This window comes from Hyphomonas sp., assembly GCF_040882205.1.
Classification (GTDB): Bacteria; Pseudomonadota; Alphaproteobacteria; order Caulobacterales; family Hyphomonadaceae; genus Hyphomonas.
The window spans coordinates 1-47,578 of record NZ_JBBEBT010000012.1; the positions used below are offsets into that span (position 1 = coordinate 1).

Sequence of the window (47,578 nt, forward strand, 5' to 3'; positions counted from 1 at the left end):
TTCGCAATGAAGCGATCACGGGGCCGCTCGGCAGCGAGAACCTGCTCAGCGTGCTCCGCTGGCCGGGATCGGATGAGGTTGTCCTCTCCGGCAGCCTTCCGGCGGACACGGCCGCGCGCAACTATTTCCTCAGCGTGCCGAGCCCCGCCCGGACGGCTGCGGAACGCCTCATGCGCCTGCTTGCTGCGCGCGGCATTGTGGTTGAAGGCACGGCCAAAGTCCGTTCACGGAGCGATGAGCTTGCCGGCGAGGAGATCGCGCGCCTCGCTGCACCGCCGCTGCTGCAAAGTGTGATCTATATCTCCGAAGACAGCGACAATCTCGCGGCTGAGCTGTTGCTACGCCATATTGCCCGCGCCACAGGCGGAGAGGGGGCGGAAGACGGTCTGGAGGCGCTCCACACCATGCTGGACCAGGCCGGTATCGGCCGGGCCGAAATCGAACTCTTCGATGGGTCAGGCCTGTCGCCCTATAACCGTGTCACCCCGCAATCGACCGTGCGGTTCCTGACCTGGACCACTCAGCAGTCCTGGGGCGAGGCATTTCGTGCCACACTGCCGGTCGGCGGACAGACTGGCTCACTTGCCCTGCGCTTTCGCGGCACCCCTCTCGAGGGCCGCATCTTCGCGAAGACCGGCACCGTGCAGGGCGTCAACGCGCTGTCGGGATTCCTGATCGCGGCAAGCGGTGAAACGCTGGTCTTCTCGGTAATCGCCAACGACCGTCCGGTCGACGGCGATCCGGTTCTGCCGGTGATCGACAAGTTGCTTGTCGAGATTGCTGCTGCGAACTGAAGCGCCGCTCAGTTCGGACGGCGCGTGTGGTCGGCGCCCCAGTCCATGCCGATCGATTTTTTCATCCAGTCCGCGAAGGTTGCCGGCTTCTCCAGCGCTTTGGCGTCGAGTGATCCGTAGGACACGAGTGGCCCGTCGACGCCTTCCACCCGCACGCCTTTCAGACGTTGGCCATTGTTCGAATAGTCGTAGGAGCCGTAACCCGGGTCGAGAATCAGCATGACCTGATGGCCGCCGCGCCCTTCCTCGTCACGTCCGAATACGAGGCCGTAGACTTTCTCCCGGCTGAACAGGCCGTGGCTGGAGGCCTGGCGCATGCCGTCCAGCAGCACCTCGTCCCAGAGCAGGTTGCGCCGCCATTGCAGCACATGCATCCGGTCTTCCGCCACGATCTTGATATCCACTTCATGCAAGGCGACACGAACCAGTTCTGCGTGCATTTGAGGCTCCTGTACCTGTTCTGAATTTATTGTTTTTCAATATACTACGCTAGAGCGCCGCGTCAACCCTGATCAGAACGGGCAGGGCGAAACGAGCTCGATTTGCGCGCCGGTGCCAGGATGAATGAAGCAGAGCATCTCGGCATGCAGCGCCAGGCGCGCGCGTGCCGCCAGTGCTTCAGCATGGGCATAGAATTCGTCGCCAAGGATCGGATGGTCGATCTGGGACAGGTGGACCCGCAGCTGGTGCGAGCGCCCGGTCAGCGGGGTCAGGGCAAGGCGCGAAGATGTATTGTCGCCAGACAGTGTCTGGTAGCGTGTGACGCTTGGCTTGCCGATTTCCCAGTCGACCTTTTGCAGGGGCCGACGCGGCCAGTCGTTGATCAGCGGCAGGTTTACCTCGCCCGATGCGGGCTGCGGCGTGCCCCATACATCCGCGATGTAACGCTTCTGAATCTCACTGCGCTCGAACAGCCCAGAGAGGGCGCGCTGCATGTCCTTGCCGCGCGCGAACAGCAGGAGGCCGCTGGTCGCCATGTCTAGCCGGTGCGCCGTCAGCGCATCCGGAAACACTTTCTGCACGCGCGATAGGGCGCAGTCCGCTTTGTCCCCGCCTCGTCCGGGCACGGACAGGAGTCCGGATGACTTGTTGATCGCGACCAGGAAATCATCGGCATGGACAACCTCCAGCCGTGATTGCGACGGGGCATAGATCGTCATGCCGATAGACCCGGAAGGGCAAGCCGGAAAGCGGTGCCGGACCCGCCGGTTTCCTGAAGTGACAACTCCCCGCCCAGCGCCAGCGCCAGTTCATGCGCGATCACAAGGCCGAGCCCTGTGCCGTTCGTGCGGGTGGAGCCGGCAAAGGGCCGGAACAGGTTCTCGCGCGCTTTGTCCGGCAGGCCCGGCCCATTGTCGCGGAAGATCAGGCCCTCATCTTCCAGCGTAATGTGGATGCGCGCCTCCGGCGTCACCGCCTGCGCCATGGCCTCATCGGCATTGCGCAAGAGGTTGGAGGCGATGCGGTGGAGATAGTCGGGATCACTCTCGAGGACGAGGTCAGTCGGAACATCGACGTCCAGCATAGCGCCGCCGCCATTCAACGCTTCGTCAGCCGCCTCCAGCAATACCGTCCGTAGGCTAACGGATTGCAGGCGTGGCGGGCGCGGTGCAGCTTTGCCGTAGTCGAGGGTAGCTGTTGCAAGGTCGATCGCGCGCTCAAGTGCCCGCTCGAGGCGCGGCGCGGCGCGCTTCACCCGTGGGTCGTCGGACTTCGCCAGAACGTCGGAAACAAGCTGGGCGGATGCGAGTGAGTTGCGCAGGTCATGGTTGATCTTCGCCACCGCGCTGCCAAGCTCGGCGAGGTGGGAGCGCTGGCGGAAAGCGTCCGCCACCGCTTCCTCCATGCCGGAGAGCGCATTCTGCGCGCGGCCGATCTCGTCGCGGCGCGCCGTGGGCGACAGGCGCCGGGTCCAGCTGCCGGGATCGCGGCTGAACTGTTCAACACTGACGGTCACCCGCTTCATCGGCCGAACGACCAGGAGGTCCAGGACGGCATAGATCAGCACGGCCGCGACCAGCGCAATGATCAGCGACAAGGCCGCTACCCGCCAGGCAAAAGCGGTGAGCGCCGACTTCAACGGCGCCTGCGGCACGACGATCTCGATGACGCGGCCTTCGCCGGACCCTTCCGCCATGACGATCAGGATTTCGCCGCCCGGAGCGAAGTACTCTGCCATGGCGGCGAGGGAGCGACCCATCATGGTGGAGCCGCGCAGGTCGATGGTCCGCGTCGGCCCGTCAATTTCGGCGGACGGCGCCAGCAGCTGGAAGCGCATTTCGTCCTCCAGTTCTGCGACGGCCAGCACCTCGGCTTTCATCAACAGGCTTTCCGACAGTTCATCGGAAACCTCGCGCATCGGCGCAGCTTCCAGGGCGAGCGCGGCGATGCGCGCGGCCGAGACGCGTTCTTCCAGCCACTGTGTGCGCAGGCCGCTGACGGAGGGAATGAAGATCAGGAATTCTGTAAACAGGATGGCGCCCAGTGTCAGCGCGAAGAGGCGCGCCGACAGGCCATCGGCAAACCGCCTGAAGCCCGGCGGCGGCGTCGGTTCTGGGGCAGTCGGGGGCGCGGTCACCCGCCGAGGCTTAGGCGAATTCAGGCCGAAGGGGAACGGGGGACAGGCCCGGTTTCAGGGAATCCGCTGCAGCAGGCCAACCAGCGTCCGCGCCGGTTTGCCGAATACGCTTGGTGTGAAATAGGCCGAGGCTGCCCGCTTCACGGCTTCGGCGCGGGTCGGGTAGGGCGAGATGAAGTTGGTCAGGGCGGTCAGCTTCAAGCCGTTCGACATGGCGACCGAGACCAGCTGCAGGATGTCACCCGCGCCGTCCCCGGCAATAGAGGCGCCGACCAGCGTGCCCTTGTGCAGCACGAGTTTCGCTTCGCCGAGCGTTCTGCCTTCGGCAATGGCCCGGTCATTGTCATGGAACGGAAAGGCGGACGTCTTCACGCTGCCCCCGAACTTTGCCCGCGCTTCCGCTTCGGTGAGGCCGATCTGCGCGATCTCCGGTGAAGTGTAAGTCACCGAGGGTACCGGCAGGCTCGCGGCCGTGCTGCCCTGCTTGAAGAAGGCGCGGCGGATGAAAACGGAGGCATGCCAGCCCGCGACATGCGTGAACTGTTCGCGCCCGGCCGCATCGCCCAGCGCCCAGACGCGCGGATTGCTCCTTGATCGGAGCGTATCACCGACGGTGATGCCGGCTGGCGTATGTTTTACGCCGCCCTTGTCAAGGCCGAGTCCCTCCAGCACCGCGCGTCGGCCGAGCGCGACAAGAAGGTGTGATCCCTCGATAGCGATTTCGCCATCCGGGCCGTCCGCATGCACACTGACACGCCCGGCGCCGCCTGAAACGCGCACCGCCTTGTGGCCCTCGAGGATCGAGACGCCTTCGCGGCGGAGGGCCTCGACTGCCAGCTGCGCGTGCGCTGCGTCGGCGCGGGCCAGCGCGCGGCCCATCTCGAGTACGGTGACCTTCGCGCCAAGGCGGACAAATGCCTGCGCCAGTTCAAGGCCGATGGGCCCGCCACCAAGCACGATGAGGTGCTCTGGAAATGCAGGCAGTGAGAAGATGGTCTCGTTCGTCAGATAGGGATGTTCTGCAAGTCCCGGGATCGGCGGAATGAAAGCCCGGCTGCCGGTTGCAACTATGATGCGCCGTGCCTTCACGCGCACGCTGCCTGAGACGACCGTATGCGGGTCTTCGAACCGGGCTTCCTCGCGGATCACTGTGCAACCGAGGCCTTCGAAACGCTCCTGGCTGTCTACCGGGGCAATCGTCTCGATGGACTTGCGGATGTGTGCTTTCACGCCTTCCCAGTCGACCTTTGCCTCCCCCAGCGTGACGCCGTACTTCGCTGCCTCGGCCGGAGCGTGCGCCGACTTCGCGCAGGACAGTAGCGCCTTGGACGGCACGCAGCCGTAGTTGAGGCAATCGCCGCCCATCTCGTGCTTCTCGAACAGCACGACCTTCAGCCCGAGCATTGCCGCACCTGCCGCAGCTGAGAGGCCGCCGGATCCGGCGCCAATCACGCAGAGGTCAGCCTTCAGGGTACGTACATCAGCCATCAGGCGGGCACCTTCTTGGGAAAGAATTTCTTGTAGGCAACCGGAAGCAACGAGACGGTGGCCAGCGCGATCACCGCCGGAACGAGGTTGCGGGCCACGCTGGCGAAGTCCGGCTCGCCGCCCGCCGCAAACGTTGCGCCGAGGCCTGCGCCGATCCATGTATAAGCGATAACTCCGGGAACGATGCCCAGCGCCGTGGTAATCACATAGTCGCGAAACCTGGCACCAAAAATAGCGGGCGCAATATTGGCGACCGGGAAGGGCACGATCGGCAGAAAGCGTAACGCAAACATGTAGGACACAGCGTCTTCCTGAAAGCCCTTTTCAAGCTTTTGCACAAACGGCCCGGCGCGTTCCCGCAATGCGCTGCCTACGGAGGTTTTTGCGCCGAGGAAAAGAATGCTCGCCCCGAGCGTGGCGCCGACAATGGTGGCCGGTGTGCCGCCCCAGAGGCCGAACAGGAATCCGCCGGCGACCGTGATCCACAGCGCGCCCGGCAGCATCAGGATCGTCGCGGTTGCATAGACTGCAATATAGATGGCGAACGCCAGCACGGTGTTCTCCGCCACGAAGGCGCGCAGGGCGTCCTGCTGCTCGCGCAGCGTATCCAGCGAGAGATAACGGTGCACGCCGCTCGCCCAGGCGGCGGCCAGCGCAAGGACGATCAAGGCAACCGGCCAGAGGCGGCGCCAGAGCGGGACGGGACGATCTGTCATTGGGTCACAGGTTTCCTGATCTTCGCTGCATCATTGAGCGACCAGTCATACTGGTAGCGCACGATTTTCGGCTTGGCGCGGATTTTCGCGGCAAGTTCCGGGTCGGCATACTTCACCAGGTGCTCGATCACGGCCTCCTTCGACCCACCAAAGTCGATCTCGAACCAGTTGTAAATTTCAGAGATCCTGAGCCCCTTGGCGGTTACCGTCACGCCGCGCTGATGGTTGACGTAGGCGCGGGCGGCGTCGTCGAGGTCTTTCCTGAGGCTGGCGGCTTCCCAGGCCTTCGCCGGCAGGTTCGGGCAGCTGTAGGAGGCGCAGTTGATCGCATAATGCACTTCCGGAGTGCCCCAGGTCTTGCGCAGGATCTTGTGCTCGATGGCGTCCAGCGACACTTCGCGCCCGCCCGCCTGAACCTTCACATCCTTCCACGGACCCGTGAGATAGCCGTCCCTGATAGATTTTACCGGATAGCGCGCCACGATATGGCGCACGGTCACGGCATTGTAGAGGTTGGCCCAGGCTGCGAAGTTCGCGTCCGTCCTCGCTAAGAGGTCCGCCTCGGCAAACCCGTCAATATAAGTGTCCAGCGCCTCGCGGTCGCCGTCCGAGGCGGCCCATCCTGCATAATCGACCCGGGTGATGCCGTCGGTGCCGGCCTTGACGTATGTCTTCAAAAGGCGCGTCCATGCGGCATGTTCGGCAGGCACGGGCGTCTCCGTCTGGGGGCTAGGGTATGTATCGGCCAGTCCGGGGGCCGGGAAAAGGGCGGCCGCAAGGGCAACGAGGCAAAAGGCAGCGCGGCGCATGAACAGGTTCCAGTTTATGAGAGTGTTCCGGACACATAGACCCGGCGCGGCTGCCCGCCATCTCACGTCATGGTGATTGCCGCGCCCGTGATCGGCATATTTTGCACCTGTTGCGGCTTGACCCGGCCCCCGCCCGCCTGTATTCGCCCCGTTTTCCAAGATCCAAGTTCAGAGCAGTCCCATGAAACGCACTTTTCAGCCGAGCAACCTGCGCCGCAAGCGCACTCATGGCTTCCGTGAGCGCATGGCCACGAAAAGCGGCCGCAAGGTGCTGGCACGCCGCCGTGCCAAGGGCCGCAAGACCCTCACCGCCTGATCCATCTCCCTGCGCGGCCGTTCAGGCCCGCTTACCGGGAGACCGATGATGTCCGGCCCCGAAATCCAGAAATCACCTGAAACGCGCCGCCTCAAGAAGCGGCGCGAATTCACGTTTGCGCGTGATGGTATCACCGAACGGCGCAAATCCGTCGTGATCCAGGCCCGCGCCCGGGCCGGCGAGGCCCCAGGCGACCATATCGGCGAAGGCTTTACCGCGACAAAAAAGATCGGCGGCTCGGTCGAGCGCAACCGCGCCAAACGCCGCCTCAGGGAGGCCTCCCGCCGCCTGCTGGCCCTTCATGGGCGTCCCGGCCGGGATTATGTCTTCATCGCCCGAGAGGCGACGCTCGAAGCAGGCTGGTCCCGATTGCTTGACGATATGGAAAGCGCGCTGATAAGCCTCGCGCGCATTTGATGCCCCCAGCGCCTAGCTCCGGCGCGCCGCCCACAGACACCCGGAACGTTCCCCATGGAAAAAGAAGACCAGCGCAATTTCCTGCTCGCCCTCGTGGCGATGATTGCGTTCGTTTTTCTCTATCAGTTCTTCGTCATGGAGCCGGCACAGAAGCGCTACGAAGCCCAGCAGGCGATCATCGCCGCCCAGCAGCAAGTTGCCTCCGTTGATACTGCCGCCGCTGAGGCGGCTGGCCCGAAGCCGCTTCCCGAGGCCCTCGCCGCCGCCACGCGCATCAAGTTTGACGCGCCCTCCATCGATGGCTCCATCCGCCTCGCTGGCGCCCGCCTTGATGACCTGCAGCTGAAGAAGCACTTCCTGACGGTTGAACGCACCGAAGAAGTCCGCCTGCTGCGCCCGGAAGAATCCGAGTTCGGGTACTTCACCACTTACTATTGGGCCTCCGGCAACACGCTCGTTGCGGGGCGCAATTCCAGCTGGGTTCAGGTTGGCGAAGGCATGCTCACGTCCGCGACGCCGGTCACGCTGCGTCTTGAGTCTGACGGTGTCCGCATCGACCGCGAGATTTCGGTCGACGAGAATTACCTGTTTACCTTCCGTGACACGGTGACCAATATTTCTGATGCGCTCCAGGCGCTGCGCCCGATCGGCTCGGTCGAGCGTCATGGCGACTACAAACTGTTCCTCAATGCCACGGAGCCGGGCGTCGCCGCGGAGGCAGACAACGGCCTCGCCCATATGGGCCTCATGGGCGTCACCAATGGGACGCTCCGCTTGCAGAAGTACAAACCGCTGATGCAGTCCAAGCCGGTCAAGGACGAGTCCCAGGACGGCAATTTCAGCACGGCGACTGGCGGATGGTGGGGCCTCAGCGACAAATACTGGATGAGCGCGCTGATTCCCGGTCAGGCCGCACCGTTTACCGCATCGGTCAACCGCGCCAGCCTGGCGCGCGGCGGCCCTCTCGAAGTGCGCACTGAAGGCGCCGAGGTGAGCATCGCGCCGGGTGCAAGCGTCACCGTCGAAAACCGCATTTTTGCCGGCGCGAAGAAGTTCGAGATCCTTCGCGCCTACGAAGAAGCTCAGGGCATTCCGCAGTTCGTCGACGCCATCGACTGGGGCTGGGCCTTCTTCCTGACCAAGCCGTTCTTCTATGTGCTGCACTGGCTGCACGGCCTTGTCGGCTCGTTCGGCTGGGCGATTCTGGCCTTCACAGTCCTTGTTAAGCTGCCGCTGGTGCCGCTCTACAATGCCAGCTTCAAGTCGATGGCCAAGCTCAAGAAGCTCCAGGAACCGATGAAGGAAATCACCGAGCGCTTCGCGGCCGATCCGCAGCGGCGCCAACAGGAGATGATGAAGCTCTACAAGGAAACCGGCGCCAACCCCATCGGCGGCTGTCTGCCCATCCTCGTGACCATCCCCATCTTCTACGCGCTCTACAAGACGCTCTATGTGACGCTCGACATGCGCCACGAGCCCTTCTGGTACATGAAGGATCTCTCGGCGCCGGACCCGACCGCCATCGGCAACCTGTTCGGTCTGATCCCGTTCTGGTCGGGCGCTGACATCAAGGCCATTCCGGTCATCGGCATCATCATCGGCATCGGCATCCTGCCGCTGCTCTACGGCGCCACCATGGCGGTCCTGCAATCGCTGTCGCCGCCGCCGCCGGACAAGATGCAGGCGCGCATCATCATGGCGTTGCCGATTGTCTTCATGTTCGTGTTCGGAGGATTTGCGGCCGGTCTGGTGCTCTACTGGGTCTGGTCCAACGTGCTGACTTTCATCCAGCAGTACACGATCATGCGGATGAACGGCGCGGAGACCGAAGTCGGCAAGTTTGTTGCCGGCCTGCTCGGACGCCGTAAGGCGCCGGCGGAGTAATCTTGGACGCCGCCTCCTACCCCGATGACCAGATCGAAGCCGGCCGTGTCCTTTTCTCGGGAAACGCCACCTTCGTCATGGGCGTCGTGGACCTGCAGGGTCTTCCGGCAGCGGATCGTCTCGAAGTCTGCTTTGCCGGACGCTCCAATGTCGGCAAGTCAAGCCTGATCAACGCGCTCACCGGCCGCGCCAAGCTCGCCCGCGCTTCCACCGAGCCGGGCCGCACGCGCGAGCTGAACTATTTCGATATCGGCGAAGGCCGCCTCTATCTCGTCGACCTGCCGGGCTTCGGCTATGCGCAGGTTTCGAAGACGCAGGTCGCCGCCTGGCAGAAACTTATCAAGTCCTACCTGCGCGGACGGCCCAGCCTTCGCCGCGTCTTCCTGCTGGTCGATTCGCGCCGCGGTTTCATGGACACTGACCACGAAATCATGGACCTGCTCGATGGTTCGGCCGTGAACTACCAGATCATCCTGACCAAGGTCGACAAGGTGCCAAAGCCCGAAGTCGAGAAGGTTGCGGCCGATGTCGCCGTAAAGCTCAAGAAGCGCGGCGCCGCGCACCCGGTGGTGCTGCAAACTTCATCAGAGAAGGGCTGGGGCATCGCGGAGCTCCGGGCCGAGATTGCCGGCTTCCTGCCGCCCGCCTAGAACCGGCGCGGGAGGACCTGCGCCATGATCGACATTCGCCCCGATGATCTCACCAGCTCCGAGATGGCGGACCTGATCTCAGTCCATGCCGCCACCATGCTGGCGGCCTCCCCGCCCGAAAGTTGCCACTTCCTGCCGATCGACGGCCTGCGCCAGCCCGCCGTCTCGGTGTGGAGCATGTGGGAGGACGGCGCCCTGATCGGCTGCGGCGCCCTGAAGGACCTCGGCGACAGCGCGGGCGAGATCAAATCCATGCACACCCGCCAGGTCCAGCGGGGCAGGGGGCTCGGGCGCCAGATGCTCGAACACCTACTCGCCGAGGCCCGGCGCCGGGGCTACACCGCGCTCTGGCTGGAGACCGGCGCGATGGACGCCTTCATCCCCGCCCGCGGCCTCTACGAGGCCTATGGCTTCACCTATTGCGGCCCGTTCGGCGATTATTCCGAGGATCCGCACAGTGTCTTCATGACCTTCGCCCTCTGAACCCTCCGCCGCCTCGGGCATTGCATGGGGTCATCGAAACGCTCTAGACACCGGTCCCATGACCGACGCACAGACGCTCGCCCAGACGCAGGCCCAGACGCAGGCCCAGACGCAGGCCCTGCTGACCGCCCGGACATTGTCCGAAGCGCTGCCTTACCTGCAGCGCTATGACAACCAGACCATCGTGATCAAGTATGGCGGCCACGCGATGGTCGATCCCGAACTCGCCAAGGCTTTTGCCCGCGATGTCGTGCTGTTGAAGCTGCTCGGCATCCACCCGGTCGTCGTCCATGGCGGCGGCCCGCAGATCGGCGCGATGCTCGACAAGCTGGCGATCAAATCCGAGTTCAAGGACGGCCTGCGCGTCACCGATGACGCGACCATGGAAGTCGTCGAAATGGTCCTTTCCGGCCCCATCAACAAATCCATCGTCCGCGCCATCAACGCCGCGGGCGGAAAGGCGGTCGGCCTCTCCGGCGCCGATGGCAATCTGATCCGCGCCCGCAAGGCCACCAAGACCACCAAGGACCCGGACAGCAATATCGAGCGCATCGTCGACCTCGGATATGTCGGCGAACCCGAGCATGTCGACATCGCGGTCCTGAAAGCCCTTCGCGATGCCGATGATGACCTTATCCCGGTCGTCGCCCCGGTTGGAATCGGCGAGGACGGCGCCCGCTACAATATCAACGCCGATACTGCGGCGGGCGCGGTGGCCGCTGCCCTCGGCGCCAGCCGCCTGCTGCTGCTGACGGATGTGGCCGGCGTGTTCGACAAGCAGAAAAATCTTCTCCGTGAAATCAAGGTCAAGGACATCCCAGGCCTGATTGCGGACGGTACAGCTGCCGGCGGTATGATTCCCAAACTTGAAACGGCAGCGCATTCCGTGATTCATGGCGTCGGGGCGGCAGTAATCCTCGATGGGCGTGCGCCGCACGCCTTGCTCATGGAGCTTTTCACTGAACATGGCGCTGGAACGCTTGTTTCTTAGGCTGGCGGCGCTCGCCGTTGCGACCGTCACGGTGCTGGTCCTGCCAGCGCGCGCGCAAGGTGAAGGCGGCTGGGAACTCTGCAACCGCACCAGCTTCATCATCGAAGCCGCCGTTGGCCATTCCGAAGGCACCGGCTTTTCAGTGGATGGCTGGACCAAGCTCCCGCCTGGCACCTGCGAGACAGCCCTGCCCGGTCTGCTGACGCCCGGCATCCATTATCTCTACGGCCGCGCCTCGACAGCCCACCAGGGCGGTGGGCGCGAATGGGGCGGGCGCCACGAACTCTGCGTCGATCCCACCGGCGGCTTTTCGCTGGAAAGCCCGCCCGATTGCGCCGCCATGGGCCTCGAGCCGCAGGGCTTCCGGCCGATCAACATCACTTCCGAAAAGTGGACCAACAATTTTACCGAGATCGAGAACTGGACGCTCGACAATGCCCGTAATTCCGGGCTTCAGCGCCTGCTCGACGAAGCGGGCGTCGTGTCCGGTAATATCGACGGCCATATCGGCCTGCGCACCCGCGCCGCCATCAACGACTTCCTGAAGCTCAAGGGCCTCGCGTCGGACACTTCTGACGCAGACCTGATCGACTATCTCGAACAGGCCGCCGAGGAGCGCAGCCGCACGGTCGGCTTCACCCTCTGCAACCGCACCAAAAACCGCGTCTGGAGCGCCATTGCCCGCCGCGCCACCGAGGGCTGGGAAAGCCGGGGCTGGTGGCGCATCGAAGCTGGCGGCTGCGCCCGCGTGGTCGACCGCCCGCTGCGCGGCTCTGAACACTTCGTCTATGCCGAGATGGAAGAGCCGACCGGACTGCGCACCCTGTCGCGTGCCTCCGAAGCCTTCTGTGTTGGCCGCGCGAAGTTCGCCATCTCCGGGCGCGACAATTGTGAGGACAGCTCCTATCGCACCGCTCTCTTCGCACGCACCCCGGCGCCGACCGAGCGCAAGCTGGTCTTCGAGTTCTTCGAACGCGACTTCACCGATGCAGGGGCGAATGACGAGTAACCTGCCGCTGGTGCCAAAGCTGGATCACGTTACGGACTGGGTGTTCGACCTCGACAACACGCTCTACCCCGCGACGTGCGACCTCTTTGCCGAGATCGATACGCGGATGACTGATTTCGTAGCCCGGTTCACCGGCCTTGAGCGCGGCGAAGCGCGAACCCTGCAGAAGCACTACTATGCGAAATATGGCACCACGCTCTCCGGCCTTATGACCGAGCACGGCCTCGATCCCGCTGAGTTCCTCCACTACGTTCACGAGATCGATCTCTCGCCGCTCCCGGACCTGCCGCACCTGCGCAGCGCCATCGCCGCGCTCCCAGGACGCAAGTTCATCTACACCAACGGCTCGCGCCGTCATGCCGAGCGCGTCATCGAGAAGATGGGCCTCGCGCATCTCTTCAATGCAAGCTTCGGCATCGAGGAAAGCGCCTACACGCCGAAGCCGAACCTGCCAGCCTATCAGTCCTTCTGCCGCCTGCATCAGGTCGAGCCGCTGGGCGCTGCCTTCTTCGAAGACCTTGCCCGCAATCTCCTGCCCGCTAAATCCCTGGGCTTCACCACCGTGCTCGTCCATTCCGCCAAGGACTGGAGCCACGAACCCATTGAGGCGCGGCCTGCCGGGGCAGGGGACGTGTTCGGGGGTGACGGGACCGGGCACATCGACTACATCACCGGCGACCTCGCAGGCTTCCTCGACCAGGCTGTCCCGCGTCTGACGACCAACGCGAAAGACTGATGCCATGACCGAAGCCCTTGCCCGTGTGATCGATGCTGCCTGGGAGGCGCGCGACACGCTGTCCACCGAGACGACCGGCGAAGTGCGCGACGCGGTCGATGCGGCCATCAGCCTGCTCGATTCCGGCGAGGCGCGCGTCGCCACGAAGGAAGACAACGGCAGCTGGACCGTATACCAATGGCTCAAGAAATCCGTGCTCCTGTCATTTCGCCTCAACGCCAATGGCCCTATCTCCGGCACGCCAGGCGGCGGCAACTGGTGGGACAAGGTGCCCTCCAAGTTCGAGGGCTGGGGCGAAAAGGAATTCCGTGAAGCCGGCTTCCGCGCCGTGCCACCCGCTGCTGTGCGCCGCGGCGCCTTCATCGCGAAGAATGCCGTGCTGATGCCGTCCTATGTGAACATCGGCGCCTATGTCGGTGAAGGCACGATGATCGACACCTGGGCCTCTGTCGGCTCCTGCGCGCAGGTCGGCAAGAACTGCCACATCTCCGCCGGCACCGGCATTGGCGGCGTGCTTGAGCCGCTGCAGGCCAATCCGACCATCATCGAGGACAACTGCTTCATCGGCGCGCGCTCCGAAGTCGTCGAGGGCGTCGTGGTCGGCGAAGGCTCGGTGCTCGCCATGGGCGTCTTCATCACCCAGTCCACCAAAATCGTGAACCGCCAGACCGGCGCGATCATCTACGGCCATGTGCCGCCTTTCTCGGTCATTGTCCCCGGCACGCTGCCCGACCCAAAGGGCGGCCCCTCGCTTGCCTGCGCGGTGATCGTGAAAACGGTCGATGCCCGGACGCGCGAGAAGACCGCCGTCAACGAACTGCTGCGCGACTAGCGCAGACGAATTCTGGCCGCTGATGTCAGCAGCCATATCCCCAATGGAGGCTTTCATGGCCGACGATCCGACATCCGAACCCATCAAGGGTCCTGCATCCTACTTCCCGTCTATCGAGAAGACCTATGGCAAGAAGATGAGCCACTGGTTCGCCCTTGTCGCGGCCCGCAAGGGCGCCAAGCATGCCGAGATCGTCAGCTGGCTGAAGAACGAGCACAAGCTCAGCCACGGCCACGCCAACGCCATCGTCGCCCACTGCAAGGCGGCCGACAAAGCCTGACCCGGACGGATGACCATAGAGGTTCTGGACTCTTTCAATGATCCCGGCACGCCGGGCAGGACCGGTGACGACCGGCTCGGTTTCGATGCCGCAGCCGGGCGTGCCTGGGTCTTGGACGGGGCAACCGATGCCACCGACCTGAAACCCTTCCCGGGCGCCGAAAGCGGCGCGGCCTGGCTGGCTGAGGCGGTGTCGGCGCGTCTCATGTCCGGCCCGGAGGTGGGCGAAGGTGCAAAACCCTATTTCGGCCGTGTGCTGACGGATGTTGCCGCAGCTGCGGCGCGAAGTTCAAAGGTTCCGCTCCAGTCCTTGCCCGGCGAAGCCATGCCGGTTGCCTCCGCCATGTGGCTGCGCCGCGCAGGCAATGTCTGCGAGTTCATCTGGGCAGGCGACTGCTTCGCCATTGCGCAGACCGGCGGCGAAGCCCGCCTCATTGGCACGCAGGAGAAAGCCGACGCCGAAACGCGCGAAGCGGCACGCATGCTGGCCATGACGCAAGCGGCGCGCTGGGCAATCCTGCAGGCGCAGCGCCGGAGCGCCAATGATCCGGCGCGCGGCCTGATCACCCTCAACCCGGCCGCCGCGCAGCACCTGAGCGCCGAACGCATTTCCCTTGCGCCGGGCGCGCACGTTCTTCTGATGACGGACGGCTTCTTCCGCTTCGTGGAGCCTTACGGTCTCGATACGCCGTCCAGCCTGCTCGCCCGCGTCCTGAAAGTCGGCCTTGGCGCTGCGATTACCGCCCTGCGCAAACATGAGACATCTCCGCACACAGTCCGACTGAAAGCGCGCGACGATTCAGCGGCAGTTTTGCTCCGGGTGTGACGTTCATCCGCGAACCCGCTCCGCCACTTCCCCGCATGCCGCCAGCAACCGCCCGATATCCTCATCGCGCGACAGCCTGTGATCGCCGTCCTTGATCAGCGTTAGCACTAGGTCTTCCGCAGTCAGCGCGGTCGTGAGCGCCAATGCATGACCCCAGGGTACGTCTGGATCCTGCATGCCCTGAAGGATGCGGACAGGCCCGGCGAACACGATGTCCCTGTCGAGGACCGACCATTGCTGCCCGTCCTCGATCAGTGCCCGGGTGATCGGGTAGGGTTCTCCGTAAGCGGAGGGTCGCAGCGTAAAGCCTTCGCCCATGATTTCCGCCTGCTGCCCGGGCGTAAACTCCGGCCACATCAGCTTCTCGGTAAAGTCCGGCGCCGGGGCGATCAGGACGAGGCCCTTGACGCGCTCCGGCCGGGCAAGTGCGGCCAGCAGCGCCATCCAGCCGCCCATGCTTGAGCCGACCAGCACCAGCGGGCCCTCCGTCTGCGCATCAATTACCGCCAGCGCATCTTCGCGCCAGGCGCTGATCGTGCCATCCTCGAACGCGCCGCCCGATTGCCCATGCCCCGAATAATCGAACAGCAGCGCGCCGTGCCCCGCCCCCTTCGCCCAGGCTTCGACCGCGAGCGCCTTGCCGCCGCTCATGTCGGACTTGAATCCGCTGAGCCACACGAACGTCACGCCGGCGCCTGTCGCAGGCATACGGCGGAAGGCGAGGCGGCGTCCCTCGGGGGAGGTGAAAGATTCCGTTGTCATGCCGGTTGCCTTCCGCCATCTCTCTCGCCTGTCAAGCGAGTAGGGCGGGCCGCGTATTGGGCGAGTTACCAGAACTTAAAGGAAAGACGATCCTGCAGGTGGCGCCGGAGCTGTCTGCGGGCGGCGTGGAACGCACCGTGCTGGAAGTCACCGAAGCCATTGTCGAGGCCGGCGGGCGTGCCCTGCTCGCCAGCAAGGGTGGCCGGCTCGAGCCGGAATTCGCCCACCTCGGCGGCGAACTCATCCGGATGGACGCGAAAAGCCGCAACCCGGTCACGATCAAGCTCAACGAAGGCAAGCTGCGCCAGATCATCCGCGAGGAGAAGGTCAATCTCGTCCACGCCCGCTCCCGCGCGCCAGCCTGGAGCGCACTCGCCGCCGCAAAAGCCGAAGGCGTACCCTTCGTCACCACCTATCACGGTGCCTATTCCGGCACGACCGGCCTCAAGCGGGCTTACAATTCCGTCATGGCTAAGGGCGATCTCGTGATTGCCAATTCCGAATGGATCGCGGCGCATATCGCCGGGGTGCACGGGATCGATCCTGCCCGCATCGTCACGATCCCGCGCGGGGTGGATCTCGACACCTTCGATCCTGCCGTCGTCGCTCAGATCCGTGTGGACGCGCTGCGCAAGGACTGGGGCCTTGAAGGCGACACGCGTTTCGTGCTGTTGCTGCCGGGCCGGCTCACCAGTTGGAAAGGGCAGGGCCTCGCCCTCGAAGCGCTGGGCCTTCTCTCGCCCGAAGAGCGCAGCGGCCTCGTGCTGATCCTCGCCGGCGACGCTCAGGGCCGCGACGGTTACGTCTCCGGACTTGAACACCAGATCATCCGTCTCGGCCTCACCGGCCATGCCCGCATCGTGCCCCACGTCACCGACATGCCTGCCGCCTACCTCGCCGCTGGCCTCGTCCTTGCCCCCTCCACCCGGCCGGAAGCCTTCGGCCGGGTCGCCGCCGAGGCCTCCGCCATGGCCCGACCGGTCATCGTGGCCGACCATGGCGGCGCCCGCGAAACCGTCGTTGAATACGAAACCGGCACCCGCGCCGAACCCGGCAGTGCCCCCGCGCTGGCCGGCGCCATTCGCGCCATGCTCTCCCTCGGCCCGGCGTCCCGCGTCTCCATGGGCCGGGAGGGCCGCGCCCATATCAGCCGCCACTTCTCGAAAAGAGGGCTTCAGGCGGCGACACTGAAGGTCTATAAGCGCCTGTTGGAGTAGGGGAATTAGAAGATTTGAACACCGCGCGGGCCAAAACCGCCAGTCCGGCCAACCCGGGCGCACAGGCAAGGGAAGTGCTGGTCATCAAGCTCAGCGCGCTGGGGGATTTTGTCCTCGCCCTCGGCGCCATGCGCGCGGTGCGCGAGTTCCACCCCTCGGCGCGGATCACGCTGCTGACCACGCCGCCCTTCGAGGAATTCGCCAAGGTCTGCCCTTATGTGGACGCTGTCGAAACCGATGGCCGCCCCGAGGGCCTCAAGCCCACCGCCGCCCTGATCCAGCGCATCCGCAAGGCGAAGTACGACATTATCTACGATTTCCAGACCAGTGGGCGCACGAAGAATTATTTCACCGCGCTGAGCCGCGGCGGCAAGACGCCGCTCTGGTCCGGCCACCATGAGAAGGCCGCCTTCTTCCACGGCAATCCGGCGCGCGGCGCGATGCACTCGATCGACCGGCTCGCCGAGCAGCTCGAAGTTGCCGGCGTCGCCCCGCAGGGCCGCTGGCTCGGGCGAAGTGCGCCGTTCCCGGATCTTGGCTGGGTGCGCCCCAAGCTCGGCAACACGCCGCGCCTGAACCCCGCCTATTTCGGCCTCACGCCGCCCTACATGCTGCTGATCCCCGGCGCCTCCGAGCACCGCGAGGCGAAGCGCTGGCCGGTGGAAAACTACGCCGCGCTCGCCCGCCGCATCGCGGACGCCGGCATCCAGCCCGCCATCATCGGCGGCAAGGCCGAAGGCCAGATCGCGCAGGACATCGTCAAGCGCGAACCGTGCGTCAAAAGCCTTGTGACGCGTACGGATCTTTTCCAGATCGTCACGCTTGCCGAAACCGCCGTGTTCGTCGTCGGCAATGATACCGGACCCATGCACATGGCCACGCTCGCCGGCGCGCCGGGCATCGCCCTCTTCGCCCTCACCGAGAGCAACCCCGACCATTCCGCCCCGCGCGGCCCCAAGCCTGTCATCGTCAACGCCGCCCCAACGCTGCAGGAACTCTCCGTCGATGACGTCTGGCAATCTGTCCGCGCCCTCGGCGTCCTCAAATAGAGGCCTCGGGTGCCCGCGCGACTTCGGTTTCCAGATCGGCCGCTGGCGCGTCACGCACAAGCGTCTGCGTGTACGCCTCGCCGGGCCGGAAGACTGGGAAACCTTCTCTGGAACAAGCGTCACGCGTCCCGTCCTCGGCGGCGCAGGCAACATCGAAGACAACGTCCTCGATATCTCCTCAGGCACCTGCCGCGTCATCGCCATCCGGTCCTGTGATACCGCTGCAAAGTCATGGGCCATATGGTGGCTGGATGATCGCAGCCCCTCCGCCCTCGACGTGCCGGTCATCGCGAGCTTCGCAGATGGCGTTGGTAAGTTCCTCGCGGTGGACACCTCCGGCGATACGCCAGTGCACGTCTGCTTCCTCTGGCTGCGCACCGATACCTCCGCGCCGCGCTGGGAGCAGGCAAAGTCGGTCGATGGCGGCGAAACCGGGGAGACTAACCGGACTATGGATTTCGAACGCGACGAAGAAGCGCCGTGCTTGCAGGTCTAATTTCCGCAGAACCAGCAATCTTCCGTTTGTCCCATCGAGCCGATCGGCGGACCCGGCGGCACGGGAAGGGATTGCAGGGGCTTGGCCACAGTGACTTCTTCGCCGGCGAGATGCCGGGTGATCCGTGCACTGAGCGCTGCAAGATGGGCGCGGTCCGTCTCGCCCTGGCCCCTGCGCTTCCTGCCGAAACCCTCGCGCAGCGCCGCAAGCTTCGCGTCCGCCACCGCCGACACCTCCGCTGTTGCACCTTCCGCCCGAGCCAGTGCCATCATCTCTGACACGAACCGCGACTGCACCACGCGCGCCAGCGGCGCGAGCCTTGCGTCTGTTTCAGGCGCAAATACAGCAGCGTCGATCTCGTCCAGGATCGCCCGCAAGCTTAAGGCGCCCGGCACGCGCTGCTCATAGGCCGCCACGCGGCCTGCCCGGGACGGCTCAAGGATCGCCGACAGCGTCAGGCTCGCCGAAATATCGGCTGCCCCGGCCAGATCGAATACCGGGCCCGTCCGTCCCGGGAATGTTTCCGGCGCTTCACCGCCGCCCTGATAGCCCACATCGCCCGGCGTCAGCTGGTTCAGCACCCTATCCGGCAGGTCCAGTTCTGCCGGGTCGAGCGTGCGCACCAGCGCCGCCAGCGCCCGGCGCTGCTCTGCGGCTGCGACCGGCTTGGCCGCTGCATCGCCGTCCCCGGTCAACGCATAGCGGAAATCCAGCCCGCCGATGAACTTCGCCGCCGCGTCCACCTGGTAGCGATGGTAAAGATAGATCGGCACGATTACCGCATTCAGGTCGGACGTCGCGCGCCCGGGCGCCAGTACGCGCGGGCCAAACCCGTCGAGCGCGATCCGGCGCACCGCCATCGTTTCCTCCAGCGCGGCAACCGGGTCCGCCCCGTTGTCCCACACCGAGGCATAGGGATGCGCCGTATCCATTGTCCGCGCATGGTCATCCGAAATGAAGCGCAGCCCGGCGCTGTAGGCGGCGTCCACCATCGCGTCCAGCGCCGCGCGGTCATCCCCGCCGTCCGGGAATTCCGTATACAGCCATTTCACGGTGAACACGTCCCAGGCACCAAGACCCGCTGCATAGGCGTTCGAAAAATCCAGCGCCCCGCCTCCCGCGGGCCGCACGAACGGGGCGGGGTAGTCCATCACCGAGGCGCGGCCGTTTCCGCTCGCCGCGAAGTTGTGCGCAAAGCCCAGCGTATGGCCCACTTCGTGCGCCGAAAGCTGGCGGATGCGCGCCAGTGAGATCGTGATCGGATCATCCGCTGTGCCCGTGCCTGTTTGCTCCGCGCCGGCAAGACCCTCGAAGATCATCCGGTCCTGGCGTACGCGCTGCGAGCCGAGAATGACATTCGCCTTCAATATCTCGCCGGTGCGCGGATCGATGACGCTGCCGCCATACGACCAGCCCCGCGTCTGCCGGTGCACCCAGTTGATCACATTATAGCGCACGTCCAGCGGATGCGCGTCCTCCGGCAACACCTCCACGCGGTAGGCGTCCTTGAAGCCCGCCGCCTCGAAACCCCCGGCCCACCATGCCGCGCCCTCGATCAGCGCATCGCGGATTTCCTGCGGCGCGCCATTGTCGACATGGAATACGATCGGCTCCTTCACCGGGCTGACTGCTGCCGCAGGGTCAGTCTTCTCCAACCGGAACCTCGGTGACAGGCGCGTCACGATGGAGGCCGCCAGCGGGTTCGAGAAATCATAATACCCCATCCCGATACTGGCCGTGCGCTGATCAAATGCGCGTGGGGAAAATCCGTCATCAGGCAGGCGCACGAAGGAATGATGCAGCACCAGCGTCACGGCCCGCCCGTCCGCCGCCGTCGCCCGCGTCTCCGCGTTCGGCTTTGCCGTCTCGAACGTCAGGAAGGCGTCGATTTCGGCATTGTCCGGAAACGAAAGCACGCTGGACGTGTCCGGCATCGAGCGGTCTGCCGCCAGGCTATAGCTGCCCGCGCCCTCGCCAAAGGCCAGCGCTGCGCCAAGATAGCCCGCGTCCCGCGTCAGGAACCCGGTGAGGTCCACCAGCAGCCGGCCGTCCGCATCCGCCGCTTCAATCCCGGTCGACCAGAGGAAGGACGGCGCAAAACTCTGCTGCACGGACTTCTCTTCCGCCGCCCGCCCGGAGGTCGCCCGGTAGCGCCAGTTCTCCTGCTCGGCCACCACCTTGTCGCCGATCCGCCGGAAGCGCACGATCTCGCCGGACGAGGCATTGCCCCGGTCCAGCCCGATGGGGTTCGAGCCCAGCCCTGCCGTCAGCCCGGTCGAATAGATGAACCGCACGCCGACCCCGTCCGCCCCCGGAGCGGGCAGGACGGCCAGCACACGGCCGCCTTTGGGGTCCGCATAGAGGTCAAGGAAGCCCGGCTTCGCCTCCAGCCCGGCAACCTGCGCGCCAAGCGTCGGGCGCGCCTCCCCCAGCGCCTCCCCCAGCGCGGGCCCCAGCGCGGGCCCCGCCACCAGCAGCAGGCAGGCGGCAATCATTGCGAAAAGTCTCATGGAAGGCCCCTGGCACGTGCAGATCAGACCCGTATCAAAGCCTATCCGCCCGCTGGGGGCAACTTGGGCCCGCCGCAAACTTTGCCAGTTGCATGCCGCCCCGGCACACGCCAAAGCATCGCGCCTTGAAGATGCCCGCAATAACGGGCATATTCCCGCTACTTTCAACAATTCGAGAAGGAGTTCTCCAATAGCTCGCAGACCCGAAGCCGAAGCGCCCGTCAAAAAACAGATCGGGCCACGCATCAACGAAGAGATCCGCGCCGCCCGCGTGCTGCTGATCGACGAAAAAGGTGAGAAGCAGGGTGTCATGCCCCTCGCTGCGGCGCTGGACGCTGCGCGCGAAGCCGCTCTCGACCTTGTGGAAGTTTCCGGCGAGCAGGAAGTTCCTGTCGTCAAGATCCTCGATTACGGAAAGGTCCGCTTCGAGGAGCGCAAGAAGAAGGCCGCTGCCCGGAAGAAACAGAAATCGTCCGAGCTGAAAGAGATCAAGATCCGGCCGAACATCGACACCCACGATTACGAAGTGAAGGCCCGCGCCATCCATCGCTTCTTCGAGGATGGTGACAAGGTGAAGATCACCCTGCGCTTCCGTGGCCGCGAAATGGCCCACCAGCATCTCGGCATGGAGCTGCTCGAGAAGATGAAGGTGGATTTCGCCGAAGCCGCCAAGGTCGAACTCGAACCCAAGCTGGAAGGCAAGCAGATGACCATGGTGCTCGCGCCGCGTTGAGCCGGCTATGGCGCAGGTTTCAAAGGCCCTCGCGCAAGCGGGGGCCTTTTCGTTGATTTCGCAGGTTAGGTCGCGCGAAGCGATACTCACCAACGCCGCCTAAAGTATCCTGCTTGAGCGTGCCTGAACTGCGCAGCATCAATGCCGCATGCTCACCCGTCTTTGCCTCTCGGGAAACCTCTTCATGGCCCTTCTGTCGCTGCTCGCGTTCGGGGAGAAGGACCGGCGCGCCTCGCGGCCCGGCGGCGGGGAAATCGTTTTCCCGGCCCGCTTTCGGTGCATGTCGTCGGCATGCGCGATGTGTGCGACAAGCCGGGCCGCTTCTTCGCGGTCTGGATTTTCGACAGCCATGGCGGCGAGGCCTGCGCCCGCAAGATGGCCGCCGACATCCTGAAATCCCATTCGAAAAGACAATCGGCGGGGAAAGCAGGCTGGAGCGGATGGATTTTTTCATGCGCTGGCTCTTCGTGCTCCTGTTCGCCAGCCTCGGCCTCATGCTGCTCTATGTCGGCGTCACGCAATACTTCCTGCAGAAACGGATCGCGCGAAAGCGCCCGGCCCCTTTAAGTCGAAATCATCCGCTCGGATGTCACCTTCCGCTACGCGGTGAACGGCGTGCCTTACGAAAGCAGTCAGCTGCGCCCGAACATCATCGGGACCAGCTTTGCCTCGCAGGAAGACGCCGCCGCCGAGATTGCCGCATTCCCGGTGGGCGCGAGGGTCGTCGCCCATGCCGACGAGGCGCATCCTGGAAACGCCTTCCTGAAATTTGAAGCAGGGGCAGGGCTGGTTGTCTTCATGCTGGTTGCGCCCGTCGCGCTCGCTGCCGCCTTGGCCTCGTGGCGGTTCCTCTGATGGCGTGCCTGCGCCGCGCTTTCGGCATCTTCTCGCTAGAACTGCCGCCTGGCCTGTTTGACGCAGACGGCGCCCTCACCGGCTATGACGGCGCCGTCACCGGCTACAAGCCCGTCACCCTCCGCGTCCGGAGGATAACGCCCGGCAGCGCCTCCACGCTCGCCGACGTCATGCCCCCCCCTTTGCGACGCGGCGCCCCAACCCGTCACCGCTGCCGGCGAGGCGCACGTCTGGCCCGGCCTCAGTGCAAGCGAAACCTCCGGCCACCGCTGCCGTTACTACCTGTTCGAAAGTAATGGCCAGGTCATCCGCCGCCGCATCGACATGCCGGATGCTCTGTAGGCGGACTATGGCGTCTTCCCCGAGACGGCCCTCTTCTCGCTGGACCTCGGCGAGGCGCATGCACCCGCGTTGCCGCTTTTCCCCGGCGCGGGCCGGCCCGAAATCGCCGTCCGCCCGCACGGGGAATACCCCGTCGATGCGTTGAGGCGCCGTCTCGCAGACGCCTCGGGCGAAGTCATGGCGCTCATCCGTGCCTCACGCTTCGACGAGGCTGAAACCCTCGTGCGCCGCATCGGCGCCGACATCTACGGCGCCGTCGCTCTCGCGGACGCTTACGAGGCCGCGCTCACCGCGGCGCCGGGCAAACCGGTCCTCCTCGCGCGCGCCCTCCAGGGGGCCGCCTGCGCCTTTCCGTCCCCGCAGACCGCTCACGAAGCGCGCGATTGCGAAAAGGCCCTCGAAGCGCGAGAAGCCCGCCTGCGCGCCCTCGCGCGCAGCTGAACGCCTGTGGTGGTCTGCTGTCTCCGGACGCATGAGGACGGCAGGCTGCAAGGCGTCTCCCCGGCATGACGGCGGCGCAGGTCGCGTCGCTGGAAGTGCGCTGCACGCATGGATTGCGCCCTTGACGGCGCTGCAATAACTGAAAACGGACTCGCAGACGCAAGTATGTGAAGGTAGCCGGGAGACTGAACGATGGGAACGGGGCAGCCGGACTTGTCTATCTGGACCGAGAAGCGCCTGCGCTTCGCCATGGAAGGCGCCGGCGTCGCGCTCTGGGCCTGGAATGTCGATACCGACAAGCTCATCCTCGACCGGCGATCCTATGAGATGTGGGGCGTCGTCAGCGACACCAATGTCACCTTTGAAGACCTATCCGCCCATATCCACCCCGCAGACCGCGACCGGGTGCGCGCGGCCTTCGCCGCGACCCGCGCGATCATGGGCCAGTACGAGATCGACTTCCGCATCCTGGTCGGTGAGGAGGTCCGCTGGATCTCTGCCCGGGGCCAGGGCGAGGATGACGCCATGGTGGACAGAACCATGTTCGGCATCTTTCTCGATGTGACCGGCCGCAAGCAGGCCGAGGAAAGCAACGAACTGCTCGCCGGCGAGATGAGCCACCGGGTGAAAAACCTGCTCGCCATCGCTTCGGGCCTCACCTCGATTACCTCACGCTCGGCCTCCTCGACCGAAGACATGGCGCGCCAGCTGACGAACCGCCTGACGGCCCTCGGCCGCGCGCATGATCTCGTCCGCCCGCTGCCTGGCCAAGGCCAGAAGGATGCGCTTCTGGGCGACCTCCTCTCCGTCCTGCTTGCGCCCTATGACGACCTCGGCGCCTTCAGCGGCCGCATCCGCGTCTCCGTGCCACGCATGGGCGTGGGCGAAGGGGCCGCGACGACGCTGGCGCTGATCGTGCATGAACTTGCGACCAACGCGCTCAAGTATGGCGCGCTGTCGTCGGATACCGGCACGCTCGACGTTTCGGCAACCAGTCATGACGACGAGGACTTGGTCGTGGTCTGGACCGAACGGGGCGGCCCGCCGGTCGACAGCCCCACCGGGCAGGGCGGCTTCGGCAGCAGGCTGATCAACCGCGCCATGTCGATGCAACTTGGCGGCACCATCACCTGCGACTGGGCCGCCGAAGGCGTAGTCGTCACGCTGACCATGAACAAGGAAAGCCTTGGCGCCTGACGGTATGCGTTGGCCGGGCAATCAATTGCCGCCAGGCTTCGGGCGCACACCCAAACCCCCCGCAGGCACGATCCGTCAGACCGGCGCGAACAGTCTGGGCGCCGCGCGCCATCCGCTGTCCCCTCCGGTCCCGAAGGCTCATCCGCTCCTGGCGCCAGTCCTTCTCCCTTCCTTCCTTCCTTCCTTCCTTCCTTCCTTCCTTCCTTTTCCTTGCTTCCTTGCCTGCCTGCTGCCTTCCCGCGGCGTTCCCTCCCGTCGTGCCGTCCCAAACCGGGCCCTTGAAATAGGATACCTCTTAGAATGAGTGAACAATCGCGTTGCGCGAGGCCGGCGCTCAGTGCCGGGCGCCCTCTCACTGCGCAGATGCGCTCCGAACAGCACGTATCCAGCTTGGAGGGGGCGTCTCTGAACCGCGCCGCCAACTCGCCTGACAGGCGAAATTCATCCATTAGCCTCCATGGGGCTGGTGGATCGTTTATGGACGGCGGCCCGCAAGGGGTAGCTCTGGACTTGTACCTACGTTCAGCGCGCCCCCTTGATTCCTTGACGCGCCTCCTTCATAAGCCGCCACTTCCGGACTCCGGGGCGACGGCATTGCCCCACTGTCCGTGTATCCTGGGCCGCCAGATCTGGTGTGAGCTCTATAGTTTGAGGAGAAAAACATGCCGAAGATGAAGACCAAGAAGGCCGCTGCAAAGCGGTTCAAGATCACCGCGACAGGCAAGCTGAAGCATGGTGTGGCCGGCAAACGCCACCGCCTGATCAGCCATAACTCGAAATACATCCGTCAGAACCGCGGCACCTCCGTCGGTGCGAAGGCGGACGAAGCCCGCGTCAAGAAGTACCTGCCTTACGGCCTGTAGTCTTCTATCCCATTGATCTTGAACACGAATTGACAGGAGGCATCCATGCCCCGCTCACGCGCCAAAGTACCCGCCCACGCCCGCCATAAGAAAATCCTGAAGCAGGCAAAGGGTTTCCGCAACCGCCGCAAGAATACTTTCACCAACGCCGTCGCCGCCGTCTGGAAAGCCGGCGAGTACGCCTACGTTGGCCGAAAGGTCAAAAAGCGCCAGTTCCGCTCCCTCTGGATCCAACGCATCAACGCCGCCGTAAGAATCCATGACGAAGAGCTCACATATTCCAGCTTTATCAATGGCTTGACCAAGGCCGGCATTGAAGTTGACCGCAAGGTCATGGCCGATCTCGCTGTCCGGGAACCGGAGGCGTTCGGCGCCCTCGTGTCCCAGGCCAAAGCTGCCCTCGCTTAAGGAAACCGACAGATGAGCAAGTCCCCCAGCAGCGTCCTGCACCCGAGCAAGAAACCGCGCGTGAAGCGCCGTAACTCCAAATGGACCGCGAACCTCTCCAAGCGCGCCAATATCGGCATTTTTGGTAATACCAAGAAAGCCCGCAGCGCCCGCAAGAAGGCTGCCCGCGCGTAATCTGATCCGCGCCGCTGGCACTTCGCCAAGGCCTGAATTAAGCCTCCCTCTGACCCTCGTGTCGCGGGAGGCTTTCTTAATGAGCGTGTCGAAGTCGAGCGGAGCGTTGCGCATCGCCCTGGGCGTCAGTCTGGTGGTGTTCGCGCTGGCTGCTGGCTTCGTTCAACGCTCACCCTGGATACTGCCTTTCCTGGCCACCGGCGTCGCGTCCGCCTACCTGTGCGGCCAGCTGCGGACCTGGCGCCATGCCCGCAATACAGGGGGCCTGCGGCTTTACTGGCTGCAGCTCGCCGCGGATTTCGGCGTACAATTGCTGCTGGTTTCGGCGCTCTACCTGATCGGCTTCGGCTTCAGCGCGCTGATCAGCAGCGGCGTCAGGGTCGCCCCGGTCGCGCCGGGCGATGCGATCTGGTCCTTGGCGGTGGGCGCGGTCGCTTCGCTGCTCGGCATTTACATCGACCGGCTCGAAGGCAAGCCCTCGGCCTGTTTCCCGGCCTGTTTTCCGGCCTGTTTTCCGGCCTGGATGACCGGCAGGGATGAGGACGCCGGCGAGGTATTCCGCAACGACCTGCGCCTGCTGCAGGAGCGGGTGTCGCTGCAATCTTTCTTCACGGCGCCGGCGGATACGGTGTCAGCCACCGAGCATGAGGCGGCGGCCTGGGCGGACGCCTACTCGGCGCTCACCGAAGGTCTCAGTGAGGACGACATAACCCGCGCCGAAGCCCGTCTGGGCCGAGCCCTGCCGGACCTGCTGATCGCGCTTTATCGCCAGCAGAACGGCGGCACGGTGGCGCCTGTCTGCATTCCATTGCCGCAACACCCCGAGCCAGCCCGGTATGCCCACGTGATCCTGCCCTTCGGGGGCTATAACGACCTCGTGCCGGCCGAGAGCCTGCGCACGGTGTGGGACACGGTGTGCGACTATGCCGACCCGGACGCTCCAGAGGACGCAAACCAGTTCCCGCCGGGTGCAAAGGCGATGATCGTGCTGGCCCAATGGTACCGGGAAACCCTGTTCCTGGATTATAATCAGCCGGGCGCCCCGAGGGTCGGGTATACCGATTTCGACCGTTTCAGCCCCGACGGCAGCCGCGGTGCGGTGACCTGGTGGAAGCACTTTGAGACTTTCTTTGCTTGCCTGCGCCATTACGAGCCCGGCTGAGCCCGATTCTAGCGGGTTGGCGCGGGCCCCAGAGGCCGCTAAACAGCGCGCTTGGTTTTCCGGAAGGGTTGTCACTTTGTCCGACATTATATCCATCGAGCAGGAAGCGCTGGCAGCCATTCAGGGCGCCGCCAGCCTTGACGCGCTGGACGCCGTGCGCGTCGCCGAACTCGGCAAGAAGGGCCGGGTCTCCGGCCTGATGGGCACGCTCGGCGCGATGGCGCCGGAGGAGCGCAAGGAAAAGGGGCCGGCCCTCAACGCGCTCAAGGTTCGCATCGAAGACGCCCTGCGCGCGCGTAAGGGCGCGCTGGAAGCGGTGGCGCTCGAAGCGCAGCTGAAGCGCGAAACGGTCGACCTGACGCTGCCGGCCTCGCCGTCGGCCGGCGAAGGTGCACTGCATCCGGTGATGCAGGTGTTCGAGGAAATCGCAGCAATCTTCGGCGATATGGGTTTCCGCGTGGCGGAAGGCCCGGACATCGAGGACGACTGGCACAATTTCACGGCGCTGAACTTCCCCGAAGGCCACCCGGCGCGCGAGACGCATGACACCTTCTTCCTGAAGCCCGGCGAAAACGCGTTGCCGAAAGTGCTCCGAACACATACGAGTCCGGTGCAGGTTCGCACCATGATGAGCGAGAAGCCGCCGATCCGGATTCTCGTGCCGGGCCGGGTGTTCCGCAATGACTGGGACGCGACGCACACGCCGATGTTCCATCAGGTCGAGGGGCTCGTCATCGAGGAGGGCATACATATGGGCCACCTCAAGGGCTGCCTTGTCGATTTCGTCAAGGCCTTCTTCGAAGTGGAGAATGTGACCGCGCGTTTCCGGCCGCATTTCTTTCCGTTTACGGAGCCTTCGGCCGAGATGGACGTGCAATGCCAGCGCTCCGGCGGTGTTGTCGAAGTGGGCAAGGGCACTGACTGGCTGGAAGTGCTCGGCTGCGGTATGGTGCACCCGAACGTGCTGCGCAATTGCGGGCTTGATCCGGCGGTCCATCAGGGCTTCGCCTTCGGCATGGGCGTCGACCGCCTCGCCATGCTCAAATATGGCATGCCGGACCTGCGCCCCTATTTCGAAGCCGACCCGCAATGGACCCGCCATTACGGATTCTCGCCCTGGCTCACGCCGTCCGTGAGCGGAGGGCTCAGCTGATGAAGTTCACTCTTTCCTGGCTGAACGATCACCTCGTCACCAAGGCTTCGCTCGATGATATCCTCGGTTTCATGGGCAAGGCGGGCCTTGAGGTCGAGCATGTCACCGATCCGAAGAAGGCGCTGGCGCCCTTCTCGGTGTGCAGGGTGCTGGAAGCTGAGCCTCATCCGCAGGCAGACAAGTTGCGTGTGTGCAAGGTCGACACGATCGACGGCGTCAAGCAGATCGTCTGTGGCGCGCCAAATGCACGCGCCGGGATGACGGCGATCTATGCGCCGCTGGGCACATGGATTCCCGGACTGAACATGGCGCTCGACAAGAAGCCGCGCGCCATTCGCGGCGTCGAGAGCCATGGCATGATGTGCTCCTCGCGCGAACTCGAGACGGGCGATGACCATGACGGCATCATCGATCTCGAGGGTGACTTCTCGGTCGGCACGCCGGCGGCCGATGCGCTCGGCGCAGGCGACGCGGTGATCGATTTCGAAGTGACGCCGAATCGGCCGGACTGGCTGGGCGTGCAGGGCATTGCGCGCGATCTCGCCGCCGCTGGCGCGGGCCGTTTCCTGCGCAATGATGCGAAGAAGGTTTCCGGCAGCGGCGATTGCCCGGTGGAAATCAAGCTGGACGCGCCCGAAGCGTGCCCGGTCTTCGCGGGCGCTCTGGTGCGCGGCGTCACCAATGGTCCGTCCCCGGACTGGATGCAGACGCGACTGAGGGCGGCTGGCCTGCAGCCGCGTTCGCTGCTGGTCGATATCACCAACTATGTCTCGCTCGACCGCGCGCGGCCGCTGCATGTGTATGACGCGGCGAAGCTCTCCGGCGCGGTGGTGGCCCGGCTCGGCAGGAAAGGCGAAAGCCTCGAGGCGCTGGACGGCAAAACCTACCCGGTCACGCAAGACATGTGCGTGATTGCGGACGCCTCGGGCGTCATCGGCCTTGGCGGCGTGATGGGCGGCGTCTCGACCTGCGTCTCCGCCGGGACGACGGATGTCTTCATCGAGAGCGCCTGGTTCGATCCGCTGCGTACCGCGCGCACTGGCCGCGTGACCGGTATCCATTCGGATGCCCGCTACCGGTTCGAGCGCGGTGTCGATCCGCAGAGCTGCCTCGACGGGCTGAACCTCGCCCTCGCGCTGATCCTCGAGTATGGCGGCGGTACGGCGACCAAGGCCCGTGTGGTGGGTAGTATTTCTGCGCGTATCCAGAAGGTCACCTTTTATCACGGCGATGTCGAGCGCCTGACCGGGCTCGTGGTGAAGCCCGCCGAGATGAAACGCATCCTGAAGGATCTCGAGATCGACATCGAGGATGCGGGCGACGCCTGGTACCTGCTGCCTCCCTCGCACCGGTTCGACATTGATCGGTCTGCGGACATTGTGGAGGAGATCGCGCGGCTCATTGGTTATGACCAGCTGCCGACGCGCTCCCTGCCGATGACCGAGGGCATGAAGCAGGGCGTAGCCTCCACGCGCCAGTCGCGCGTTTCCATCGCGCGCCGGTCGATGGCGGCGCGCGGCTTCCTCGAAGCTGTGACCTGGAGCTTTATGGCGAAGGAACATGCCGGCCTCTTCGGCAAGATCGACGAGGCGCTGACGGTGGCAAATCCGGTCGCCAGCGAACTCAACTATATGCGCTCCACCGCGCTCGCGAATCTCGCGCAGGCCGCGCAGCGCGCCGCCAATCGCGGTGAGCGCAGCATTCGCCTGTTTGAAGCCGGGCCTATCTACCTTGGCGACGGCCCGAAGGATCAGCGCACCGTGATTGCGGCGCTCGCGCAGCCTTCGGCGCAGCGCCACTGGCAGGGCGCGCCGCAGCACTATGACGCCTTCGCGGCCAAGGCAGACCTTTTCGCACTGCTCGGCGCGCTTGGTCAGTCGGCGGACAAGTTCCAGATCGGCGCGGCGACGCAGCCCCATTGGCATCCCGGCCAGTCGGCCAGCCTCAAGCTCGGCCCGAAGATGACGGTCGCCAACTTCGGCGCGCTGCACCCCGGCGTGCTCAAGGCGCTGGATGTGGACGGCCCGGTCTATGCCTTCGAACTGAACCTCAACGCACTGCCGGTGATGAAGGCAAAGTCGACCAAGACCAAGCCCGTACTGGAGCGCGCGGACCTGACGCCGATCCGGCGCGACCTTGCCTTTGTGGTGGACGCTTCGGTGGCGGCCGGCGAGCTCGTGAAACACGCGCAGGGCGCCGAAAAGCAGCTTGTATCGAAGGTGGACGTGTTCGACGTCTACCAGGGGCAGGGCGTGCCGGAAGGCAAGAAGTCGGTCGCGTTCGAAGTGACGATCCAGCCGCGCGAGGCGCTGAAGGATGACCAGATCCAGGCGATCATGGACCGGATCATCGCTTCCGTGGCAAAAGGAACCGGCGGCCTGTTGCGCGGCTAGCAGGTTCAGGCGGGGGCGCGAAGGGGATGAAGGCTTGGCTCTATCGGCAACTGGTGCCGGAGGCGCGCGCATCCGGCATTTCACTGCTCAACCAGGTCATTGTCGGCCTTGTGCTGCTGTCTTTCCTGTTGCTTGCGCTTGAGACCGAGCCGACCTTGAATGGACAGCCCGCTTGGGCGCGCCTGTTTGCGGTGTTCAATGTCACGGTCGTGATCGTCTTCGCGGCTGAATACCTGGCGCGCCTCTGGGTGGCGGGGGTCGATCCGGAGTACCAGGGCTTCGGCGGCCGGCTCAGATATGCGACACGTTTCTACTCGCTTGCGGACCTGATGGCCTTCCTGCCGGAACTGGTGGTGATGCTGGCGGGAGGCGGCGGCTCGCTCCTCGTGCTGCGCGTGCTGCGGCTGGCGCGTCTGGTGAAGATTGCGCGCTTCATTCCGGCGTTTGATGCACTGGGCGCGGCGCTGCGCCGGTCGTCCTCGCAGCTCCTGACCAGTCTCGCGGTGGCGCTGACGCTGGTCTATGTGTCCGCGGTGCTCCTCTATTTCGTGGAAGGCATTGGCGGGCAACATCAGGAGGAATTTGCGTCCATCCCGCGCGCCATCTGGTGGGCGGTCGCCACGCTGACGACAGTGGGCTATGGGGATGTCTATCCGGTGACGCCGCTCGGGCGTTTCTTCTCCGCGATCATCGCGATTGCGGGTATCGGGGTCGTGGCCTTACCGGCCGGTGTTTTTGCCAGCGCCTTTTCGGATGAACTGAAAGAGCGGCGCGAAAAGGAAGTGCGCAATGACGAAGTCCAGTGAGGCGCTGAAGGTCGCCGTGGCGGGTGTGGCGGGGCGCATGGGGCGCCAGCTCGCCGCGATGGTGATCGACCGGGGATTGGTGCTGGCCGGGGCGAGCGAAGTGGCGCAGGCGGGCGTGTTCGACGAGGACGCGGGCACGCTGGCGGGCCGCCGCGCCGTGGGCGTCTGGCCGTCGCCGGACGTTCAGGAAGCCGCCGCCGACGCCGATGTATGGATCGATTTCACCCGGCCCGAGGCGACATTGTCGGCGCTCGGCGCGCTGCGCACGACGCCGGTGCGCGCGGTCGTCATCGGCACGACGGGCTTTGCACCGGATCAGGAGATCGTGATCCAGGCCGCATCGGCGCGCTTTGCCATCGTCAAGGCGGGCAATTTCTCGGTGGGCATCAATGTATTGCAGGCGCTCACGCGCCTTGCGGCATCGCGTCTCGGCGCGGACTGGGACATCGAGATTCTGGAGAGCCATCACCGGCTGAAAGTGGATGCACCGTCGGGTACTGCGGTGATGCTGGGAGAGGCCGCCGCGGCGGGTCGCGGGCGCACGCTGGGCGACCTTCTGGCAAAGCCGTATCTCGGCCCGGAAGCGGCGCGAAAGGATGGCGAGATCGGCATGGCGGTGCGCCGGGGCGGAGGTATTTACGGTGAACACGAAGTGATGTTCGGGGCGCCGCGCGAGGTGCTGCGCCTTTCGCACATGGCGCTCGACCGGACAGTATTTGCCGATGGCGCCGTGCAGGCCGCAGAGTGGGCCGCGCGCCAGCCGCCCGGACTTTACGACATGAACGATGTGTTGGGTCTCGGCCACACCGGTTGAGGAAACCGCTGGCACCTCGGCTGAATGCGCCTTGACGCGCCGCAGCATCGTGCCAACGTGACGGTTCTGTTAAGTGAAACCGAGCGTTCCGAAGGCACATGATCGGCATTGTTGTCGTCAGCCATGGCAAACTTGCGCACGAGCTCGTGGCGGCCGCGGAACACGTGGTCGGGCGGCTGTGGCGGACGCGTGCCGTCTCCATCGATGCCGACGAAGACCTCGACCTGAAGCGTGAAGCGATCCTCGAAGCGGTGAAAGCCTGCGATGCGGGCCGCGGCGTGATCGTGCTGACCGACATGTTTGGCGGCACGCCCTCGAACCTCGTCCTGTCGCTGCGCAGCCGGGCGCGCATGGAAATTGTCTCAGGTGCAAACCTCCCGATGCTGATCAAGCTGGCCCAGATGCGCGACAGCCTGACGCTTGAGGAATCCGCGCAGGACGCCGCCGAGGGTGGCCGCAAGTATATCACCATCGCGTCCGACATCCTTGCGAAGCTGCCGACCTACTGATGTCTGACGCCTTTCCCGCCCTGCGGCGCGCCACCATCGTCAATCGCAAGGGGCTTCACGCCCGCGCCTCCGCCAAACTTGCCAGGCTTGCCGGCGAGTTCGATGCGCAGGTTTTCGTCACGCACGAATCCGAAACGGCCGATGCCCGTTCGATCATGGACCTGCTGATGCTGGTCGCGCACACGGGCTGCGTCGTCGAGATCAAGGGCAGGGGGGCGCAGGCGGACGAGGCGGTCAGCGCCATTGCCCGCCTGATTGATGACGGCTTCGGCGAGAACGACGGCTAAGCGGCTTTCCGCTTGGCCTTGCGCACTTCGAACTTGTTGAGCGCGTGGAGATAGGCCTTCGCACTTGCCACCAGCGTATCGGGGTCTGACGAGCGGCCCGTCGCCATGATGGCGTCGCCGTTGAGGCGCACAGAGACCGTCGCCTGCGCGTCAGTCCCGCCGGTCACGGCATGCACCTGATAGAGTTCCAGCACAGCCTGGTGCGGCACGATCTGGCGGATGGCGTTGAACACAGCGTCGACCGGGCCATTGCCGCGCGCGATGGCGTACTTTTCTTCGCCGTCCACTACGAGATCGATTTCCGCCGTCTGCGGACCATCCGTGCCGGCGACAACGCGCAGGCGCTTGAACGCGATGCGCTCGCCTTCGGCGGCAAGTTGCTCGTCCACCAGCGCAATGATGTCATCATCGAAGACGTGTTTCTTGCGGTCGGCGAGATCCTTGAAGCGCTTGAATGCATCGTTCAGCGCCTCGCCCTCGATGAAGTAGCCCATCGATTCCAGCTTGTCGCGGAAGGCGTTGCGGCCCGAGAGCTTGCCCATGACCAGCGAGGTCTTCGCGACCCCGACTTCTTCCGGTTTCATGATCTCGTAGGTCTCGGAATTCTTCAGCATGCCGTCCTGGTGGATGCCGCTCTCGTGCGCGAAAGCGTTCTTGCCGACGATGGCCTTGTTATACTGCACCGGGAAACCGGTAATGCGGCTGACCATGCCGGAGGCGCGTGCCAGGTAGCGCGTGTCGATGCCCGTTTCGTAGGGCAGCGTGTCGCCGCGCACCTTCATCGCCATCACGATCTCTTCAAGGGCCGCATTGCCGGCGCGCTCGCCAAGGCCGTTGATCGTGCACTCGATCTGGCGGGCGCCGTTCGACATGCCGGCCAGCGAGTTGGCCACCGCGAGGCCGAGGTCGTTATGGCAGTGCGTGGACCAAATGACCTTGTCCGAGTTCGGGATGGTTTCGATCAGCCTGCGGATCAGTGCGCCGTATTCGTCCGGGTGGGAATAGCCGACCGTATCGGGAACATTGATGGTCGTGGCGCCCGACGCAATCGCCGCGTCGATACACTTGCAGAGGAAATCAAACTCGGTGCGGGTTGCGTCTTCCGCGCTCCATTCCACATCGTCGACGAGATTGCGGGCCTGGCTGACCGAGCGGCCGACCGCTTCCAGCACGGCGTTCGGGCCCATCTTCAGCTTGTGTTTCATGTGCACGGGGCTGGTGGAGATGAAGGTGTGGATGCGCGGGCGGGCGGCCTTGCGGACGGCTTCGCCGCAGCGCTCGATGTCAGCGGGCGTGGAGCGGGCGAGGCCGCAGATCACGGCGCGCTTCGACTGGGCGGCAATGGCGCTGACGGCCAGAAAATCGCCTTCCGACGCAGCCGGAAAGCCCGCTTCGATGATGTCTACGCCCATCTCCTCGAGCAGGTTTCCGAGTTCGAGCTTTTCATTGTGCGTCATGGAGGCGCCGGGCGATTGCTCCCCGTCGCGCATGGTCGTGTCAAAGATGAAGACGCGGGGTTTGTTCGCGGGCTTCGCGGTGGATTTCGAGGTCATGGGATGGCGGCTCTGCGATGGGATCTGGGGGGGAAGGGGAGGAAGGTGTGTGAACATCCCCTGGCCGCGCGTGCGCCCCTCAGGTTGAGGCGACCGGCTCCGGCCAGGGGCCGGTAAGCAGACGGAGAAGGGGCAAGAGTTTGCGCATGAGGGCTTTAATCGCCGCGTTTCTGCCCAGTGTCAATCTCCTGAGGGGTCACTGCGGGAACATCTTGCCAGGCGCGCCGGGCCCGGCGGACCACGAAAAACGCCGCCCCCAGGTACAGCGTAAGGGCGGCCCCGCCGAACAGAGTGGCCGTAAGGGGGTTGCCTTTATAGGCCTCAACCACGGTCTGCCACCCCGCGGCAACCAGCAGGATCTTCGGCAAGATGCCGAGGCCCATGCCGATCCAGTAGTCCCGGAATTTCGCGGCGCTGGCGCCGAACACCATGTTGACGATCAGAAAGGGGCCCGCCGGAACGCTGCGCACGAGGGCGCTGGCGATCAGGGCGTTGCGGCCGATCAGGGCTGACAGCTTCTGCGCGCGCGGGCCGGCATAGCGGCGCACGGCCGCCTCGCCCCCCGCCCGGCCGATCCAGAAGGTCAGTGCGCCGGACACCATGTTGGCAATCCAGCTGTAGACCGCGCCCATCACCGGCCCGAATACAGCAATCGAGGCGGCCAGCAGGGCAAACTGCGGCACGCCGATGAAAGCCGCGACGCAGAATACGGCGATCACCGCCGGCAGGCCCCAGGGGCTGTCTGCGAGGCTATCGAGCCAGACTTCGACATCGCCAAGTCTCGGCACGAGGCCAAGCTTGCCGAGGGCGAACACGCCCAGCACCAGTGCCAGGAGCCCGGCCCCGATATAGATGGCGCGCCTGTTGGCAGGCACTGGGGCGGTCGTCTCGCGCGTCATGGGGCGATCAGGTGCGACAGGCGCGCGGCGGCGTCAATCTCGGCCCGGCAGATCGATTGTCAGGCCTGCGCCAGCATCTTCTCGCTCATGGCCCAGAGTTTCTCGGCGCGGGCATCGTCGGCAATCCATTCGCGCGCATGCTCCCAGCGCTGGCTCTCGGGCGTTGCAAGCTGGGCGATGTCGCAATTCTCGCAATATACCCCGCCCTTGCCGGCGAGCTTCGGGGCGGTCGCCGCCCAGACAGTGGTCGAGGCGCCCTGTTCGGGGGTCTTGAACATCGCCTGCACCATCGGCGGGATGGTTCCATCGGGCGCCTTCCAGCCGAGGGCGACCATTTCCTCTTCCGGCAGGTGGCGCTGCAGCGGCGTGAAGATGCCGCCGGGGTGGACCGAGAAAGCCCGCACGCCGACATCGCGGCCCAGCATGTCCACGCCGAGCGCGAAGAGGGCATTGGCGGATTTCGCCTGGCCATAGGCTTCCCATTTGTCATAGGCCCGCGTCTCATAGTTGGGGTCGTCCCAGATCACGTCCGAGCGGACATGGCCGGTGGAGGAGAGGGCCACCACGCGCGCGCCCTCCGCAGCTTGCAGGGCAGGCGCAAGTTTCAGGGCAAGCGCCATATGGCCGAGATGGTTGGTGCCGAACTGGGTTTCCCAGCCGTTGCCGACGCGGCCAAAGGGCGTTGCCATGACACCGGCATTGTTGATCAGGATGTGCAGGGCGCGGCCGGTTTCCAGGTACTGGTCGGCAAAGCGGCGCACGCTGGCGGTATCGCCAAGGTCCATCGCGGCAATCTCGATCTCGCCTGCGACACCGGCGAGGGTCTCGGCGGCAACATCCGCGCGGCGCGCCGGAACGGTGACGCGCGCCCCGGCGCCGGCCAGCGCCCGGACCGTTTCCAGTCCGATGCCGGAATAGCCGCCGGTGACGATGATGTTCCTGCCCGAGAGGTCGATGCCCGCGAGGACTTCGCTAGCCGTACTCTTGGCGTGAAAGCCGGATCCCACCGGCACCTGATCCGCTACGGCCATGGTGTTTGCGTCCCTCTGTTTTCCTGCTGCGATGGAGGTTAGCGCTGCCGCAGGTGAGGGGCTACTGTAATTTCTGGAAGCTTGCCGCGGCGATGCCTAAATCTGCGGTTATGCTTCGCCCAAAGGATGGAGAGCCGATCATGGACATCCGAACGATGCTGGGCGCCGTCCTCCTGAGCGGCGTTCTTGCCTTTCCCGCCGCTGCCCAGTTCGGGCAGGTCGAGCGGACACAGGCCGAGATTGCGCTGGAACAGGCCGAATCGCGCATCGCCAGGCAGAAGGCTGACCGGGTAGCCGCCTCGTCCGCCTGCACGGCGGGCGATCTGGAGGGATGTTTCAAGCTGGCCGACATGCAACGCACGGGCATTGGCGGGCCGCAGGACCTGAAAGCGGCCGCGAAAGCCTACAAGATAATGTGCGATGGCAAGGATGGCCGGGGTTGTTCGGGCCTTGCTTATCTGACGGTTCAGGGCCGGGGCATGGCCGAGAACAAGACCGAGGGCCGGGCGCTCTACCAGAAGGCCTGCGACTATGGTGATGTCAGCGGCTGCGCGGCCTATGGCAACATGGCCTACACCGGCACGGGCGGGCGCAAGGATGTGCTGGCCGGCACTGACGCGCTGACCAAGGCCTGCGACCGCGAGTATGAGTGGGCGTGCACACGGATGCGCGAACTGGGCGTGTTTGATCCGACGGAAAACCCGTTCGAACGGCTGCGCGACCTGCGCAATAACTGATCAGAGGGCAGCAGCTTTTGGTGCGCCGTTATCGGCGGCCGGCGTATCTGCGCGCGCCGGCGAAAGCGGCGCGACATTCGAAAGGTCGGGCACAGAGGCGGCCTTGTTGATGTGCGCGGCTGTGCGCTGCGGCGCGATCAGCAGGTCGGCGCTGACGAGGGTGCGTTCTTCGACTTTCATTGACGGGGAAAAGGCAACGCCTTCGAGACGTCCGCCGCTGCATATTTCGAGGCTCTTGCTCGCCTCGATGTCGCCGCTGACGGCGCCGTGCACGATGAGGGTCGCCGCGCGGATGCGGCCTTCGATGCGGCCGCTGGCTTCGACGAGGATCAGATCATCGGACTCGATGTCACCGCGAATGTGCGCGCCGATGATCACCGGGCCGGCGAAGTAAAACTTGCCTTCGAGTTTTCCGCCGGCCGCTATCGCATTGCCGAGCCCGGACCTGGCGGGTTTGGCTGGAAGGTCAGCTTTGGGAGTGGGTGCAGCCATGACGCGGTTCCTTTATTGCGCCCTGTTCGGCAGGTTAACCTATTGTTAACGAAAGAAGAAGGGTTCCAGCCGGATGCTTGCAAGAATTGTGCGGATGCCCCTGCTTCTGGCAGGAATTGCGGTACTGGCTGCCTGCGGCGCGCGCACCGGCGAACCGGCCGCTTCACATTCCTCCGCAATGCCGCGGCCGGGCGCCGAAGGCATAGACCTGTCGCACCATAACGGACCAGTAGACTGGGCGCGCCTTGGCACCGAGCCGCTGGAATTCGTCTACCTGAAAGCCACCGAAGGCACCGATCATATAGACGCCCGCTTCCAGGAGAACTGGACATCCGCCACCCGCCTCGGCTGGCAGACGGGCGCCTACCACTTCTACCTCCTCTGCCGGGACGGGGCGTCACAGGCGGCGAATTTCATCCGCCAGGTCGAGGTGCGGACCGGTACGCTGCCGCCGGCCGTCGACCTTGAGCATGCCCATAATTGCAGGGCGCGGGGGGACCGGACGGCGACGCTGGCAGAGCTGCGCACTTTCCTCGCCGCGGTCGAAACCGAGTACGGCGCCGTGCCGGTGATCTACACGACACCCGCCTTCCATGCCTAATGGCTGGCCGGGGAGGGCTTCGACGCGCATCCCCTCTGGATCCGCTCGCTGGGCGGGCGGCCGCAAGGACCCTACGCGATCTGGCAGTATTCGATGAAGGGCAAGGTGGCGGGCGTTGCCGGCCCGGTGGACCTCAACCGCGCGGCGGAGTGAGCGCCTTGCCCGCCGCTGCCCGAGGCTATGGCGCCGGGTTGGGGTGCGTGCAAAAAAAGCCTGTCCGGGCGCCTGTCATGCACCGGCCCAGCTTTCAGTCAGGATCGCACCTGTCCCGCTTCGTCCTTTCCAGTTCCGCTTTCCCCGGACTTTTCCTGATCAGCCTTGCGCTTCCCGCGCCGGCCAGCGCGGGGGGCCTGCTGGCTTGGCTGCGCGCCGATGGGGCCGATCGACGAACCTGACGGACCGGAAGACGAAGGTGGCGGCGATTACAGCGAGCTTGCGCCGCGCGGGGTATCCCTCGACCGAAGCGTTGCAGGCGATGGCGCAAGCCTGAGTGAAAGCGCAACTGTGGCGCGAGGAAGAGCGGATGAAGGATCCGGTCTATCGCAAGCTGAAGGCAGGTTACTGGCGCTGTCCTGAAGCCAGCAAAGCCAGCAGCGATGTCTGCTTCGCAACGTCCGTGTCGCCCTCGGGGCGGCGCTGCGCTGCGCTGATGGACTGGGCGGGCGATCAGCCGGGCGCCTTCCTCGCCTTCTTCGGCGCGGAAATCCCCGAGGCAAAAAAGATCAGGCACATCAAAGTCAGCCTGATCCAGCCGGGTGAGACGCAGGCCGTAAAGGCCTTCCACGCTCCGTTCTTCTCTTCGGATGATCTGGGGATGATCATGTTCGCTGTTGCGTCCATGGACGTTCTCCTGAAGTCCATCGAGGACGTTCAGGATTTCGAGGTCACGCATTCCGGGCAGACGCTCATTCCCGGCGAATGGCACATCGGCCATGAAGCGCGGGACTATCTGACCGGGTGCGCGTGCGCCCGCGCGCATTGACACCGCGGGTTCAGATCACCTTGCCCATCCTGAGACCTGGCACGTCGATGCCGCCTGTCGAGGCGCTGATGATGCGCTCGATCTCGCTGTAGCCGCAGGCGCGGTAGAGCGGCTCGCCCGCGAGCGTCGCCATCAGTTCGACATGGGTGAACCCGGCCGTGTGCGCGGCCTGTTCGCAGACGGACAAGACATAGCGCCCCAGGCCGCGCCGGGTGAAATCCGGATGCGTATACATCGCGCGGATGCGGGCAGCGTCCGCGCCCATGCGCAGCAGGGCGGCGTTGCGCTGCGCGGTGGAATGGTCGCCGCCATAGAGGGTCGCCCGGCGGCTCCAGCCACCACTGGCGGCGAGGCGTCCGCTCGCGGTTTCGTGCACGATGAAATAAGTGCTGTCGGCAATCAGCTGCCGGTCGAGCCCCATGATGCTGCGGGCGACGGTGATCTGCTCGGGCGACAAGAAACCGCGCTGAAGTTCGCCGATTGCGGCGTCCATCAGCGCGGCGATTTCGTCCGTGTCCGCCCCGGTCGCGGGACGGTGGCTGAAGCCCTCCAGGAAGGGCTGCGCCATACTAGTTGCGGCTCTTGTCCACGAGGCGGTCATTCTTCGCCCAGTGCATCATGGAGCGCAGTTTCTCGCCGACTTCCTCGATGCTGTGCGACGCCATTCGCTGTCGCATCGCGTGGAAGCCCGGCGCGCCGGCCTGGTTTTCCAGAACCCAGTTGCGGGCAAACGTGCCGTTCTGGATGTCTTCGAGAACCTTCTTCATTTCTGCTTTCGTTGCCGAGTTCACGATGCGCGGTCCGGTGACATACTCGCCGTACTCGGCCGTGTTCGAGATCGAGTAGTTCATGTTGGCGATGCCGCCTTCATAGATCAGGTCTACGATCAGTTTGGTCTCGTGGAGGCATTCGAAATAGGCCATCTCCGGGGCATAGCCTGCTTCGACCAACGTTTCGTAGCCAGCCTTGATCAGCTCGACGATACCGCCGCACAGAACAGCCTGTTCGCCGAAGAGGTCGGTTTCGGTCTCTTCACGGAAAGAGGTTTCGATCACGCCAGCGCGGGTGTTGCCGATGGCTTTCGAGTAGGAGAGGGCGACAGACTGGGCCGTGCCGGTCGCATCCTGGTGAATGGCAATCAGACCCGGCAGGCCGAAGCCCATCTGGTACTGGTTACGGAGCGTGTGGCCAGGGCCTTTCGGCGCCGAGAGCGAGACGTCAATGTCTGCACGCGGACGGATCAGGTTGTAGTGAATGTTGAAGCCGTGACCGAACATCAGGTGCTGGCCCTTGCGAAGGTGCGGCTCGATCTCGTTGGCGAACATCACGGCCTGTTTCTCGTCCGGCACGAGGATCATCAGCACGTCGGCCCATTTCGCGGCTTCGGCGGGCGTCACCACTTCAAGGCCGGCTTCAGTGGCTTTCTTGCGCGAGGCCGAGCCTTCCTGCAGGGCGACCTTGATCTCTTTGACGCCGGAATCCTTGAGGTTCAGCGCATGCGCATGGCCCTGGCTGCCATAGCCGACGACCGCGACCTTCTTCTTCTGGATGAGCGAGATGTCGGCGTCTTGTTCGTAGTAGATTTTCATGTGCGTTCGGAAGCTCCGCTAAGGGGTAGGGGGATTGGCGATTGAAGGGATACGTCAGGAGGCGCTGCAGACCCAATCGGGGCTGACATTGGCGACGCCGATGACGAGATTGTTGAGTTGGGTCACCGGATCGTCCGATCCTGAGTGCCGCGAAAAGGCCCGATCGCCGGACGCTGTCCGGGCACGCGTGATGATGTCATGACTGTCGATGACGAGGCGTACGCTGCGCGAGCCGTCGGCATTGACCTTGACGTCCTCGCGCGCGCCATAGTCCGGCACAGCGGCGTCGGCCGCCTTGATCAGCAGTGCAGCAATGGCATTGGCGGTGTCGCCTGCAATCGCCGCCTGCAGGCGGCAGCGCGGGCCGCGCCCGTCGGGCACCGAGCGCGCATCAAGGCGCAGCTGCGTGCCTTCGCTCAGCACATTGTAGAGATAGGCGGCGCCGCTCGGCGAAGCGGTGTCTATGATCTCGATCTGGGCGTCGAACTGCACGTCATAGATATTCCGGGCGCGGTCACGGATCCTGCCGGCGCGTTCAAGATCGCAGCTCATGCGCGCGGCGTCCGAGAGACCTCCTGTGCAGTCCTTCGTCTCGGCGCCCGCCGCAAGCGGCGAGGCGGCAACGGCAAGGCCCACCAGACAGGCGCGCCAGAGAGAGGTGATCATCCCTTCTCCTTCCCGCGTTTGATCGACAGGACACCGGTCCGGCTGACTTCGACCAGGCCCAGCGGGCGCATCAGGTCGACAAACTGGGTCAGCTTTTCGCAGGCGCCTGTGACCTCGAAAATGAAGCTCTCGTTGGTTGTGTCTATCACATGTGCCCGGAAAATCTCAGCGATGCGCAGCGCCTCGACGCGCTTTTCCCCGACCCCTGCCACTTTCACGAGCGCCAGCTCGCGCTCGATGCCGCTCTTCGAGTTGGTGATATCGATGACTTCCGCCACCGGCACGATGCGCAGCAGCTGCGCCTCGATCTGCTCAAGAATGTGCGGCGTGCCCTGCGTGACGATCGTGATGCGGGAGCGGTGCTGGCTGGCATCGACTTCGGCCACGGTAAGGGAATCAATGTTATAGCCCCGCCCCGAGAAGAGCCCGACAACGCGCGCCAGGACGCCCGGCTCGTTGTCGACCAGCACCGCCAGCGTGCGCCGCTCAACCGCCTCATCGGCATGCGAGAGGAAGTACGCGGATTTCGGTCCGCTGCCGCCTGCGGGGGTCGTCTGGTCGTTCATTGCAGCCTCTGGTTCGGTGTCGCTGCAGCGCCGGAAGCGACACCGGGCCGGCGGGTTTCAAGCCTGGTCTTCAGCGCCTGCGACTTGGTGATGGCGTCTTTCCGGTCGTCATCGTCCTGGTCGTCATAGCGCTCGACCACTTCGTCCTTGCGGCGCGGGTCGAGGTAGGATTGCAGCTCGGACACCAGCAGGCGGCGGCACTCGTCGATATAGGCGGCGCTGTCGTCGCAGCTCGGGCCGCCTTCGCGGGTCAGCGCTTCCAACTCGTGATAGGTCCACATCAGCGCGTCCAGCACCGGCGGGCGTTGGCCGCGATAGGCGCCTTCCTTCTCGGCGCCTTTCTTGTCCGGGTTAAGGTTCGGGAAGAACAACCGGCCGCGGTCGACCAGCGTGGAAAGGGCTACCAACAGGTTCGCCTTGTTGGCAAGGAAGCTGCCATCATTGGCCTGCAGCTGGCGGGTGCGGGCAAACATGGCGGCGCGGGCCAGCGTGTCGATCGCGGCATTGCCCCAGTCGATGCTGGCCGCATCGATGCTCTGGCGCAGGCGTTCTGTCTGCAGCTTGCGCTGTCGGCGGGTCTCGCCCCGCGCGATCAGGGCGCTGATGACCGCGACGCCTGCGGACAAGACCGCGATGATCCCGTCGCCATTACTTTGCCCGAACGAGAGCAATTTCGTCATATCCATCACCGTCCCCGCACTTAACCGGCTTTGCGCCTCGTATCCCTCAGACCAGCTTGCGTCCGGCCTCGCCTATTTCGTTACCTGTTATCTCGCCGAGAATCATCTGGTTGTGCGCAGAACCCGACGGGATCATCGGCAGGCAGTTTTCGGCCCGCTCGACCCGGCAGTCGAACAGAACCGGGCCCGGATGGTCAATCATTTCAAGGATTTTCGCGTCCAGATCCTCCGGCTTGTCGCAGCGGATGCCGTGCCCTCCGAGCGCCTTGGCCAGCATCACGAAGTCCGGCAGGCTTTCGGAATAGGAGTGCGAATAGCGCTCGCCGTGCAGCAATTCCTGCCACTGGCGCACCATGCCCATCCATTCATTGTTGAGGATGAATACCTTCACCGGCAGCTTGTGCTGCACGGCCGTGGACAGCTCCTGCATCATCATCTGGATCGAGGCTTCGCCTGCAATGTCGATCACCAGCGCGTCCGGATGCGCCGCCTGCACGCCTACGGCGGCCGGCAGGCCATAACCCATCGTTCCGAGGCCGCCCGAAGTCATCCAGCGGTTCGGCTCCTCGAAATGATAGAACTGGGCGGCCCACATCTGGTGCTGGCCGACTTCGGTGGTGATGAAGGTCTTGCAGTCCTTGGTCAGTGCATAGAGCCGCTCCACCGCGTATTGCGGTTTGATCACCGCGTCGGAGTTTTTGTAGGCAAAGCAGCGGCGCTCCCGCCAGCCGTCGATCTGGCCCCGCCAGGCGCCGAGGTCCGGCAGCTTGCGCTTCAGTGCCTTGATCTCGGTGATCAGCGCGTCCAGCGCTTCGGCGCAGTCAGCCACGATCGGGACGTCCACCCGCACGATCTTGTTGATCGAGGAGGCGTCGATATCGATGTGGATCTTCTTGGATTTCGGCGAGAACAGGTCGACACGGCCGGTCACGCGGTCATCGAACCGCGCGCCGACGCAGATCATCAGGTCGCAGTCGTGCATCGCATTGTTGGCTTCGTAGCTGCCATGCATGCCCACCATGCCCAGCCAGTCCGGATGCGAGGCGGGGAAAGCGCCCAGTCCCATCAGTGTCGAGGTTACCGGGAAACCGGTCAGCTCCTGCAACTCGCGCAGTTTGGCGGAGGCTTCCGGCCCGGAATTGATTACGCCGCCGCCGGTATAGAGGATCGGGCGCGAGGCCTCGGTCATCAGCTCGGCCGCCGCCTTGACCGCGTCTTTCCTCGGTGTGCGCTGGGGCACATAGGTCGGCTTTGTCACACCGGCCTTGCCGGTATAGGGACCGGTCGCGAACTGGATGTCCTTCGGAATATCAATGACCACAGGACCCGGGCGCCCGGATGTCGCCACATAGAAAGCCTCGTGCACGATCCGCGCAAGCTGGTTCACGTCGGTGACGAGATAGTTGTGCTTGGCGCAGCTGCGCGTGATGCCGGTCGTGTCGCATTCCTGGAAGGCATCGGTGCCGATCAGGTGCGTCGGCACCTGGCCGGTGATCACCACCATCGGGATGGAATCCATCAGCGCGTCGGTGATCGGGGTCACCATGTTGGTTGCGCCGGGGCCGGAGGTCACCAGCGCAACGCCGCACTTGCCGGTCGAGCGGGCATAGCCCTCGGCGGCATGGCCCGCGCCCTGTTCATGGCGCACCAGGATGTGGCGGATCGCGTCCTGCCCGTAGAGGGCATCATAGATCGGCAGGACCGCCCCGCCCGGATAGCCGAACATTACCGATACGCCCTGTTCGCGCAGCGCTTCCACGACGATCTGCGCCCCGGTCATGATCCGGGGTCCGGCTGTATCGGCAGCGGCGGTGGCGGGCTTGGCCTTGGTCTTGATCGTCATGGAGCGGGCTCGGGGGTCTGGGAGGGTTGGAAGAAAGGTTTGGATCGGTCATCGGCCAAACAAAAAAGGGCCTCCGAGAGGAAGCCCTTTTTTGCGCGCACCCGCAACCGCCTGTCAGGACAGGCAGCTACGGGCGCCGAAGCTCTACTACGGTCATTTTGCGCAAGTGGCGTTTCCTCGATCTGGTGTGCTCAGGCATAATCTTCCGCCTGAGCCCTGTCAATCTCCCTGTAAAGGGCAAAAATGACCCTCAAACGATCTCCCATCTCGGGTGAAGGTATGCGGGTCCAGAACGGAAACTGACGTCCGATCCAGGTGAATTGCCTTTTTGCATAGCGCCGGGTGTCGCGCTTGGCGTTTTCGGCGGCCTCCTCGGGGCTCATCTCGCCGCGCGCGAAAGCCGTCAGCCAGGGCATCCCGCAGGCTTTCATCACCGGTAGTTCCGGATCGAGCCCCCGCGCCACCAGCGCGCGGGCCTCGTTCATGGCGCCCTGCATCAGCATGCCCTCGAAGCGCCGGTCGATCTTCTTGTAGAGCGCGCCCCGGGGAGGGGTGAGGGCAAACCCTGTCCATTCTCCCGGCTGCAGCACAGGCGGCTGGCGCTCGGTCTGGAAATCGGCCAGCGATCGGCCCGTGGCAAGCCACACCTCATAGGCCCGGGAAAGTCGCTGGCGGTCGCCGGTGCCCAGCCGCTCGGCAAGCTCCGGGTCATGCGGCAGCAGCCGGGCGCGCAGGCCTTCAGCGCCTTGCGTCTCGCTGATTGTGCGCACCTCGGCGCGGATTTCCTCAGGCACTGGCGGAATGTCGGACAGGCCTTGCGTCAGCGCCAGCAGGTAGAGCCCGGTGCCGCCCACGAACACCGCGCGCTTGTTCTGGCGCTGCAGCTTCTTGATCACAGCCCTGGCCGCTTCCAGCCATTCGCCGGTCGAATAGCGGGTGCCGGGATCGACATAGCCGAACAGGTGGTGCGCCACGCCGGCCATCTCTTCTTCGCTCGGCCGGGCCGATAAGACCTGCACCTCGTCGTAGACCTGCATGGAATCGGCATTGATCACTTCGCCGCCGAGACGGCGGGCGACTTCTATCGCGAGGGCGGACTTGCCGCTGGCCGTGGGACCGTGGATCAGGATCGCAGGATGCATCCACCACACCTAGGGTCTTGCCCGCCGCGAGGAAAGCCACCTAGAGACACCTCTGCCTGAAAGCGGAGTCCCGGATGGCCAACCCATGGGTGGTAATTGCTGCGTCGCGCGCGGGCGGACCTGCCGGTGCGCGCGCCCTCGCCGGCGCCATCGAGGCCGAAGGCGGCCTGCCCGGTGAAGGCCGGTCGCTGTCGGCCTCAGGCCCGGTCTATGCCGGCTGTTATCCCTTCAACATGCCGGACGACGCTGCCCCGGCGGGCCTGCGCGCGCGTCTCGAGGCGGAGCTTGAGGCCGATATCGCAGTGATGCCGGCTGCGCGGTTCGGCCGCAAACGCCTGCTGATCTGCGACATGGATTCCACCATCATCGGACAGGAGTGTATCGACGAACTGGCTGATGCCGTCGGTCTTAAGCCGCAGATCTCGGAAATCACCGAACGCGCCATGCGCGGCGAACTCGATTTCGAGGCTGCGCTAACCTCACGCGTCGCCATGCTGCGCGGCCTGCCACTCGGCGAACTGGACCGCACCCTGCGCGAGCGCATCACACTGAACCCCGGCGCCCGTACCATGATCGCCACGATGAAGGCGCACGGCGCGCAGACCCTGCTCGTCTCCGGCGGCTTCACCTTCTTCACCTCGCGCGTGGCAAAACTCGCCGGGTTCAATGCCGATCAGGGCAATACTCTGATTGATGACGGCGCCGCCCTCACCGGCGAAGTCGGACAACCTATCCTCGGCCGCGCCGCCAAGCTTACCGCGCTTCTGGACGCCGCCGCTGCTCTTGGCGCCGGCCCGCAGGACGCCGTCGCGCTCGGAGACGGGGCAAATGACCTCGACATGATCAAGGCCGCGGGCCTCGGTATTGCCTATTATGCCAAACCGGTTGTTGCTGCCGAAGCGGGGGCCGCGATCCGGCACACGGATCTCACCGCTGCTTTGTTCTTCCAGGGCTTTACCGCCGCCGAATTTGTCCACGGATAAGCCCCGCATGCCCACGTTGCGTACGCTCGCCTTCCAGGCCTGGTTCCGGATCAGCCGCCCCATGACGCTCGGCGTGCGCGCGGCGGTGGAGAATGCCGATGGCCAGGTCTTCATGGTGCGCCATACCTATGTGCCCGGCTGGTTCATGCCGGGCGGCGGCGTCGAGCATGGCGAGCCGGCGCTGGAGGCGCTGCGCCGCGAACTCGTCGAAGAAGGCGGCATCCGCCTTACCGCCGAGCCGAAAGTGTTCGGCTTCTACTCGAACCACACCCATTTCCGGAACGATCACGTCCTGCTCTACCATGTGCCCTGGGGCAGCTGGGAACCGGTCGGCGCCACCAGCTCAGGCGAGATTGCCGAGACCGCCTGGGTCGATCCGCGGTCCCCGCCGGAAGGCATCACCGCCGGCAACCTGCGCCGCCTCGAAGAGCTTTACCGCGGCGCCCCGGTCTCGCGCTACTGGGCGCCCAGGACCTGATAGGCCTTGCCCGAGACTTCCAGACGCGGCACGCGGGCGGTTTGCCCGAACTGCGTCCATGCCGGCGCAAGGCTCAACCAGAAGGGCAGGTGCTCGCTTCCCCGCTGAGCGGCCAGATTTTCCTGGGTCATCGGGAAGGGGAAGACATGCACGTCGACGGACGTTTGCCCCTCTTCATAGGCCGCCTGCATCAGTGTCCAGATTTCCTCGATCACGCCATCGGTCATCGCAAAGCAGCCGATCGAGACGCAGCTGCCATGCACCATCAGGAAACTGCCCGTGCGCCCGTTGGCGCGGTCGAAAGCGTTGGGATAGCCGAGATTGAAGGAAAGGTGGTAGCCTGAGGCTGGGTTCATC

At 64.8% G+C, this 47,578-nt stretch carries 54 protein-coding genes and 1 pseudogene; 34 read left to right on the forward strand and 21 right to left on the reverse strand.

The features are described from left to right. Positions 1 to 794, forward strand: a 794-nt coding sequence (gene dacB / locus WEA77_RS00645; RefSeq protein ID WP_368065944.1) for a D-alanyl-D-alanine carboxypeptidase/D-alanyl-D-alanine-endopeptidase, incomplete at its 5' end; no start/stop codon positions are given. An 8-nt stretch (positions 795 to 802) separates the two neighbouring features. Here the strand turns inward: dacB and WEA77_RS00650 are convergent. From WEA77_RS00650 to WEA77_RS00675, 6 genes are all read right to left on the reverse strand, one after another. After that, positions 803 to 1,234 carry a hypothetical protein gene (locus WEA77_RS00650; protein ID WP_368065945.1) on the reverse strand — a complete coding sequence of 144 codons (432 nt, stop codon included), beginning with the start codon at positions 1,232 to 1,234 and terminating at the stop codon, positions 803 to 805. Between the two features lie 72 nt (positions 1,235 to 1,306). After that, complete coding sequence (locus WEA77_RS00655; protein ID WP_368065946.1) at positions 1,307 to 1,954, reverse strand: pseudouridine synthase; 648 nt, start codon at positions 1,952 to 1,954, stop codon at positions 1,307 to 1,309. Next, a complete protein-coding gene (locus WEA77_RS00660) occupies positions 1,951 to 3,372 on the reverse strand; it encodes a sensor histidine kinase (RefSeq protein ID WP_368065947.1) in 1,422 nt (473 codons plus the stop codon). The genes WEA77_RS00655 and WEA77_RS00660 overlap by 4 nt, the downstream gene beginning before the upstream one ends. 54 nt (positions 3,373 to 3,426) lie before the next feature. After that, entirely contained in the window at positions 3,427 to 4,860 is a 1,434-nt protein-coding gene (locus tag WEA77_RS00665) for an NAD(P)/FAD-dependent oxidoreductase (RefSeq protein ID WP_368065948.1), read from the reverse strand. Continuing rightward, positions 4,860 to 5,576 (reverse strand): TVP38/TMEM64 family protein, encoded by a 717-nt coding sequence (locus tag WEA77_RS00670; protein ID WP_368065949.1) that lies wholly within the window; start codon positions 5,574 to 5,576, stop codon positions 4,860 to 4,862. The genes WEA77_RS00665 and WEA77_RS00670 overlap by 1 nt, the downstream gene beginning before the upstream one ends. Further along, positions 5,573 to 6,286 (reverse strand): DUF547 domain-containing protein, encoded by a 714-nt coding sequence (locus tag WEA77_RS00675; protein ID WP_368065950.1) that lies wholly within the window; start codon positions 6,284 to 6,286, stop codon positions 5,573 to 5,575. The genes WEA77_RS00670 and WEA77_RS00675 overlap by 4 nt, the downstream gene beginning before the upstream one ends. Before the next feature lie 280 nt (positions 6,287 to 6,566). Here WEA77_RS00675 and rpmH point away from each other — a divergent pair, with 280 nt between their 5' ends. From rpmH to WEA77_RS00730, 11 genes are read left to right on the forward strand one after another with little or no spacing between them, the layout of a single operon-like run. Beyond that, positions 6,567 to 6,701 carry a 50S ribosomal protein L34 gene (rpmH, locus tag WEA77_RS00680; protein WP_368065951.1) on the forward strand — a complete coding sequence of 45 codons (135 nt, stop codon included), beginning with the start codon at positions 6,567 to 6,569 and terminating at the stop codon, positions 6,699 to 6,701. 48 nt (positions 6,702 to 6,749) lie between these two features. Continuing rightward, complete coding sequence (gene rnpA / locus WEA77_RS00685) at positions 6,750 to 7,118, forward strand: ribonuclease P protein component (protein ID WP_368065952.1); 369 nt, start codon at positions 6,750 to 6,752, stop codon at positions 7,116 to 7,118. A 54-nt stretch (positions 7,119 to 7,172) separates the two neighbouring features. After that, the gene (gene yidC, locus WEA77_RS00690) at positions 7,173 to 9,002 is read left to right on the forward strand and encodes a membrane protein insertase YidC (RefSeq protein ID WP_368065953.1); all 1,830 of its coding nucleotides are present in this window, start codon (positions 7,173 to 7,175) and stop codon (positions 9,000 to 9,002) included. 2 nt (positions 9,003 to 9,004) lie between these two features. Then, positions 9,005 to 9,652, forward strand: a complete 648-nt coding sequence (yihA, locus tag WEA77_RS00695) for a ribosome biogenesis GTP-binding protein YihA/YsxC (RefSeq protein WP_368065954.1) — start codon at positions 9,005 to 9,007, stop codon at positions 9,650 to 9,652. A 24-nt stretch (positions 9,653 to 9,676) separates the two neighbouring features. Next, a complete protein-coding gene (locus WEA77_RS00700) occupies positions 9,677 to 10,135 on the forward strand; it encodes a GNAT family N-acetyltransferase (protein ID WP_368065955.1) in 459 nt (152 codons plus the stop codon). Positions 10,136 to 10,193: 58 nt separating this feature from the next. Continuing rightward, positions 10,194 to 11,126, forward strand: a complete 933-nt coding sequence (argB, locus tag WEA77_RS00705; RefSeq protein ID WP_368065956.1) for an acetylglutamate kinase — start codon at positions 10,194 to 10,196, stop codon at positions 11,124 to 11,126. Then, on the forward strand, positions 11,101 to 12,135 hold the full coding sequence (locus WEA77_RS00710; RefSeq protein WP_368065957.1) for a DUF1036 domain-containing protein: 1,035 nt from the start codon (positions 11,101 to 11,103) through the stop codon (positions 12,133 to 12,135). The genes argB and WEA77_RS00710 overlap by 26 nt, the downstream gene beginning before the upstream one ends. Next, positions 12,125 to 12,871, forward strand: coding sequence for a pyrimidine 5'-nucleotidase (locus WEA77_RS00715; RefSeq protein ID WP_368065958.1), 747 nt, complete (start codon positions 12,125 to 12,127; stop codon positions 12,869 to 12,871). Before WEA77_RS00710 ends, WEA77_RS00715 begins: the two co-directional genes overlap by 11 nt. Positions 12,872 to 12,875: 4 nt before the next feature. Then, a complete protein-coding gene (dapD, locus tag WEA77_RS00720; protein ID WP_368065959.1) occupies positions 12,876 to 13,703 on the forward strand; it encodes a 2,3,4,5-tetrahydropyridine-2,6-dicarboxylate N-succinyltransferase in 828 nt (275 codons plus the stop codon). 55 nt (positions 13,704 to 13,758) lie between these two features. Next, the gene (locus tag WEA77_RS00725) at positions 13,759 to 13,983 is read left to right on the forward strand and encodes a DUF4287 domain-containing protein (RefSeq protein ID WP_368065960.1); all 225 of its coding nucleotides are present in this window, start codon (positions 13,759 to 13,761) and stop codon (positions 13,981 to 13,983) included. Positions 13,984 to 13,992: 9 nt separating this feature from the next. Continuing rightward, the gene (locus tag WEA77_RS00730; RefSeq protein WP_368065961.1) at positions 13,993 to 14,808 is read left to right on the forward strand and encodes a protein phosphatase 2C domain-containing protein; all 816 of its coding nucleotides are present in this window, start codon (positions 13,993 to 13,995) and stop codon (positions 14,806 to 14,808) included. 3 nt (positions 14,809 to 14,811) lie between these two features. Here WEA77_RS00730 and WEA77_RS00735 read toward each other — a convergent pair whose 3' ends face one another. Next, on the reverse strand, positions 14,812 to 15,570 hold the full coding sequence (locus WEA77_RS00735; protein ID WP_368065962.1) for an alpha/beta fold hydrolase: 759 nt from the start codon (positions 15,568 to 15,570) through the stop codon (positions 14,812 to 14,814). A gap of 56 nt (positions 15,571 to 15,626) precedes the next feature. Here WEA77_RS00735 and WEA77_RS00740 point away from each other — a divergent pair, with 56 nt between their 5' ends. From WEA77_RS00740 to WEA77_RS00750, 3 genes are read left to right on the forward strand one after another with little or no spacing between them, the layout of a single operon-like run. Beyond that, positions 15,627 to 16,787: a glycosyltransferase family 4 protein gene (locus WEA77_RS00740; protein WP_368065963.1), complete on the forward strand. Its 1,161-nt coding sequence runs from the start codon at positions 15,627 to 15,629 to the stop codon at positions 16,785 to 16,787. 14 nt (positions 16,788 to 16,801) lie between these two features. Then, positions 16,802 to 17,836, forward strand: coding sequence for a glycosyltransferase family 9 protein (locus WEA77_RS00745; protein WP_368065964.1), 1,035 nt, complete (start codon positions 16,802 to 16,804; stop codon positions 17,834 to 17,836). Next, positions 17,793 to 18,332 (forward strand): DUF1579 domain-containing protein, encoded by a 540-nt coding sequence (locus WEA77_RS00750; RefSeq protein ID WP_368065965.1) that lies wholly within the window; start codon positions 17,793 to 17,795, stop codon positions 18,330 to 18,332. The genes WEA77_RS00745 and WEA77_RS00750 overlap by 44 nt, the downstream gene beginning before the upstream one ends. Here WEA77_RS00750 and WEA77_RS00755 read toward each other — a convergent pair. After that, entirely contained in the window at positions 18,329 to 20,842 is a 2,514-nt protein-coding gene (locus WEA77_RS00755) for a zinc-dependent metalloprotease (protein ID WP_368065966.1), read from the reverse strand. The genes WEA77_RS00750 and WEA77_RS00755 overlap by 4 nt on opposite strands. Before the next feature lie 190 nt (positions 20,843 to 21,032). Here WEA77_RS00755 and infC point away from each other — a divergent pair, with 190 nt between their 5' ends. Continuing rightward, positions 21,033 to 21,575, forward strand: coding sequence for a translation initiation factor IF-3 (gene infC / locus WEA77_RS00760; RefSeq protein ID WP_368065996.1), 543 nt, complete (start codon positions 21,033 to 21,035; stop codon positions 21,573 to 21,575). Positions 21,576 to 22,190: 615 nt separating this feature from the next. Continuing rightward, on the forward strand, positions 22,191 to 22,430 hold the full coding sequence (locus WEA77_RS00765) for a hypothetical protein (RefSeq protein WP_368065967.1): 240 nt from the start codon (positions 22,191 to 22,193) through the stop codon (positions 22,428 to 22,430). A gap of 168 nt (positions 22,431 to 22,598) precedes the next feature. On the opposite strand, the gene WEA77_RS00770 is transcribed toward WEA77_RS00765, so the two are convergent. Further along, positions 22,599 to 22,832, reverse strand: coding sequence for a hypothetical protein (locus WEA77_RS00770; protein WP_368065968.1), 234 nt, complete (start codon positions 22,830 to 22,832; stop codon positions 22,599 to 22,601). Positions 22,833 to 22,841: 9 nt separating this feature from the next. Here WEA77_RS00770 and WEA77_RS00775 point away from each other — a divergent pair, with 9 nt between their 5' ends. The 12 genes from WEA77_RS00775 to WEA77_RS00830 all read left to right on the forward strand — a co-directional run bounded on the left by WEA77_RS00775 (position 22,842) and on the right by WEA77_RS00830 (position 32,979). Continuing rightward, the gene (locus WEA77_RS00775) at positions 22,842 to 23,213 is read left to right on the forward strand and encodes a hypothetical protein (RefSeq protein WP_368065969.1); all 372 of its coding nucleotides are present in this window, start codon (positions 22,842 to 22,844) and stop codon (positions 23,211 to 23,213) included. A 192-nt stretch (positions 23,214 to 23,405) separates the two neighbouring features. Further along, entirely contained in the window at positions 23,406 to 24,410 is a 1,005-nt protein-coding gene (locus tag WEA77_RS00780) for a sensor histidine kinase (protein WP_368065970.1), read from the forward strand. Between the two features lie 662 nt (positions 24,411 to 25,072). Continuing rightward, positions 25,073 to 25,273, forward strand: a complete 201-nt coding sequence (gene rpmI / locus WEA77_RS00785; RefSeq protein ID WP_220985917.1) for a 50S ribosomal protein L35 — start codon at positions 25,073 to 25,075, stop codon at positions 25,271 to 25,273. A gap of 45 nt (positions 25,274 to 25,318) precedes the next feature. After that, the gene (gene rplT / locus WEA77_RS00790) at positions 25,319 to 25,681 is read left to right on the forward strand and encodes a 50S ribosomal protein L20 (protein WP_368065971.1); all 363 of its coding nucleotides are present in this window, start codon (positions 25,319 to 25,321) and stop codon (positions 25,679 to 25,681) included. Positions 25,682 to 25,693: 12 nt separating this feature from the next. Further along, a complete protein-coding gene (locus tag WEA77_RS00795) occupies positions 25,694 to 25,855 on the forward strand; it encodes a hypothetical protein (RefSeq protein WP_368065972.1) in 162 nt (53 codons plus the stop codon). 79 nt (positions 25,856 to 25,934) lie between these two features. Continuing rightward, positions 25,935 to 27,017 (forward strand): SMI1/KNR4 family protein, encoded by a 1,083-nt coding sequence (locus WEA77_RS00800; RefSeq protein WP_368065973.1) that lies wholly within the window; start codon positions 25,935 to 25,937, stop codon positions 27,015 to 27,017. A gap of 76 nt (positions 27,018 to 27,093) precedes the next feature. Beyond that, the gene (gene pheS / locus WEA77_RS00805) at positions 27,094 to 28,170 is read left to right on the forward strand and encodes a phenylalanine--tRNA ligase subunit alpha (protein WP_368065974.1); all 1,077 of its coding nucleotides are present in this window, start codon (positions 27,094 to 27,096) and stop codon (positions 28,168 to 28,170) included. Next, positions 28,170 to 30,563 carry a phenylalanine--tRNA ligase subunit beta gene (gene pheT, locus WEA77_RS00810; protein ID WP_368065975.1) on the forward strand — a complete coding sequence of 798 codons (2,394 nt, stop codon included), beginning with the start codon at positions 28,170 to 28,172 and terminating at the stop codon, positions 30,561 to 30,563. Before pheS ends, pheT begins: the two co-directional genes overlap by 1 nt. 26 nt (positions 30,564 to 30,589) lie before the next feature. Further along, on the forward strand, positions 30,590 to 31,369 hold the full coding sequence (locus WEA77_RS00815; protein ID WP_368065976.1) for an ion transporter: 780 nt from the start codon (positions 30,590 to 30,592) through the stop codon (positions 31,367 to 31,369). Beyond that, positions 31,353 to 32,183 carry a 4-hydroxy-tetrahydrodipicolinate reductase gene (gene dapB, locus WEA77_RS00820; RefSeq protein ID WP_368065977.1) on the forward strand — a complete coding sequence of 277 codons (831 nt, stop codon included), beginning with the start codon at positions 31,353 to 31,355 and terminating at the stop codon, positions 32,181 to 32,183. Before WEA77_RS00815 ends, dapB begins: the two co-directional genes overlap by 17 nt. 98 nt (positions 32,184 to 32,281) lie before the next feature. Then, the gene (locus WEA77_RS00825) at positions 32,282 to 32,692 is read left to right on the forward strand and encodes a PTS sugar transporter subunit IIA (RefSeq protein ID WP_368065978.1); all 411 of its coding nucleotides are present in this window, start codon (positions 32,282 to 32,284) and stop codon (positions 32,690 to 32,692) included. Continuing rightward, positions 32,692 to 32,979, forward strand: a complete 288-nt coding sequence (locus tag WEA77_RS00830; protein ID WP_368065979.1) for an HPr family phosphocarrier protein — start codon at positions 32,692 to 32,694, stop codon at positions 32,977 to 32,979. Before WEA77_RS00825 ends, WEA77_RS00830 begins: the two co-directional genes overlap by 1 nt. Here the strand turns inward: WEA77_RS00830 and WEA77_RS00835 are convergent. The 3 genes from WEA77_RS00835 to WEA77_RS00845 form a co-directional block, all read right to left on the reverse strand. Continuing rightward, positions 32,976 to 34,532, reverse strand: coding sequence for a 2-isopropylmalate synthase (locus WEA77_RS00835; RefSeq protein WP_368065980.1), 1,557 nt, complete (start codon positions 34,530 to 34,532; stop codon positions 32,976 to 32,978). The two genes, WEA77_RS00830 and WEA77_RS00835, sit on opposite strands and share 4 nt — an antisense overlap. Before the next feature lie 155 nt (positions 34,533 to 34,687). Then, a complete protein-coding gene (locus WEA77_RS00840; RefSeq protein WP_368065981.1) occupies positions 34,688 to 35,431 on the reverse strand; it encodes a TVP38/TMEM64 family protein in 744 nt (247 codons plus the stop codon). A gap of 59 nt (positions 35,432 to 35,490) precedes the next feature. Continuing rightward, on the reverse strand, positions 35,491 to 36,462 hold the full coding sequence (locus WEA77_RS00845; protein WP_368065982.1) for an oxidoreductase: 972 nt from the start codon (positions 36,460 to 36,462) through the stop codon (positions 35,491 to 35,493). Between the two features lie 140 nt (positions 36,463 to 36,602). On the opposite strand from WEA77_RS00845, the gene WEA77_RS00850 reads away from it, so the two are divergent. Continuing rightward, on the forward strand, positions 36,603 to 37,199 hold the full coding sequence (locus tag WEA77_RS00850) for a tetratricopeptide repeat protein (protein ID WP_368065983.1): 597 nt from the start codon (positions 36,603 to 36,605) through the stop codon (positions 37,197 to 37,199). Here the strand turns inward: WEA77_RS00850 and WEA77_RS00855 are convergent, their stop codons facing one another. Next, complete coding sequence (locus WEA77_RS00855; protein WP_368065984.1) at positions 37,200 to 37,691, reverse strand: polymer-forming cytoskeletal protein; 492 nt, start codon at positions 37,689 to 37,691, stop codon at positions 37,200 to 37,202. A gap of 94 nt (positions 37,692 to 37,785) precedes the next feature. Between WEA77_RS00855 and WEA77_RS00860 the strand changes: the two genes are divergently transcribed. Beyond that, positions 37,786 to 38,292 (forward strand): GH25 family lysozyme, encoded by a 507-nt coding sequence (locus WEA77_RS00860; protein ID WP_368065985.1) that lies wholly within the window; start codon positions 37,786 to 37,788, stop codon positions 38,290 to 38,292. Between the two features lie 490 nt (positions 38,293 to 38,782). Next, the gene (locus tag WEA77_RS00865; protein ID WP_368065986.1) at positions 38,783 to 39,274 is read left to right on the forward strand and encodes a hypothetical protein; all 492 of its coding nucleotides are present in this window, start codon (positions 38,783 to 38,785) and stop codon (positions 39,272 to 39,274) included. A gap of 10 nt (positions 39,275 to 39,284) precedes the next feature. On the opposite strand, the gene WEA77_RS00870 is transcribed toward WEA77_RS00865, so the two are convergent. The 7 genes from WEA77_RS00870 to miaA all read right to left on the reverse strand — a co-directional run bounded on the left by WEA77_RS00870 (position 39,285) and on the right by miaA (position 45,760). Continuing rightward, positions 39,285 to 39,842 carry a GNAT family N-acetyltransferase gene (locus tag WEA77_RS00870; protein ID WP_368065987.1) on the reverse strand — a complete coding sequence of 186 codons (558 nt, stop codon included), beginning with the start codon at positions 39,840 to 39,842 and terminating at the stop codon, positions 39,285 to 39,287. Between the two features lies 1 nt (position 39,843). Further along, a complete protein-coding gene (ilvC, locus tag WEA77_RS00875; protein ID WP_368065988.1) occupies positions 39,844 to 40,863 on the reverse strand; it encodes a ketol-acid reductoisomerase in 1,020 nt (339 codons plus the stop codon). A gap of 54 nt (positions 40,864 to 40,917) precedes the next feature. Further along, complete coding sequence (locus tag WEA77_RS00880) at positions 40,918 to 41,529, reverse strand: hypothetical protein (RefSeq protein ID WP_368065989.1); 612 nt, start codon at positions 41,527 to 41,529, stop codon at positions 40,918 to 40,920. Then, on the reverse strand, positions 41,526 to 42,095 hold the full coding sequence (ilvN, locus tag WEA77_RS00885) for an acetolactate synthase small subunit (protein ID WP_368065990.1): 570 nt from the start codon (positions 42,093 to 42,095) through the stop codon (positions 41,526 to 41,528). Before ilvN ends, WEA77_RS00880 begins: the two co-directional genes overlap by 4 nt. Then, positions 42,092 to 42,775 (reverse strand): hypothetical protein, encoded by a 684-nt coding sequence (locus WEA77_RS00890; protein WP_368065991.1) that lies wholly within the window; start codon positions 42,773 to 42,775, stop codon positions 42,092 to 42,094. Before WEA77_RS00890 ends, ilvN begins: the two co-directional genes overlap by 4 nt. Positions 42,776 to 42,821: 46 nt before the next feature. Further along, positions 42,822 to 44,618: an acetolactate synthase 3 large subunit gene (locus WEA77_RS00895; protein WP_368065992.1), complete on the reverse strand. Its 1,797-nt coding sequence runs from the start codon at positions 44,616 to 44,618 to the stop codon at positions 42,822 to 42,824. Positions 44,619 to 44,809: 191 nt separating this feature from the next. Continuing rightward, complete coding sequence (gene miaA, locus WEA77_RS00900; RefSeq protein ID WP_368065993.1) at positions 44,810 to 45,760, reverse strand: tRNA (adenosine(37)-N6)-dimethylallyltransferase MiaA; 951 nt, start codon at positions 45,758 to 45,760, stop codon at positions 44,810 to 44,812. A gap of 74 nt (positions 45,761 to 45,834) precedes the next feature. Between miaA and serB the strand changes: the two genes are divergently transcribed. Both serB and WEA77_RS00910 read left to right on the forward strand, forming a co-directional pair. Beyond that, complete coding sequence (serB, locus tag WEA77_RS00905) at positions 45,835 to 46,743, forward strand: phosphoserine phosphatase SerB (protein WP_368065994.1); 909 nt, start codon at positions 45,835 to 45,837, stop codon at positions 46,741 to 46,743. Positions 46,744 to 46,750: 7 nt separating this feature from the next. Then, positions 46,751 to 47,221, forward strand: a complete 471-nt coding sequence (locus WEA77_RS00910; RefSeq protein ID WP_368065995.1) for an NUDIX domain-containing protein — start codon at positions 46,751 to 46,753, stop codon at positions 47,219 to 47,221. Here WEA77_RS00910 and WEA77_RS00915 read toward each other — a convergent pair. Next, a pseudogene (locus WEA77_RS00915) lies at positions 47,200 to 47,578 on the reverse strand (2-dehydro-3-deoxyphosphooctonate aldolase); the annotation flags it as partial. The gene WEA77_RS00910 and the pseudogene WEA77_RS00915 overlap by 22 nt on opposite strands.

Excerpts from the sequence above, each read along its gene's own strand:
- WEA77_RS00650 (WP_368065945.1), bottom strand. The coding sequence starts at position 1,234 with ATGCACGCAGAACTGGTTCGTGTCGCCTTGCATGAAGTGGATATCAAG.
- WEA77_RS00655 (WP_368065946.1), bottom strand. The coding sequence starts at position 1,954 with ATGACGATCTATGCCCCGTCGCAATCACGGCTGGAGGTTGTCCATGCC.
- WEA77_RS00665 (WP_368065948.1), bottom strand. The coding sequence starts at position 4,860 with ATGGCTGATGTACGTACCCTGAAGGCTGACCTCTGCGTGATTGGCGCC.
- WEA77_RS00670 (WP_368065949.1), bottom strand. The coding sequence starts at position 5,576 with ATGACAGATCGTCCCGTCCCGCTCTGGCGCCGCCTCTGGCCGGTTGCC.
- rpmH (WP_368065951.1), top strand. The coding sequence starts at position 6,567 with ATGAAACGCACTTTTCAGCCGAGCAACCTGCGCCGCAAGCGCACTCAT.
- rnpA (WP_368065952.1), top strand. The coding sequence starts at position 6,750 with ATGTCCGGCCCCGAAATCCAGAAATCACCTGAAACGCGCCGCCTCAAG.
- yidC (WP_368065953.1), top strand. The coding sequence starts at position 7,173 with ATGGAAAAAGAAGACCAGCGCAATTTCCTGCTCGCCCTCGTGGCGATG.
- WEA77_RS00700 (WP_368065955.1), top strand. The coding sequence starts at position 9,677 with ATGATCGACATTCGCCCCGATGATCTCACCAGCTCCGAGATGGCGGAC.
- argB (WP_368065956.1), top strand. The coding sequence starts at position 10,194 with ATGACCGACGCACAGACGCTCGCCCAGACGCAGGCCCAGACGCAGGCC.
- WEA77_RS00710 (WP_368065957.1), top strand. The coding sequence starts at position 11,101 with ATGGCGCTGGAACGCTTGTTTCTTAGGCTGGCGGCGCTCGCCGTTGCG.
- WEA77_RS00715 (WP_368065958.1), top strand. The coding sequence starts at position 12,125 with ATGACGAGTAACCTGCCGCTGGTGCCAAAGCTGGATCACGTTACGGAC.
- dapD (WP_368065959.1), top strand. The coding sequence starts at position 12,876 with ATGACCGAAGCCCTTGCCCGTGTGATCGATGCTGCCTGGGAGGCGCGC.
- WEA77_RS00725 (WP_368065960.1), top strand. The coding sequence starts at position 13,759 with ATGGCCGACGATCCGACATCCGAACCCATCAAGGGTCCTGCATCCTAC.
- WEA77_RS00730 (WP_368065961.1), top strand. The coding sequence starts at position 13,993 with ATGACCATAGAGGTTCTGGACTCTTTCAATGATCCCGGCACGCCGGGC.
- WEA77_RS00735 (WP_368065962.1), bottom strand. The coding sequence starts at position 15,570 with ATGACAACGGAATCTTTCACCTCCCCCGAGGGACGCCGCCTCGCCTTC.
- WEA77_RS00750 (WP_368065965.1), top strand. The coding sequence starts at position 17,793 with ATGACGTCTGGCAATCTGTCCGCGCCCTCGGCGTCCTCAAATAGAGGC.
- WEA77_RS00755 (WP_368065966.1), bottom strand. The coding sequence starts at position 20,842 with ATGAGACTTTTCGCAATGATTGCCGCCTGCCTGCTGCTGGTGGCGGGG.
- WEA77_RS00770 (WP_368065968.1), bottom strand. The coding sequence starts at position 22,832 with ATGCGCCTCGCCGAGGTCCAGCGAGAAGAGGGCCGTCTCGGGGAAGAC.
- WEA77_RS00780 (WP_368065970.1), top strand. The coding sequence starts at position 23,406 with ATGGGAACGGGGCAGCCGGACTTGTCTATCTGGACCGAGAAGCGCCTG.
- rpmI (WP_220985917.1), top strand. The coding sequence starts at position 25,073 with ATGCCGAAGATGAAGACCAAGAAGGCCGCTGCAAAGCGGTTCAAGATC.
- rplT (WP_368065971.1), top strand. The coding sequence starts at position 25,319 with ATGCCCCGCTCACGCGCCAAAGTACCCGCCCACGCCCGCCATAAGAAA.
- WEA77_RS00795 (WP_368065972.1), top strand. The coding sequence starts at position 25,694 with ATGAGCAAGTCCCCCAGCAGCGTCCTGCACCCGAGCAAGAAACCGCGC.
- WEA77_RS00800 (WP_368065973.1), top strand. The coding sequence starts at position 25,935 with ATGAGCGTGTCGAAGTCGAGCGGAGCGTTGCGCATCGCCCTGGGCGTC.
- pheT (WP_368065975.1), top strand. The coding sequence starts at position 28,170 with ATGAAGTTCACTCTTTCCTGGCTGAACGATCACCTCGTCACCAAGGCT.
- WEA77_RS00815 (WP_368065976.1), top strand. The coding sequence starts at position 30,590 with ATGAAGGCTTGGCTCTATCGGCAACTGGTGCCGGAGGCGCGCGCATCC.
- dapB (WP_368065977.1), top strand. The coding sequence starts at position 31,353 with ATGACGAAGTCCAGTGAGGCGCTGAAGGTCGCCGTGGCGGGTGTGGCG.
- WEA77_RS00825 (WP_368065978.1), top strand. The coding sequence starts at position 32,282 with ATGATCGGCATTGTTGTCGTCAGCCATGGCAAACTTGCGCACGAGCTC.
- WEA77_RS00830 (WP_368065979.1), top strand. The coding sequence starts at position 32,692 with ATGTCTGACGCCTTTCCCGCCCTGCGGCGCGCCACCATCGTCAATCGC.
- WEA77_RS00835 (WP_368065980.1), bottom strand. The coding sequence starts at position 34,532 with ATGACCTCGAAATCCACCGCGAAGCCCGCGAACAAACCCCGCGTCTTC.
- WEA77_RS00840 (WP_368065981.1), bottom strand. The coding sequence starts at position 35,431 with ATGACGCGCGAGACGACCGCCCCAGTGCCTGCCAACAGGCGCGCCATC.
- WEA77_RS00845 (WP_368065982.1), bottom strand. The coding sequence starts at position 36,462 with ATGGCCGTAGCGGATCAGGTGCCGGTGGGATCCGGCTTTCACGCCAAG.
- WEA77_RS00850 (WP_368065983.1), top strand. The coding sequence starts at position 36,603 with ATGGACATCCGAACGATGCTGGGCGCCGTCCTCCTGAGCGGCGTTCTT.
- WEA77_RS00855 (WP_368065984.1), bottom strand. The coding sequence starts at position 37,691 with ATGGCTGCACCCACTCCCAAAGCTGACCTTCCAGCCAAACCCGCCAGG.
- WEA77_RS00860 (WP_368065985.1), top strand. The coding sequence starts at position 37,786 with ATGCCCCTGCTTCTGGCAGGAATTGCGGTACTGGCTGCCTGCGGCGCG.
- WEA77_RS00870 (WP_368065987.1), bottom strand. The coding sequence starts at position 39,842 with ATGGCGCAGCCCTTCCTGGAGGGCTTCAGCCACCGTCCCGCGACCGGG.
- ilvC (WP_368065988.1), bottom strand. The coding sequence starts at position 40,863 with ATGAAAATCTACTACGAACAAGACGCCGACATCTCGCTCATCCAGAAG.
- WEA77_RS00880 (WP_368065989.1), bottom strand. The coding sequence starts at position 41,529 with ATGATCACCTCTCTCTGGCGCGCCTGTCTGGTGGGCCTTGCCGTTGCC.
- ilvN (WP_368065990.1), bottom strand. The coding sequence starts at position 42,095 with ATGAACGACCAGACGACCCCCGCAGGCGGCAGCGGACCGAAATCCGCG.
- WEA77_RS00890 (WP_368065991.1), bottom strand. The coding sequence starts at position 42,775 with ATGACGAAATTGCTCTCGTTCGGGCAAAGTAATGGCGACGGGATCATC.
- WEA77_RS00895 (WP_368065992.1), bottom strand. The coding sequence starts at position 44,618 with ATGACGATCAAGACCAAGGCCAAGCCCGCCACCGCCGCTGCCGATACA.
- miaA (WP_368065993.1), bottom strand. The coding sequence starts at position 45,760 with ATGCATCCTGCGATCCTGATCCACGGTCCCACGGCCAGCGGCAAGTCC.
- serB (WP_368065994.1), top strand. The coding sequence starts at position 45,835 with ATGGCCAACCCATGGGTGGTAATTGCTGCGTCGCGCGCGGGCGGACCT.
- WEA77_RS00910 (WP_368065995.1), top strand. The coding sequence starts at position 46,751 with ATGCCCACGTTGCGTACGCTCGCCTTCCAGGCCTGGTTCCGGATCAGC.